General features: G+C 71.3%; 57 protein-coding genes and 1 riboswitch (1 of these 58 only partly in view). Of the genes, 27 read left to right on the top strand and 30 right to left on the bottom strand.

Annotation, left to right across the window (positions count from 1 at the left end):
• Positions 1–966, top strand: the 3' portion of a protein-coding gene (locus tag ACFVH5_RS15985; RefSeq protein ID WP_385834278.1) for an alpha-2,8-polysialyltransferase family protein. 369 nt of this gene lie to the left of the window's left edge; 966 of the gene's 1,335 nt are visible here — the last part of the coding sequence; the start codon falls outside the window, past its left edge; its stop codon occupies positions 964–966.
• Positions 963–2,144: an acyltransferase family protein gene (locus ACFVH5_RS15980; RefSeq protein ID WP_384800191.1), complete on the top strand. Its 1,182-nt coding sequence runs from the start codon at positions 963–965 to the stop codon at positions 2,142–2,144. The genes ACFVH5_RS15985 and ACFVH5_RS15980 overlap by 4 nt, the downstream gene beginning before the upstream one ends.
• Positions 2,145–2,379: 235 nt before the next feature.
• On the opposite strand, the gene ACFVH5_RS15975 is transcribed toward ACFVH5_RS15980, so the two are convergent.
• Positions 2,380–2,619 (bottom strand): hypothetical protein, encoded by a 240-nt coding sequence (locus ACFVH5_RS15975; protein ID WP_385834277.1) that lies wholly within the window; start codon positions 2,617–2,619, stop codon positions 2,380–2,382.
• Complete coding sequence (locus tag ACFVH5_RS15970; protein WP_384800197.1) at positions 2,606–3,247, bottom strand: TetR/AcrR family transcriptional regulator; 642 nt, start codon at positions 3,245–3,247, stop codon at positions 2,606–2,608. The genes ACFVH5_RS15975 and ACFVH5_RS15970 overlap by 14 nt, the downstream gene beginning before the upstream one ends.
• A gap of 129 nt (positions 3,248–3,376) precedes the next feature.
• Between ACFVH5_RS15970 and ACFVH5_RS15965 the strand changes: the two genes are divergently transcribed.
• Positions 3,377–4,828: an FAD-dependent oxidoreductase gene (locus tag ACFVH5_RS15965; protein WP_385834296.1), complete on the top strand. Its 1,452-nt coding sequence runs from the start codon at positions 3,377–3,379 to the stop codon at positions 4,826–4,828.
• A gap of 36 nt (positions 4,829–4,864) precedes the next feature.
• Here the strand turns inward: ACFVH5_RS15965 and leuE are convergent, their stop codons facing one another.
• Positions 4,865–5,518 carry a leucine efflux protein LeuE gene (gene leuE, locus ACFVH5_RS15960; protein WP_385834275.1) on the bottom strand — a complete coding sequence of 218 codons (654 nt, stop codon included), beginning with the start codon at positions 5,516–5,518 and terminating at the stop codon, positions 4,865–4,867.
• A gap of 119 nt (positions 5,519–5,637) precedes the next feature.
• On the opposite strand from leuE, the gene ACFVH5_RS15955 reads away from it, so the two are divergent.
• On the top strand, positions 5,638–6,486 hold the full coding sequence (locus ACFVH5_RS15955) for a L,D-transpeptidase family protein (RefSeq protein ID WP_385834274.1): 849 nt from the start codon (positions 5,638–5,640) through the stop codon (positions 6,484–6,486).
• 209 nt (positions 6,487–6,695) lie between these two features.
• On the opposite strand, the gene ACFVH5_RS15950 is transcribed toward ACFVH5_RS15955, so the two are convergent.
• From ACFVH5_RS15950 to ACFVH5_RS15930, 5 genes are all read right to left on the bottom strand, one after another.
• A complete protein-coding gene (locus ACFVH5_RS15950) occupies positions 6,696–7,874 on the bottom strand; it encodes a hypothetical protein (RefSeq protein WP_385834273.1) in 1,179 nt (392 codons plus the stop codon).
• Complete coding sequence (locus ACFVH5_RS15945) at positions 7,874–8,563, bottom strand: RNA polymerase sigma factor (protein ID WP_385834272.1); 690 nt, start codon at positions 8,561–8,563, stop codon at positions 7,874–7,876. Before ACFVH5_RS15945 ends, ACFVH5_RS15950 begins: the two co-directional genes overlap by 1 nt.
• A 314-nt stretch (positions 8,564–8,877) precedes the next feature.
• Positions 8,878–9,630 carry a hypothetical protein gene (locus ACFVH5_RS15940; RefSeq protein ID WP_385834271.1) on the bottom strand — a complete coding sequence of 251 codons (753 nt, stop codon included), beginning with the start codon at positions 9,628–9,630 and terminating at the stop codon, positions 8,878–8,880.
• A 39-nt stretch (positions 9,631–9,669) separates the two neighbouring features.
• Positions 9,670–10,287, bottom strand: coding sequence for an RNA polymerase sigma factor (locus ACFVH5_RS15935; RefSeq protein ID WP_385834270.1), 618 nt, complete (start codon positions 10,285–10,287; stop codon positions 9,670–9,672).
• Between the two features lie 128 nt (positions 10,288–10,415).
• Positions 10,416–10,859, bottom strand: a complete 444-nt coding sequence (locus ACFVH5_RS15930) for a hypothetical protein (RefSeq protein ID WP_384800468.1) — start codon at positions 10,857–10,859, stop codon at positions 10,416–10,418.
• A gap of 347 nt (positions 10,860–11,206) precedes the next feature.
• Here ACFVH5_RS15930 and ACFVH5_RS15925 point away from each other — a divergent pair, with 347 nt between their 5' ends.
• Positions 11,207–13,987 carry an FG-GAP-like repeat-containing protein gene (locus ACFVH5_RS15925; RefSeq protein WP_385834269.1) on the top strand — a complete coding sequence of 927 codons (2,781 nt, stop codon included), beginning with the start codon at positions 11,207–11,209 and terminating at the stop codon, positions 13,985–13,987.
• 117 nt (positions 13,988–14,104) lie between these two features.
• On the opposite strand, the gene ACFVH5_RS15920 is transcribed toward ACFVH5_RS15925, so the two are convergent.
• From ACFVH5_RS15920 to ACFVH5_RS15910, 3 genes are all read right to left on the bottom strand, one after another.
• Positions 14,105–14,695 (bottom strand): hypothetical protein, encoded by a 591-nt coding sequence (locus tag ACFVH5_RS15920; protein WP_385834268.1) that lies wholly within the window; start codon positions 14,693–14,695, stop codon positions 14,105–14,107.
• 98 nt (positions 14,696–14,793) lie between these two features.
• Positions 14,794–15,309: a hypothetical protein gene (locus ACFVH5_RS15915; RefSeq protein WP_384800471.1), complete on the bottom strand. Its 516-nt coding sequence runs from the start codon at positions 15,307–15,309 to the stop codon at positions 14,794–14,796.
• A 153-nt stretch (positions 15,310–15,462) separates the two neighbouring features.
• Complete coding sequence (locus tag ACFVH5_RS15910) at positions 15,463–17,094, bottom strand: glycoside hydrolase family 20 protein (RefSeq protein WP_385834267.1); 1,632 nt, start codon at positions 17,092–17,094, stop codon at positions 15,463–15,465.
• Positions 17,095–17,477: 383 nt separating this feature from the next.
• Here ACFVH5_RS15910 and ACFVH5_RS15905 point away from each other — a divergent pair, with 383 nt between their 5' ends.
• The 5 genes from ACFVH5_RS15905 to ACFVH5_RS15885 all read left to right on the top strand — a co-directional run bounded on the left by ACFVH5_RS15905 (position 17,478) and on the right by ACFVH5_RS15885 (position 21,758).
• Positions 17,478–17,954 carry a 2-oxo-4-hydroxy-4-carboxy-5-ureidoimidazoline decarboxylase gene (locus tag ACFVH5_RS15905; protein ID WP_385834266.1) on the top strand — a complete coding sequence of 159 codons (477 nt, stop codon included), beginning with the start codon at positions 17,478–17,480 and terminating at the stop codon, positions 17,952–17,954.
• 367 nt (positions 17,955–18,321) lie between these two features.
• Positions 18,322–18,702: a succinate dehydrogenase, cytochrome b556 subunit gene (gene sdhC / locus ACFVH5_RS15900; RefSeq protein WP_210880708.1), complete on the top strand. Its 381-nt coding sequence runs from the start codon at positions 18,322–18,324 to the stop codon at positions 18,700–18,702.
• 8 nt (positions 18,703–18,710) lie between these two features.
• Positions 18,711–19,205: a succinate dehydrogenase hydrophobic membrane anchor subunit gene (locus ACFVH5_RS15895; RefSeq protein ID WP_107015771.1), complete on the top strand. Its 495-nt coding sequence runs from the start codon at positions 18,711–18,713 to the stop codon at positions 19,203–19,205.
• A gap of 19 nt (positions 19,206–19,224) precedes the next feature.
• Positions 19,225–20,979, top strand: a complete 1,755-nt coding sequence (gene sdhA, locus ACFVH5_RS15890; RefSeq protein ID WP_385834264.1) for a succinate dehydrogenase flavoprotein subunit — start codon at positions 19,225–19,227, stop codon at positions 20,977–20,979.
• Complete coding sequence (locus ACFVH5_RS15885; protein WP_210880711.1) at positions 20,979–21,758, top strand: succinate dehydrogenase iron-sulfur subunit; 780 nt, start codon at positions 20,979–20,981, stop codon at positions 21,756–21,758. The genes sdhA and ACFVH5_RS15885 overlap by 1 nt, the downstream gene beginning before the upstream one ends.
• 93 nt (positions 21,759–21,851) lie before the next feature.
• On the opposite strand, the gene ACFVH5_RS15880 is transcribed toward ACFVH5_RS15885, so the two are convergent.
• The 4 genes from ACFVH5_RS15880 to ACFVH5_RS15865 all read right to left on the bottom strand — a co-directional run bounded on the left by ACFVH5_RS15880 (position 21,852) and on the right by ACFVH5_RS15865 (position 23,883).
• The gene (locus tag ACFVH5_RS15880) at positions 21,852–22,115 is read right to left on the bottom strand and encodes a TM2 domain-containing protein (RefSeq protein ID WP_107015768.1); all 264 of its coding nucleotides are present in this window, start codon (positions 22,113–22,115) and stop codon (positions 21,852–21,854) included.
• Between the two features lie 247 nt (positions 22,116–22,362).
• Positions 22,363–22,773 (bottom strand): DUF2752 domain-containing protein, encoded by a 411-nt coding sequence (locus ACFVH5_RS15875; RefSeq protein WP_385834263.1) that lies wholly within the window; start codon positions 22,771–22,773, stop codon positions 22,363–22,365.
• Positions 22,766–23,281, bottom strand: coding sequence for a TM2 domain-containing protein (locus ACFVH5_RS15870; protein WP_384800238.1), 516 nt, complete (start codon positions 23,279–23,281; stop codon positions 22,766–22,768). The genes ACFVH5_RS15875 and ACFVH5_RS15870 overlap by 8 nt, the downstream gene beginning before the upstream one ends.
• Positions 23,282–23,427: 146 nt before the next feature.
• Positions 23,428–23,883 (bottom strand): ATP-binding protein, encoded by a 456-nt coding sequence (locus tag ACFVH5_RS15865; RefSeq protein WP_385834262.1) that lies wholly within the window; start codon positions 23,881–23,883, stop codon positions 23,428–23,430.
• Between the two features lie 125 nt (positions 23,884–24,008).
• On the opposite strand from ACFVH5_RS15865, the gene ACFVH5_RS15860 reads away from it, so the two are divergent.
• The 3 genes from ACFVH5_RS15860 (at position 24,009) to ACFVH5_RS15850 (ending at position 26,506) form a co-directional block, all read left to right on the top strand.
• Entirely contained in the window at positions 24,009–24,860 is an 852-nt protein-coding gene (locus ACFVH5_RS15860; protein WP_385834260.1) for a helix-turn-helix domain-containing protein, read from the top strand.
• Positions 24,861–24,870: 10 nt separating this feature from the next.
• Positions 24,871–25,071, top strand: coding sequence for a DUF397 domain-containing protein (locus ACFVH5_RS15855; RefSeq protein WP_385834259.1), 201 nt, complete (start codon positions 24,871–24,873; stop codon positions 25,069–25,071).
• Between the two features lie 136 nt (positions 25,072–25,207).
• Positions 25,208–26,506: a M48 family metallopeptidase gene (locus ACFVH5_RS15850; RefSeq protein ID WP_385834258.1), complete on the top strand. Its 1,299-nt coding sequence runs from the start codon at positions 25,208–25,210 to the stop codon at positions 26,504–26,506.
• 62 nt (positions 26,507–26,568) lie between these two features.
• Here the strand turns inward: ACFVH5_RS15850 and ACFVH5_RS15845 are convergent, their stop codons facing one another.
• Complete coding sequence (locus tag ACFVH5_RS15845) at positions 26,569–27,171, bottom strand: Uma2 family endonuclease (RefSeq protein WP_385834256.1); 603 nt, start codon at positions 27,169–27,171, stop codon at positions 26,569–26,571.
• Positions 27,172–27,334: 163 nt separating this feature from the next.
• On the opposite strand from ACFVH5_RS15845, the gene ACFVH5_RS15840 reads away from it, so the two are divergent.
• From ACFVH5_RS15840 to ACFVH5_RS15825, 4 genes are all read left to right on the top strand, one after another.
• A complete protein-coding gene (locus ACFVH5_RS15840) occupies positions 27,335–27,745 on the top strand; it encodes a VOC family protein (RefSeq protein WP_385834255.1) in 411 nt (136 codons plus the stop codon).
• Positions 27,746–27,869: 124 nt separating this feature from the next.
• On the top strand, positions 27,870–28,277 hold the full coding sequence (locus ACFVH5_RS15835; protein ID WP_384800259.1) for a hypothetical protein: 408 nt from the start codon (positions 27,870–27,872) through the stop codon (positions 28,275–28,277).
• 5 nt (positions 28,278–28,282) lie between these two features.
• Positions 28,283–28,816 carry a thiol-disulfide oxidoreductase DCC family protein gene (locus ACFVH5_RS15830; protein WP_385834254.1) on the top strand — a complete coding sequence of 178 codons (534 nt, stop codon included), beginning with the start codon at positions 28,283–28,285 and terminating at the stop codon, positions 28,814–28,816.
• 73 nt (positions 28,817–28,889) lie between these two features.
• Positions 28,890–29,657, top strand: coding sequence for a TetR/AcrR family transcriptional regulator (locus tag ACFVH5_RS15825; RefSeq protein WP_385834295.1), 768 nt, complete (start codon positions 28,890–28,892; stop codon positions 29,655–29,657).
• A gap of 12 nt (positions 29,658–29,669) precedes the next feature.
• On the opposite strand, the gene ACFVH5_RS15820 is transcribed toward ACFVH5_RS15825, so the two are convergent.
• The gene (locus tag ACFVH5_RS15820) at positions 29,670–32,123 is read right to left on the bottom strand and encodes an MMPL family transporter (RefSeq protein WP_385834294.1); all 2,454 of its coding nucleotides are present in this window, start codon (positions 32,121–32,123) and stop codon (positions 29,670–29,672) included.
• Positions 32,124–32,309: 186 nt separating this feature from the next.
• Between ACFVH5_RS15820 and ACFVH5_RS15815 the strand changes: the two genes are divergently transcribed.
• On the top strand, positions 32,310–32,999 hold the full coding sequence (locus ACFVH5_RS15815) for a response regulator transcription factor (RefSeq protein WP_384800265.1): 690 nt from the start codon (positions 32,310–32,312) through the stop codon (positions 32,997–32,999).
• Entirely contained in the window at positions 32,996–34,447 is a 1,452-nt protein-coding gene (locus ACFVH5_RS15810) for an ATP-binding protein (protein WP_385834253.1), read from the top strand. Before ACFVH5_RS15815 ends, ACFVH5_RS15810 begins: the two co-directional genes overlap by 4 nt.
• Positions 34,448–34,880: 433 nt before the next feature.
• On the opposite strand, the gene ACFVH5_RS15805 is transcribed toward ACFVH5_RS15810, so the two are convergent.
• From ACFVH5_RS15805 to ACFVH5_RS15795, 3 genes are all read right to left on the bottom strand, one after another.
• Complete coding sequence (locus tag ACFVH5_RS15805) at positions 34,881–35,315, bottom strand: ATP-binding protein (protein ID WP_385834252.1); 435 nt, start codon at positions 35,313–35,315, stop codon at positions 34,881–34,883.
• 345 nt (positions 35,316–35,660) lie between these two features.
• Positions 35,661–36,980, bottom strand: a complete 1,320-nt coding sequence (locus tag ACFVH5_RS15800; RefSeq protein ID WP_385834251.1) for a metallophosphoesterase — start codon at positions 36,978–36,980, stop codon at positions 35,661–35,663.
• Positions 36,981–37,018: 38 nt separating this feature from the next.
• On the bottom strand, positions 37,019–37,282 hold the full coding sequence (locus tag ACFVH5_RS15795; RefSeq protein ID WP_385834250.1) for an SCO4848 family membrane protein: 264 nt from the start codon (positions 37,280–37,282) through the stop codon (positions 37,019–37,021).
• 151 nt (positions 37,283–37,433) lie between these two features.
• On the opposite strand from ACFVH5_RS15795, the gene ACFVH5_RS15790 reads away from it, so the two are divergent.
• A complete protein-coding gene (locus ACFVH5_RS15790; RefSeq protein ID WP_385834249.1) occupies positions 37,434–38,750 on the top strand; it encodes a D-alanyl-D-alanine carboxypeptidase family protein in 1,317 nt (438 codons plus the stop codon).
• Here ACFVH5_RS15790 and ACFVH5_RS15785 read toward each other — a convergent pair.
• Genes ACFVH5_RS15785 through ACFVH5_RS15770 form a run of 4 tightly spaced genes read right to left on the bottom strand, consistent with a single transcriptional unit; the run spans position 38,704 to position 41,534 of the window.
• Complete coding sequence (locus ACFVH5_RS15785; protein WP_384800283.1) at positions 38,704–39,636, bottom strand: YihY/virulence factor BrkB family protein; 933 nt, start codon at positions 39,634–39,636, stop codon at positions 38,704–38,706. The genes ACFVH5_RS15790 and ACFVH5_RS15785 overlap by 47 nt on opposite strands.
• Positions 39,624–40,085 (bottom strand): GtrA family protein, encoded by a 462-nt coding sequence (locus tag ACFVH5_RS15780; protein WP_385834247.1) that lies wholly within the window; start codon positions 40,083–40,085, stop codon positions 39,624–39,626. Before ACFVH5_RS15780 ends, ACFVH5_RS15785 begins: the two co-directional genes overlap by 13 nt.
• Positions 40,046–41,020 (bottom strand): decaprenyl-phosphate phosphoribosyltransferase, encoded by a 975-nt coding sequence (locus ACFVH5_RS15775; protein WP_385834246.1) that lies wholly within the window; start codon positions 41,018–41,020, stop codon positions 40,046–40,048. The genes ACFVH5_RS15780 and ACFVH5_RS15775 overlap by 40 nt, the downstream gene beginning before the upstream one ends.
• Positions 41,013–41,534, bottom strand: coding sequence for a phosphatase PAP2 family protein (locus ACFVH5_RS15770; protein WP_384800290.1), 522 nt, complete (start codon positions 41,532–41,534; stop codon positions 41,013–41,015). The genes ACFVH5_RS15775 and ACFVH5_RS15770 overlap by 8 nt, the downstream gene beginning before the upstream one ends.
• Before the next feature lie 142 nt (positions 41,535–41,676).
• Here ACFVH5_RS15770 and ACFVH5_RS15765 point away from each other — a divergent pair, with 142 nt between their 5' ends.
• Both ACFVH5_RS15765 and ACFVH5_RS15760 read left to right on the top strand, forming a co-directional pair.
• Entirely contained in the window at positions 41,677–43,032 is a 1,356-nt protein-coding gene (locus ACFVH5_RS15765; RefSeq protein WP_385834245.1) for an FAD-binding protein, read from the top strand.
• Positions 43,033–43,080: 48 nt separating this feature from the next.
• A complete protein-coding gene (locus ACFVH5_RS15760) occupies positions 43,081–43,836 on the top strand; it encodes a decaprenylphospho-beta-D-erythro-pentofuranosid-2-ulose 2-reductase (RefSeq protein ID WP_385834244.1) in 756 nt (251 codons plus the stop codon).
• Between the two features lie 112 nt (positions 43,837–43,948).
• Here ACFVH5_RS15760 and ACFVH5_RS15755 read toward each other — a convergent pair whose 3' ends face one another.
• Together ACFVH5_RS15755 and trpS are read right to left on the bottom strand one after the other, a co-directional pair.
• On the bottom strand, positions 43,949–44,527 hold the full coding sequence (locus ACFVH5_RS15755) for a 2'-5' RNA ligase family protein (RefSeq protein ID WP_384800304.1): 579 nt from the start codon (positions 44,525–44,527) through the stop codon (positions 43,949–43,951).
• Positions 44,528–44,676: 149 nt separating this feature from the next.
• Positions 44,677–45,669 carry a tryptophan--tRNA ligase gene (gene trpS, locus ACFVH5_RS15750; protein WP_385834242.1) on the bottom strand — a complete coding sequence of 331 codons (993 nt, stop codon included), beginning with the start codon at positions 45,667–45,669 and terminating at the stop codon, positions 44,677–44,679.
• A 176-nt stretch (positions 45,670–45,845) separates the two neighbouring features.
• On the opposite strand from trpS, the gene ACFVH5_RS15745 reads away from it, so the two are divergent.
• The 3 genes from ACFVH5_RS15745 to ACFVH5_RS15735 all read left to right on the top strand — a co-directional run bounded on the left by ACFVH5_RS15745 (position 45,846) and on the right by ACFVH5_RS15735 (position 48,555).
• Positions 45,846–46,550 (top strand): RNA polymerase sigma factor, encoded by a 705-nt coding sequence (locus tag ACFVH5_RS15745; protein WP_385834241.1) that lies wholly within the window; start codon positions 45,846–45,848, stop codon positions 46,548–46,550.
• The gene (locus tag ACFVH5_RS15740) at positions 46,543–47,520 is read left to right on the top strand and encodes a hypothetical protein (protein WP_385834240.1); all 978 of its coding nucleotides are present in this window, start codon (positions 46,543–46,545) and stop codon (positions 47,518–47,520) included. Before ACFVH5_RS15745 ends, ACFVH5_RS15740 begins: the two co-directional genes overlap by 8 nt.
• A 297-nt stretch (positions 47,521–47,817) precedes the next feature.
• Positions 47,818–48,555, top strand: coding sequence for a hypothetical protein (locus ACFVH5_RS15735; RefSeq protein ID WP_385834239.1), 738 nt, complete (start codon positions 47,818–47,820; stop codon positions 48,553–48,555).
• A gap of 41 nt (positions 48,556–48,596) precedes the next feature.
• Here ACFVH5_RS15735 and ACFVH5_RS15730 read toward each other — a convergent pair whose 3' ends face one another.
• From ACFVH5_RS15730 to ACFVH5_RS15720, 3 genes are all read right to left on the bottom strand, one after another.
• Positions 48,597–50,042: a glycine hydroxymethyltransferase gene (locus ACFVH5_RS15730; protein ID WP_384800316.1), complete on the bottom strand. Its 1,446-nt coding sequence runs from the start codon at positions 50,040–50,042 to the stop codon at positions 48,597–48,599.
• Between the two features lie 31 nt (positions 50,043–50,073).
• Positions 50,074–50,160, bottom strand: a riboswitch (ZMP/ZTP riboswitch).
• A gap of 90 nt (positions 50,161–50,250) precedes the next feature.
• Positions 50,251–51,438: a glutathionylspermidine synthase family protein gene (locus ACFVH5_RS15725; protein WP_385834238.1), complete on the bottom strand. Its 1,188-nt coding sequence runs from the start codon at positions 51,436–51,438 to the stop codon at positions 50,251–50,253.
• A 60-nt stretch (positions 51,439–51,498) separates the two neighbouring features.
• On the bottom strand, positions 51,499–51,855 hold the full coding sequence (locus ACFVH5_RS15720; RefSeq protein WP_385834237.1) for a hypothetical protein: 357 nt from the start codon (positions 51,853–51,855) through the stop codon (positions 51,499–51,501).
• A 124-nt stretch (positions 51,856–51,979) separates the two neighbouring features.
• Between ACFVH5_RS15720 and ACFVH5_RS15715 the strand changes: the two genes are divergently transcribed.
• The gene (locus ACFVH5_RS15715; RefSeq protein WP_385834236.1) at positions 51,980–52,876 is read left to right on the top strand and encodes a hypothetical protein; all 897 of its coding nucleotides are present in this window, start codon (positions 51,980–51,982) and stop codon (positions 52,874–52,876) included.
• Positions 52,877–53,006: 130 nt separating this feature from the next.
• Here ACFVH5_RS15715 and ACFVH5_RS15710 read toward each other — a convergent pair whose 3' ends face one another.
• Entirely contained in the window at positions 53,007–54,416 is a 1,410-nt protein-coding gene (locus tag ACFVH5_RS15710) for a PLP-dependent aminotransferase family protein (protein ID WP_385834234.1), read from the bottom strand.
• A gap of 47 nt (positions 54,417–54,463) precedes the next feature.
• Here ACFVH5_RS15710 and ACFVH5_RS15705 point away from each other — a divergent pair, with 47 nt between their 5' ends.
• Positions 54,464–54,961: a carboxymuconolactone decarboxylase family protein gene (locus ACFVH5_RS15705; RefSeq protein ID WP_384800332.1), complete on the top strand. Its 498-nt coding sequence runs from the start codon at positions 54,464–54,466 to the stop codon at positions 54,959–54,961.
• The last annotated feature ends 194 nt before the right edge of the window (positions 54,962–55,155 follow it).

Raw genomic sequence — 55,155 nt, 5'->3', positions numbered from 1 at the left:
TTCACGGGCGCCCCCGTCACCGTCTACGCCGACGGCCTGATGAGCTACGGCCCGACCCGCAACAAGATCGACCCGCTGGTCGGCACGCGGATCGACCGGCTCCTCCACCTCGACCTGGTGCCGGGCCTCACTCCGCTGCTGCTCACGGAGTTCGGTGTCGGACCGGAGATCGTGCCGACCGAGGTCTTCACCGACGTCCTGGCCGAACTCGTCAAGACGGGCGACGAGTTGCCCGCCATCGACGAACCGGCCCTGCTGCTCGGCCAGTACCTCTCCGCCCTCGGCATCCTCACCGCCGAGGAGGAGGAGGACCTGCACGTACGGATGCTCAAGGGCGCCGTCGCACTCGGGCACGGCCGGATCGTCTTCAAGCCGCACCCCAGCGCGCCGGCCCGCTGGTCGCGCGCCCTGGAGAAGGAGGCCGAGCGGATCGGCGCCGACCTCACGGTGCTCGACAGCCCGGTCCTCGCCGAGGTGCTCTACCAGCGGATGCGTCCCGCGCTGGTGGTGGGCTGCTTCTCCACCGCACTGCTCACGGCCTCCGCGCTGTACGGCCTCCCGGTCGCCCGCATCGGCACCGAACCCCTCCTCGAACGCCTCACCCCGTACGAGAACAGCAACCGCGTCCCCGTCACGATCGTGGACGCGCTGCTGCCGGAGCTGACGGACAGCGCGGCGGTCACCGGACAGCGCCAGGGCATGACCGCCGAGGAACTGTCCGAGCTGGTACGGGCCGTGGGCTTCGCCATGCAGCCCAAGATCTACCCGGACACCCGGCCGGGCGCCGAGCAGTATCTGACCCGGCGTCTGAACGCCCACACCTGGCGTTACTTCAAGCGACGGCGCCTCACCTCGCTGGGACTGCCCGGCGCGGTACCGGCGCAGCTCGCCTTCATCCCGCGCAACGCGACGGTACGTCGTGTGGCCAAGCGCGCCCGATCCCTGAAGAGGGCCACTCTCGGATGAGCACCGTGGATTCGTCGCCCGCCCTCACGTCCTCTCCGGGGACGGACTCCTCTCCCGGGGCGGGTCCCTCCACCGAGGCGGGCGACAGCGCTCCTGTCCCACCCCGGATAGTCCCCAAGAAGCACGCCCCGCGCCTGCGCGCGCTGGACGGGCTTCGGCTGATCGCCGCCCTGATGGTCGCCGCGTACCACTACGGCGGCCGGGACGGCGAGGTGACAGGGGCCTGGGGCACCTCGCCGCAGCTCCAGTTCCCCACGCTCCACACGTGGTTCGCGTACGGCTGCCTGGGTGTCCAGATCTTCTTCGTGATCAGCGGCTTCGTGATCTGCATGAGCGGCTGGGGACGGAGTCTGCGCTCGTTCTTCGCCTCGCGGGTCTCCCGGCTGATGCCGGCGTACTGGGCGGCGATCGTCATCGTCACGGCCGTCTTCGCGCTGCCGGTGGTCGCCTACCACGCCGTCTCGCCCAGTGACGCGCTGGTGAACCTGACGCTGCTGCAGCAACCGCTGGGCGTCGACCGGGTGCTCGGCGTCTGCTGGACGCTCTGGGCCGAGGTGCGCTTCTACGCCCTGTTCGCGCTCTGCGTGGTCCTGCCCGGGGCGACCCGGCAGCGCGTGATCCTGTTCTGCGCGAGCTGGACCCTGGCCGCGGCGATCGCCCAGGCGGCGCACGAACCGCTGCTCGACCTGATCCTGATGCCCGAGTACGCGCCGTTCTTCATCGGCGGCATCGGCCTCTACCTCGTGCACCGCGACCGGCGCGACGCGTACGCCTGGGGCATCGTGCTCGTGAGCTGGCTGATCGGCCAGCACTACGCGGTGGCGCGGCTGTGGCACGCGCCCGACCCGCAGTTCTTCTCCAACCGCAGCTCGACCGGGATCGTCCTCGTCGTCACCCTGGGCTTCGTGGCGGTCGCCGCGGTCGCGCTGGGCTGGCTGAACCGGGCGAACTGGTCCTGGCTGACGGTGGCCGGGGCGCTGACGTACCCCTTCTACCTGGTCCACGAGCACCTGGGCTGGGTCGCCATCAAGGCCTACCACCAGAGCCTGGGCCTGCCGTCGTACGCGACGGCGCTGCTGACGGTCGTGACGATGCTGGCCCTGGCCTGGCTGCTGAACCGGCTCGTCGAGGACCGGCTGACCCCGCGACTGCGCTCGGCCCTGTCGAAGCCACGCTGAACTTCACACGCCTTACGCGCCTGACGCGCCTGCCAGGGCCTGTCTGACGATTCCCGTCGTCGCCCGGAGGGCGGCCGGGCGGCGTCAGGGTGCGTGCTCTCGCCGTGCCGGGCGCAGAGCCTCGTACTGGACGTACTTGGCTCTGTGCCCGGTGCGGCGAGTGGGGGTCCCCCCGGCCGGAGGCTGGGGGAGCGTGCATGGCGTCGCCCGGCAGACGGGAATGGTCAGACAGGCCCTAGTCCCGCCGCAGCCGCTGAACGTCCTGGAGGATCTCGCCGAGCGCGTCGCCGGCCTCGTCGATGAGGTCGGCGAGTTCGGACATCCGGCGGGCCAGTTCGGCACGGGCGGCGGGGTCGGGGACGAAGTCGACGAGGCCCTCGACGCGCTCGGGCACCTCGGCCGCCCCGCCGCCCTCGGGTGCCCCCGTATCGGCCGGTTCCGGGCCGGGCCGGCCACTCGGTTCAGCCGATTCCACAGCGTGCCTCGATCCCGGCCAGCAGCAGTTCGAGCCCTTCCTCGAACCCCTCGTCGTACCCCTCGAAGATCACCGAGCCCGCCGCCGCCGACAGGGGGTGGTCGGCGAGCATCTCGGCGCGCGCGTCCACGTCGTAGCCCTCGCGGCGCTCCCCCGGCAGCGGATACACGCCCTGTTCCTCGGTGACGAAGCCCAGCGTGTACAGATACGCGGTGGTGAAGGCGCGCACCCCCTGCCGGAGGGTGAACCCGGCGTCCACGAAGGCGCGCAGGTTCTCCTCCATCTGGGCGGCGTGCTCGGTGCCGGTGAAGCGTGAGCCGCTGAAGACCTTGGCCCCGTCGCGGTAGCTCAGCAGCGCGGCCCGCAGACCGCGGTTGGCCACGAGAAGCCGCTCGCGCCAGTCCGTGCCCGGCGGGATCGAGGTACTGGCGATCATCCGCCGGTACATCTCCGTCGCCATCTCGTCCAGCAGCGCCTGCTTGTCCTTGAAGTGCCAGTAGAGGGCGGGCGCCTTGACGTCCAGCTCCTTGGCGATGACGCGGAGGCTGAGGCCGTTGAGGCCGACCTCGTTCAGCAGACGCAGCGCCGTGTCGGCCACCAGCGCTCGGTCGATCTTCCCTACAGCCACGGTCGCACCCTATCCGGAGGTCTCTCCTTGACAGCTTAACGGCGTTAAGTGCATCCTCGACCCAAGGAACTTAACGACGTTAAGGAGATCGCCGTGGACACCGACACGCATGCCGCCGGGGACACCACCGTGGACACCGCCGCCGTACCGGCCGCGACCGACGTCCTGATCGTGGGCGCCGGGCCCACCGGACTCGCCCTCGCACTCGACCTCGCCCGGCACGGCGTACGCGCCCTCGTCGTGGAGCGGTCCGCCACCCTCTTCCCCGGCTCACGGGGCAAGGGGATCCAGCCGCGCACCCAGGAGGTCTTCGACGACCTCGGCGTACTGGACGCGCTCCGGGCGGGCGGCGGCACGTACCCCGTCGGGATGGTCTGGAAGGACGGGCAGCGGCAGGGCGAGCACCGGATGTTCGACGAGGTCGAGGCGACGGAGGCCGACCCGTACGCGGGCTTCGCGCTGATGGTGCCGCAGTGGAGGACGCAGGAGATCCTGTACGCGCGCCTGGCGGAGCTGGGCGGCGGCGTCGCCTTCGGCCGGGAACTGGTCGGCCTCGCCCAGGACGCCGACGGGGTGACGGCGAGCTTCGCCTCCGGCGCCCCCGTGCGCGCCCGCTACGCCGTCGCCGCGGACGGCGGCCGGTCGGCCGTGCGGCGCGCGCTGGGCATCGGGATGACCGGCGAGACCGTGGACCCGGCTCCGGCACTGGTCGCGGACATCCGCGTCACCGGGCTCGACCGCGACAACTGGCACTTCTTCCCGCCCACCGAGGCCGGTCCGGGCCTCCAGGGCGGCTTCCTGGGGATCTGCCCCCTCCCGCACACCGAGGACTTCCAGCTGGCGGCCGGTTTCGCGGACCCGTCCGCCGAGCCCGACCTGTCCCTCGACGGCATCCGCAAGCTGGTCGCCACGCGCACGCATCTGTCCGCGGACGACGTGACCGAGGTCCGCTGGGCCTCCGAGTTCCGGCCGCGTGCCGCGATGGCGGACCGGTTCCGGGACGGGCGGGTCTTCCTGGCGGGCGACGCCGCCCACGTCCACTCGCCCGCGGGCGGGCAGGGCCTCAACACCAGCGTCCAGGACGCCTACAACCTGGGCTGGAAGTTCGCGGCCGTGCTGCGGGGGTCCGCCCCGGCCGCCCTCCTCGACTCGTACGAGGAGGAGCGGATGCCCATCGCCGCGCAGATGCTGGGCCTGTCCACCGGCGTCCACCGCGGCGAGGTGCGGCGCGGTGCGGCCACCCAGCAGCTCGGCCTCGGCTACCGGGGTTCGGCGCTGGCGGTGGAGACGCGTACGGACCTGCCCGAGGAGGCCCTCCGGGCGGGCGACCGCGCACCGGACGGCACCCGCGCCGGAACCCGCCTCTTCGACGCCTTCCGGGGCCCGCACTGGACCCTGCTCACGGTCGGCAGCACGGACATCGGGGTGCCGGACCTCCCGGGCGTCCGCACGGTCCGCTTCCCCGCGTACGAGGCGTACGGAACCGGGGTGTTCCTGGTCCGCCCCGACGGCTACGTGGGCTGGGCGGGCGGGTCGGCGCAGGGTCTGGCGGAGTACGCGGCGCGCGTGGGCGCCCTCTAGGACTGCCAGGACTGCCAGAACTGCTTCAGGGGGCCCTCAGACGGAGCTGGCGAGCGACAGCTTCACGGCGAAGCCCAGGAAGAGCGCGCCGGCGGCGGAGGTGGCCCCCGCGGAGAGCCGCCTGCGCCGCGTGAAGGCCGCCGCCAGCTTCGTCCCGCCGAATATCAGCGCGCTGAGGTAGAGGAAGCTCGCGACCTGGGCGAAGGCGCCGAGCACGACGAACGACAGGGCCGGATACGCGTAACCGGGGTCGACGAACTGCACGAAGAACGCGACGAAGAACAGGATCGCCTTCGGGTTGAACAGGCTGATGACGAGCGCCCGCCGGAAGGGTCGCTCCTCGACGGCCTGCGGGACGGTCTCCTCGGTCTCGCCCCGCTCCCGCCGGGTCCGCCACATCTGCCACGCGGCCCGCAGCATCCCGAAGGCCAGCCAGGTGAGATACCCGGCGCCCGCGTACTTCACGATCCCGAACAGCAGGGCGTTGGCCTGCAGCAGGGACGCGACACCGGCCGCGGACAGCGTCATCAGCACGGCGTCGCCGCACCAGACACCGGCGGAGGCCTGATATCCGGTCCTGACACCCCGCCGCGCGGCGACGGACAGCACATAGAGCGAGTTCGGCCCCGGCAGCAGAACAATCAGCACGAGGCCCACGAGATAGGTGGGGAGATCGGTTACGCCAAGCATGAGAGGCAGTGTCGCATCCGGGTATGACAGCGCAGGATGGAGTTCCGCGGGACGAGACGGCCGCTCGGATGTCACCACGGCACATCGGTGACCGGATCGATGAGCGGCGGGGGGTTCAAATGCGTACACCAGGTGTGTGGAGATCGGTCGCGGCGGCGACGGCACTGGCAGCGCTCACCGTGGTGAGCGGGTGCACCATCCAGCCCGCGGGCCCGCCGGGCACCTCACCCTCCGGCGCGCCCGCCGCCGGTACGACGCCGTCCTCCGGTGCGTCCTCACCGGCCGGCCGCTCCCCCGGTGACGCCAAGCCGCCGAGTTCCGCCGGGCAGCCAGCGGCCAAGGTCCTGTGGTCGCCGGGCGACCGGGGCGGGGACGTGAGGGAGCTGCAGGCCCGGCTGCGGCAGGTGCTGTGGCTCTACGAGGGGCCCACGGGCACGTACGACGCCTCGACGGTCTACGCGGTCAAGGGTTTCCAGGGCAAGCGCGGCCTGCCGAAGACGGGCACCACGGACGCGGTGACGTGGCAGCGGCTGCTGGGGATGACCCACGCGCCGGGCAAGTGGGACCTGTACGCGTCGGGCGGCCAGCCGGCCGCGAAACCGGACCCGCGCTGCATGACGGGCCGGGTGCTGTGCATCAGCAAGACCAGCCGCACCCTGCGCTGGATGATCGACGGCCGCACGGTCTCGGTGATGGAGGTTCGCTTCGGCGCGCAGTACACGCCCACCCGCGAAGGTGTCTTCGACGTCTACTTCAAGTCGCGCCATCATGTGTCGACGCTCTATGACTCACCCATGCCGTACGCGATGTTCTTCAGCGGCGGCCAGGCGGTCCACTACTCCGCGGACTTCGCGGGGACGGGCTACTACGGCGGCTCGCACGGCTGTGTGAACGTACGGGACGAGGGGAAGATCGCGGCGCTGTTCGCGCAGGTCAGGGACGGCGACAAGGTCGTCATCTACTGGTGAGCGCCGTACGGCGGAGAAGGTGTGCGGGCGCGGGCGGGACCGGGGGAACGTGTCCCGCCCGCGCCTTTTGTGCACTGAGCCGTGAGTACGGGGGGAACCCCGGCTCGTGCGACAGCCGATGACCAGTCGGCTCGCTTAGTACTGCGTCGGGGCGGCTGAAAACGTCACACCGGGACGGCACACGCGTGTAGACGGAACGGAATCGCAGGTCAGAGGCGGCCGGTCGGCGCCGTGAGGGCACTGATCCCCGGGGTCGGGGCCGCCTTGCCCCCGTCGCCCCGGAACGTGCCCGTCCCTATGTGGCCGCGGTCGTCACCGCCGTGGCCGTCACCACCACCGTTGCCGCCGCCGTCACCGTTTCCGCCGCCGTTTCCGCCGCCGTTTCCGCCGTCGTCGCCGCCGCGGTCGTCGCCCTTGCCGTTGTCGCCCTTGCCGGGATCGTTGTGCCCGGAACCGTCGCTCCAGTCGTCGTCGGAGTCGCCGTGGTTCCAGGTCCTCAGGATGCTCATGCAGTACTTCTGCACCTGCTCGGCGCCCCGGGCCGCGTCCTCCAGGGTGCGTCTGCGCCCGTCGTCGAGATCCTTGCCGTCGCGGATGTCACGGCAGGCCGAGGCGATCCTGGCCCACCGCTGCGCCTGCCGGTTCTGGCGGCCGGTGTCGTCGGAGTCGGGCTGTGCGCCCGTACCCGTGTCCTCGGGGGTGGTTTCGCCGCCCGGGGCCAGGTTCCCGCCGGTCGGTGCGCCTGCGCTGCCCTCGGGCCGTGGGTCGTCGCCGCGGCGGGTCGCCTCGGGGGACGGGGTGCGGAGCGGGTGGTCCCGGGTGACGTCGGCCGTCGCGGAGGCGCCCGGTTCCGGTCCGCCCCCGCCGAAGGCCAGGACACCGGCGGTGGCGGCCACGGCGACCCCGCCGATCATCCCGGCGGCCAGCGCGGCGGCGAGGCCGAAGCGCACCGGGCGGCCCCACGGGGAGCGGGCACGGTGGTCCGGGGTGAAACGGCCCAGCCGGACGAGTCCCGCGTCCAGGGAGGCCCCCAGGGACGTGGAGGCCGACGGGGAAGGGAAGGGCGCCGAGGACCGCGTACGGGAGGGTCCGGCGAAGGCCGACTCCGCGCTCCGGCCGGAGCGCGCCGAACGGAAGGCGGCCAACGCGGCTTCCTCGCCGGGGAGTTCGGCACTGCGGTCACCGGCAGCGTCGGCCGGCGCGAACTCGGCAGCGGACGCGCCCAGTTCGCCGAGCGCCTCGGCGAGCCGGTCGGCCTGGGCGCGGATGTCGGCGTCGACGGCTTCGAGCGGTTCTCCGCGCAGCAGCCGCTCCGCCGCGTCGCGGTCCAGCCACCGGCCGGGCGGCGTGGGATCGTCCCCCGGGAAGACAGAGCGCTCGTCGGCCATCACATGTCCTTCTGCGTACGCGAAGGCGTATGCGTCACACCGGCCGACGTCACCGCACGGGTCCGCGGCTCCGAGTGCGGGGGTCTCTGCTGGGGGACCGAGGCCAGGGAGCCCACGGATTCCGGAGCAGCCGCCTCCGGGTCCGCGCCGAGCAGTTCCGCGAGGCGTTTGAGTCCGCGGTGGGCCGCCGTGCGGACGGCGCCGGGCCGTTTACCGAGGGTGTCCGCGGCGGTCTTGGCGTCGAGGCCGACGACGACCCGCAGCACGACGGCTTCCGCCTGGTCCTGCGGGAGCTGGGCGATGAGGGAGAGGGTGCGGCCCGTGGCGAGCGCCTCCATGGCCTCGCCCGCGGTGTCGGACTCGGCCGCCCTGCCGGTCAGTTCGCTCTCGTCGCCGCCTATCGCGGGGCGCCGCCCGCGCATGCGTATGTGGTCGAGCGCGCGGTTACGGGCTATCCGGGCCGCCCAGCCGCGGAAGCGGTCGGCGTCTCCGCTGAACCGTTCGAGGTCGCGGGCGATCTGCAGCCAGGCCTCGGACGTCACGTCCTCGGCGTCCGGGTCACCGACCAGCGTCCGCACATACCCCAGGAGCCGTGGATGCACGGCTCGGTACACAGTCCGGAACGCGGTCTCGTCCCCGCACTGTGCGGCAAGCACCGCGGCGGTCAGCTCCGCGTCGTCCCCCAGCACCGCGCCCCTTATCGCGCCCAGCCGGCGCCGCTCTCGCGGGCCGGGTCATCCCCGTCGTGGTCTCCCGGTCGATGGTTGCGGTCCTGTCCCGCATCCGGCGCGAAATGCACGTTACGGCTTGAAACCGGGGCGCGTCCATGTCCGTACAACATGCAACTAACTCGTTGCGGCCTCAGGTGTGACACAAAACGCACCGGCGGCGCTGAGGAGAGTACGGGCCGCCGCGCGGCCCGTGCCGCGCGACGGCCGGGGCCTCTCCTGTGGGGGGTGGCGGCCCCGGCCGTTGCCATCGGCGGAGCCGGCGCCCCTTCCCGTCAGCCGCTCCCACTCTTGTTGCTCTTTGTGCTTTTCGCGCTCTTTGTGGCCTTCGGGGTTTTCGTGACACCGTGGCCCGGCGCCTTCGACGGTTTGGCCGATTCACCACCCTCGGCCTTCGCCGCTTTCCCGGCCTTCCCGGCCTTCTCGGCTTCCTTGGCGCTCTTGCTGTTCCTGCTGTTCTTCTTCTCCTTCGCCCCGGCCGACCGCGCCGCGCAGTACGCCGCCACCTCGTCCTCGCCGCCCGCGGCCCGGACCAGCCGCTGCCAGGCGGTCGCGTCGAGAGCCTTGCCCCGCTCCTTCACGGAGTCGTACGCGCGGCAGTGGGCCTCGGTGTCCTGCGCGGTGGAGGGCCGGTCGGGCCCGGACTCCGCGGGTCCGCCGACGCCGGCCGGGGCGCCGGGGTCGGCCGCCGCACTGCTCGACGGCCGCCGGGGGCCGTCCCGCTCGCCCCCGTCGTCCCGTCCGCCCACGCCCGAGCCGATGGCCGCCACGGCCACCCCGCCGAGCGTCACGCTCGCCGCCAGCGCGAGCAGCGTCGCCCGCAGCGACCAGCCGCGCCGTTCGCCCGCGGGCCGCCAGTCGTCCCGCCGCCGGGTGCGGACCGCCGCGTGCGCCCCCTCGTCCCGGGCGTCCCGGAACGCGGCGAGGGCCCGCTTCTCCGCGTCGGGGTCCGTTTCCCCGCCCCGTACGGCGGCGGCGAGGAGGACACCGAGGTCCGGGCGGGTGCTGTCGCCCTCTCGTTCAGCCATGTCCGCATCCACTTCCGCCGCCGGAGGACCGTCTGCCGTTCATCCCGACTCCCCCAGCGTCCGGGGCCCGTCTTCCGTCACACCCTCGGCGTCGAGACGGCGGGCCAGCCGCTTCAGACCCCGGTGGGCGGCGGTGCGCACCGCGCCGGGACGTTTGCCGAGGACCCGCCCGGCCGCCGGGCCGTCGAGACCGACGACGACCCGCAGCAGTACGGCCTCCGCCTGGTCGCGCGGCAGGGTCGCGAGGAGTTCGAGGGCGTACTGCGTGCCGAGGGACTCCAGGGCCTGGTCGTCCGTGCTCTGGGCGGCGGGCAGGTCGAGCACGTCCTGTTCGAGTTCGGACGCCCGCGGCCGTACCTTCTGCCGCCGCAGATGATCGAGCGCCCGGTGTCGGGCGATGGTCGCGGTCCAGCCGCGGAACCCCGCCCCGTCCCCGCGGAACCGACCCAGATCCCGGGCGATCTCCAGCCACGCGTCCGAGGCCACGTCCTCCGCCTCGGCGCCGACCAGGCCCCGCAGATACCCGAGCAGTCCGGGCTGCACGATCCGGTACGCGACCGCGAAGGCGTCCTCGTCCCCCTGCTGTGCCCGCGCGACGGCCAGGCCCAGCTCCCCGTCGGACGACCGCACGCGGCGGGTCTCCCCTCCCTGGCCCAACACTGCCTCGTTCGCACCGGGTGCGGACCACCGTGGTGAACCTCTTCGGCGGACCTCCGTGACGGACCTCTGCGGCCGCACGGGGTCGCACACCCTCAAGGTCATCTGCGCCGGGCGGCGCAGAAACGTCACAGCCCGTCGGTCGCGCCGCCCGCCTCCACGCACCCGGACCGCCCCGGCGGTCCGGGCGGTCCGGTCCGCGCCCGCCCGTGCAACTGCAGATAGAACGTGCGCAGCGACTCCCGCTCGCCCGCCTCGAACCGCTTCACGACCTTGCCCAGCGGATTCCACACCCGCCCGTCCGGCATCCGTACGCCCACCGGCTGGCCGAACAGCTCCCGCTGCCCCTGGTCGAAGTCGACCCACGCGGCGCCGGCCCGCCGCACCAGCACCTCTCCCGCGTACACCCCGAGCCCGTACAGCACCCGGCCCACGGCCGCGTGGTCCCGGCCGCTCCTGCGCAGCCCGTCGACGATGAAGTCGACGACGCGCAGGCTCGCGACGGAGTAGTCCAGCGGCAGCCGGTTGCGGGCCGTGACGTCCTGGACGAACCGGGCCGCGTGCTGCCGCATCCGCAGGTCGGCCGAGAGCCCGCGGGTCCCGCGCGGGGGCCCTCCCGACTCCGCGCTCGTCCCCGTCACGCCTGCGCCCCCTCACTCGGTCACGTCCGGGCCGCGCGAGCCACGGCCGGTCCGCAACACCAAGCGGGCCGGGCGACCCGAACATCACACGTCCCCATGGTGACAAAGGTCACGCGGCAATTCACCGGAATCCGTACAACCATCCACCCCCCAAGCGTCCGACCCGCCCCGAAGTGACGGACCGCACAGCCCCGTTGGGTGATGTTTCGTCCGGAGTTGGCGCTGAATTAAGAAGCCACCCTTGTGACGGGTGGGTTTTTTGTGCCGCTTTCCTAGGGGTGGGGTATTTGAGTCGCCGGACGACCCATGCGTACAAACCGCTGAGTCTGAAGCGGAGAGCGTGGCTGACGACAGGCGCCGTCGTACTGGCCGGGGCGGGCGCCGTGACGTACGCGGTCGCGAACCCGGGCGACGGTCCGTCGGCGGACGCCGCGCGCAGCAAGCGGCCCGTGAAGGTCCACGAGCTCGCGATGAGCAGCGACGGCACGGGCCGCCGTGAGGTGGAGCGGACGGGCACCGCCCAGTTCTCGCTGCTCGGCATCTCCTGGACCGGCGCGAAGGCCGAACTCGACGGCACCGCCCAGGTACGGACGCGCGCGCTCGGCTCGGACGAGTGGACCGGCTGGCAGAACCTGGACCTGGAACTCCACCCGGTCGACAAGGCGGAGCCGGGCGCCAAGGAGGCGCGCGGCGCATCCGATCCGCTGTGGGTCGGCCCGAGCGACGGCGTCGAGGCGCGGGTGGTCGCGGCTGGGGGGTCGGCGAGTTCCGGGCTGCCCAAGGGACTTGAGCTGAGTCTCGTGGACCCGGGCGTGACCTCGGCCGAGGCGAAGAACGAGGCGCTGAACACGACCACCGGTCTCTCGTTGGACAGCGCCGCCTTCGTCGCCGAGGATCCGACCGGCTCCCCGTCCGACGCCGCCCCGGCGTCCGCGTCCCCGGCGGACTCGGCGGGCGCGGAGCCCACGGGTGCGGCCGACACGACCGGCGCTCCCGCGTCACCCGCCGAAAGCACGTCCCCAAGCGCCTCCGGGAGTGCGTCGGAGAGCGCCCCGGCCTCCCCGACGCCCGACCCGGTCCCGTCCCCGCCGCCGTCCACCGTGACGCAGCCGCCGATCGTCTCCCGCGCCCAGTGGGGTGCCGCCGAGTCGACGGTCAAGGATCCGCCGGAGTACATCGAGAAGGTCGGCGCGGTCTTCGTCCACCACACGGTCGGTACGAACGACTACAGCTGCGCCGAGTCCCCGGCGCTGGTGCGCGGCATCATGGCCTACCACGTGCAGACCGAGCTGTGGAACGACATCGGCTACAACTTCCTGGTCGACAAGTGCGGCCGGATCTTCGAGGGCCGCGCGGGCGGTGTCGACCTGCCGGTGCGCGGCGCGCACACCTACGGCTTCAACGGCGACTCGGCGGGCATCGCCGTCCTCGGTGACTTCGAGGGCGCCGCCGCCACCTCCACCACCGCGGCGAAGGCCGCGGGCAGGCCGACCCGGGCCGCCCTGGAGTCCGTGGCACGCGTCGCCGCGTGGAAGCTCGGCCAGTACGGCGGCAACCCGAGCGGCCAGGTCACCCTGACCGCCGCCGACGACACGGGTGTGTGGAAGGCGGGCCAGCAGGCCACGCTGAACACGATCTCCGGTCACCGCGACGGCTTCGCCACCGAGTGCCCCGGCAAGAACCTCTACTCGAAGCTGAGTGAGATCCGCCGGTACGCCTCAAGTCCGGCCAGGAACTCCGCGGTCCCGACGGCCGACTTCAACGGCGACGGCGTCAGCGATCTCGTCGCCGCCACGCCCAAGCAGGGCAGCGGCTGGCTCACCCTCGTGCCCGGCGGTGTCAACGGCCCCGTGTCCGCCGCGAAGGTGAAACTCAACCAGGGCACCGCCAACGTTCCGGGCGCCGCCGAGTCGGGCGACCAGTGGGGCGCGGCCACGGCCCTCGGTGACATCAACGGCGACGGCTACGCGGACATCGCGATCGGCGCCCCCGGCGAGGACGACACGACCGGCCACGCGGACCGCGGCGCGGTGACGATCCTGTACGGCCCGAAGTTCGACCTCGGCGCGGACACCATGGCGCTGGGCGACGACTACGAGCCGTCCGGGGCGAGGTTCGGCGCGACGGTCGCGGTCGGCGACTTCAACGCCGACGGCAGGGCGGACGTCTTCACGGCGGCCACCGGCACGGGCGGCAACTGGGCGGCCCGCTTCGACGACGGCCACGAGGTCGCCGGCGACCTCACCACCGCCTCCGGCGCCCTCGCGTACGCGGACGCCACGACCGGTGACTTCAACCGGGACGGCTACGCGGACGTGGCGCTCAACTACCGCGACGCGTCCGGCGCCGGCAAGGTCACCTGGTTCAAGGGGTCCAAGTCGCTGGGCCTGTCGAAGGTGTCCACGCTCTCCGTCAAGGGCGGCCGCTCGATCGCCGCGGGCGACGTGAACGGCAACGGCTACGACGACATCGTCATCGGCCAGCCGTACGCCTCCGAGTCCGGCGCGGTCTCCGGCGGCCAGGTCACGATGGTCCCGGGCACGTCGACGGGCTTCACCACCACCGGGCTGACGAAGATCACCCAGAGCACGGCGGGGGTCGAGGGCGCCAACGAGTCCGGTGACGCGATGGGCACCTCGGTCTCCGTGGGCGACTTCAACGCCGACGGCTTCGCTGACGTCCTCACCGGCGCCCCGAACGAGGACATCACCCGCGGCGGCGCCAACAAGGCCAACGCGGGCGCGGTCTGGCTCCTCAAGGGCGCCTCGACCGGCCTCACCGGCACCGGGTCGCTCTCCTTCTCGCAGGACACGACGGGGGTCCCCGGGTCCACGGAGAAGGACGACAAGCTGGGTTCGGCCGTCTCGCTGACGGACTTCTCCGGCCACGGCCGCGCGCACCTGCTCATCGGCGCGGAGGGCGAGGACGCGTACAACGGCACGCTGCTGTACCTCCCGAGCACCGCCTCGGGGGTCTCCGTCGCCACGTCGGCGTACTACGGCGTCACCCAGCTGGGCACGGCGACGGCCATGCGACTGGGGCAGGTCCTGACCCCGTAGACAGCACGCGGCACACGCGCAAGGCCGGGACCCTGTACGGAACAGGGTCCCGGCCTTGCGCGTACGCGCGGGCGGTCGCGAGCGGGTTCAGGCTTGCGGGTTCGGGCCTGCGGGCGCTCAGGCGCGTCCGCGGGCCCGTCGGGAGACCACGGCGCGCAGGACGCGGCGGCCCTCGGTGGTGAGTTCGCGCGCCTGGCGCAGACCCCCCGGACCGTGCGCCGACACCAGTTCCAGCACGCTGACCTGGCGGCGCAGTTCGGCGGCGACGAGCGGCGACATGTCCTGCGTACGGCCCTCGCGCCGGTCCCGCGCCGAGGCCGCGCCGTCGGACTCGGCGCGGGCCGTGGCGTCCAGCAGGCCGTGGATCTGGAGTGCGGCGACCGAGCAGGCGTCGGCCCACTCCCGCAGGTTCGCGGCGGTCCGCTCCGCCGGGGCCCCGCCGAGCATGCGGTGCGCCAGCGCGACGGCCTCGCCCTCGGCCGACGCGGGGTTCTCCGGGCCGTCCGCCACATAGAGCTTGGCGCGCACCTGCTCGACGCACTCGCCCCAGTCGCGGAACCCCTCCTCGGACTCCGCGAGACTCGCCCACAGGGGGCGCAGGATCTCGTCGTCGCCGCCCAACAGGGGCACGCACCTGTCCAGGCACGCCAGACCGCCGGCCGCGAGACCCAGCTCGTCGGCCTCAGCGGTCAGTTCCACCAGGCTCATCACGCCTCCCTCGGTGGGCCGCCGCTGGTTGCGGAGCCCGCACTTCCCCTTACTGCGTGCACGGTGGCCGGAACGTCACAGTGCGAAGTGGCGGAAATCTACATGGGGATGACGCCCAGCCGGTCCAGGAACCGGAAGAACAGCATCTCGGCCGAGGGGTTCGCATCGGAACTGAGCACATCGAGGAGACGTTCCTCCGACGCGTCACGGCCCGACTCGGCGGCCCAGGCGAGGGCCCGTAGGACGGCGTCGCGCGGCTCCAGGAAGAAGTCGTCGACGGCCAGCCCGTCCTCGTTCCCGCCCAGGTACCCGGCCATCGCGTCCCTGGCCAGACAGGTCGTCCAGGCCCCGCTGTCGGGCGCCGCCGCCTCGACGACCACGCAGTCGCTGTCCATGACGTATCCGAAGAGCGCGGGCGCGCCCGTCTCCTCCGCGAGGTCGTTCATGTTCCCCACGTCCGAGGCGCCCCCGTCGGGAGCGTTCGGGTACTCCCAGACCTGCCAGCCGCCGTCCGCCGTCTCGTGCAGCGTCATGCCCGCCGCACCCGACAACGCGCGTAGCTCGGCAAGCGGCTGCTCGCTTCTGCCCACGACGAAATACCCCCAGTAGCCCATGCCGCTCCCCCCGGTGTATCGGTCGGCCAGCGCCGAATACACCACACGGGCACAGTAGTTCGCCACCGGAACACGCAAGCCGTCAGAAACTGCACAGTCACGGCCGGGGCGACTGCGCAGTCTCGGCCGGGGCGCCGCCACGGGCCGTCCCGCTCAGTCCAGCTTGCCCGCCAGCGCCTTGAAGTCGGCCCACGACGACGCGGGCTTGCGCGGGTCCCACAGCTTCTGTGTCAGCGCCCGCAGCGGCATCCGGATGCCCGCCGCCACCTGGGCCTGGGTCTGGGAGTTCGAGAGGTCGCACCAGACGGCGAAGGACGCGCCGAGGATCTGGTCGTCGTACTCCTTGGGCACCGGGCTCGTACCGCGGACGACGAGGGGCGTCCACTGCTCGTAGATGCGCTGCCCGGTCGGGTAGACGAAGGTGTTGGGCTGGCCGAGGACGTAGTACAGGTACTCGTCGTTGTAGTTGAGCAGCTCGCGCCCGGACCGCAGGTACTCCGTCGGCTGCCGCGCGCCGATCTCCTTGCCGGTCCAGTACGCGACCTTCAGGTCCTTGTCGGCCTGGACGGTGCCCCCGGCGAAGATCCCGTCGTTCCAGGCGCGCATGGTCCGGTCGTGGCCGCGCATGGTGTCGGCCCGGTCGTTGAGCCACCCGGTCGCCAGGTCGGCGATCCCGGCCCCGGATCCGTACTCCTTCGTCGCGGCGGTGGCCAGCTGCGGGTACGAGGCCGCCGGGTTCGCCACCGTCAGCGCCTGGTACTCGTCGGCGCCGAGGTGCCAGTACGGCCCGGGGAACAGGTCGGCGTACTCGTTCAGCAGCTCGTCGACGATCTTCGCGGCGGCGGGCTTCGAGATGTCGAGCGCGCCCTTGGAGGCGACACCCGCGGTGTTGCGGAGCTGGAGGTCCGGATGGGCGGCGATCACCGCGCCGAGGTGTCCCGGTGAGTCGATCTCGGGCACGACGGCCATGTGGCGGCTCTTCGCGAGGGCGAGGATGCGGCGTACCTCGGCCTTGGTCAGGTGTTCCTTCGAGACGATCTCGGGGTGCGAGTCGGAGGCTATCCGGAAGCCCTGGTCGTCGGAGAAGTGCAGCCCGAGCTGGTTGTACTTCAGATCGCCCAGCTCACGGATGCGGTCCTCGATCCAGGCGGCGGTGAAATGCTTGCGCGCGATGTCCAGCATGAATCCGCGCTGCGGTTTGGCGGGCGAGTCGCGTACGACCCCCTCGGGCGCCGTGGCGTTCCCGTGGACCTCCTGCTTGAGCGTGCGGGTGCCGTAGAAGACGCCCGCCTCCTCCGTACCGCTGATCCGCACCCGCCCGTCGGCCACCCGCAGCGTGTACGACTCGGCGTTCGCGTCCTCGTCCGTGAGGTTCAGCCCGACGTCCCCGGCGCGCGCCTCGCCCCGGCCCGCGTAGGACAGCCCCAGCTCCTCGGCCAGCAGCCGTCCCTCGTCGGCGAGCGCGTCGTCGCCCACGACCACCCGGCCGCCCTTCGCGGGCCGCCAGCCGGGTCCACGGGCGGGAGTGTGCTCGCGGACCGCCGGAATCGTCCGGGGCGCCTGTGACATCGGATACGTCCGATCGGGTGACGGGGTCGGGGAGTCCGCCGGTGCCAGGGCGCTTCTCCCGCCGGAGGGCCGCCCGGTCGAGGACCCGCCCGGATCGCCGCTCGGCCAGAGCCCGACGGTCAGCGCGGCGCCCGCCACGACCACCACGACACCCGCGCCGACCAGCAGGGGCTTCTTGTGGACCGATGCCGGCCCTTTGCGCCTACGCCCGCTCACCACAGACCACTCACTCTCCCGATCACTCCCCCGCGTCCGTCCCCGTACGCTGTACCTCCGCTGTGAACCTAAGCCCCGGCGCCCGGTGCCGCCGTCCACCATCTGTCCTGAAACTCTCCCTTACGGGTGAAGTTCGGGCATCTCTCGGACAGCTACCGCCAAGCCTCGATAGCGTGAAACCACACCTCTCACTTCATTCCCTTGTCTCCCATGTAGCTCCTTCTGATCCCCTGCCGAATCCCGCGTGGCGCGCCTCCCCGCGCCGCCGAACCGCCGAGGAACCCACGCTGCCCGCGCACCGTCCCTCCCGTCTCCCCGGCCAGGCCGTCGCCACACCGGAGCCGCCCGGACACCGCCCCACCGGCCTGGCCCGGTTCAACGCCATGCCCGCGGACGAGGCCGAGCGCGCGCTCCTGGCCTGCTGCGGCAGCTCCCACTGGGCCCGCCGGGTCGCCGCGCACCGCCCCTATCCCGACCTGGACGCCCTGCTGGCCGCGTCCGACGAGGCGGCGTACGACCTGACGTCGGCCGATGTCTCCGAGGCCCTGGCCTGCGAATCCCTCACGCTCCTCCCGGACGGCGCGTACTCCGCCGCACACATGGCCCTGAGCGCCGCCCACGCCGCGTACGAGAGCCGTTTCGGCCATGTCTTCGTCATCTGCCTGGACGACACGCCCCCGGAGGAGTCCCCCGACCTGGTCCTGACCGAAATCAGCTCCCGCCTGGCCAACGACCCGGACAAAGAGCTGACGCTCGCGGCAGAAGAACTCCGCCGCCTGACCAGAGGCCGCCTGACCAGATCCCTGGGAGCCGCGGGCGCCTCCAGAGCCACGGGGAACGGCGCAGTCTTTCGCCCGTAGGGGCGCGGGGAACTGCGCAACCGTCCAGGGGCGCGGGGAACGGCGCAGTCTTCTAGCTCGTTGGGGGCGCGGGGAACGGCGCAATCCTTGACCTTCAGGGGCGCGGGGAACTGCGCAGTCTTTCGCCTTCAGGGGCGCGGGGAACTGCGCAATCCCTGAGGCCGGCCACGACACACCCGCACCCGACCCCACCCGCAATAGCCCATACGTACCCCTTTGCCTGCCAGTTCGATCACATCGGTAGGCCCGCCGTAAACGTTCCGACAACACGTCGCTACGATGGCCAGGGCCGGTGGACCGTACCCGGCCGGGCCAGGTCGACATCGAAGCCGGCAGGCCCCAATCCCCGCTCCCGGAGGGTTCTTCCGTGCCGGCTGGAACGCTGTACCGCGGCCGGGAAGGAATGTGGTCCTGGGTGGCTCATCGAGTCACCGGCGTCCTCATCTTCTTCTTCCTGTTCGTACACGTGCTGGACACCGCTCTTGTCCGTGTCTCTCCCCAGGACTACGACAAGGTCGTAGCCACCTACAAGACGCCGATCGTCGCGCTGCTGGAGTACGGCCTCGTCGCCGCCATCCTCTTCCACGCGCTCAACGGCCTGCGGGTGATCGCCGTCGACTTCTGGTCGAAGGGCCCGCGCTACCAGAAGCAGATGCTCTGGACCGTTGTCGGCATCTGGGTCGTGCTGATGATCGGGGCCCTGTACCCCGTCCTCGGCCACGCCGCTCGTGAAGTCTTCGGGAGCTGACGCGCAAGATGTCGAACAACACAGGCACCACCGAGAAGACCGCGCCCGGCATCGGCCCCGTCGAGGGCGCGTCCCTCTACGACGTCGACAACCCGGCGCCCCTCATCGAAGCCCCGCGCAAGCGGACCAGGAAGACCCCGAAGTCCACCCGCGGCAACTTCGAGATGTACGGCTGGCTGTTCATGCGGCTGTCCGGCGTCGTCCTGGTCGTCCTGGTCCTCGGCCACCTGCTCATCCAGCTCGTCCTCGACGGCGGCGTCTCCAAGATCGGTTTCGCCTTCGTGGCGGGCCGCTGGGCCTCCCCGTTCTGGCAGGTCTGGGATCTGTTGATGCTGTGGCTGGCGATGCTGCACGGCGCCAACGGCCTGCGTACGGTCATCAACGACTACGCGGAGCGCGCGGACACCCGGCTGTGGCTCAAGGGCCTGCTCTACACCGCCACGGTGTTCACCATCCTGCTGGGCACGCTGGTGATCTTCACCTTCGACCCGAACATCCGCTAGGCACGGGGCTGCGAGAATCATGAAGATCCACAAGTACGACACCGTCATCGTCGGCGCCGGCGGCGCCGGAATGCGCGCGGCCATCGAGTCGACGAAGCGCAGCCGGACCGCCGTGCTGACGAAGCTCTACCCCACCCGCTCCCACACGGGCGCCGCGCAGGGCGGTATGGCCGCCGCGCTGGCGAACGTGGAGGAGGACAACTGGGAGTGGCACACCTTCGACACGATCAAGGGCGGCGACTACCTGGTCGACCAGGACGCCGCCGAGATCCTGGCGAAGGAGGCCATCGACGCGGTCCTCGACCTGGAGAAGATGGGCCTGCCGTTCAACCGGACCCCGGACGGCACCATCGACCAGCGCCGGTTCGGCGGGCACTCCCGCAACCACGGCGAGGCCCCGGTCCGCCGGTCCTGCTACGCGGCGGACCGCACCGGCCACATGATCCTCCAGACGCTCTACCAGAACTGCGTCAAGGAGGGCGTGGAGTTCTTCAACGAGTTCTACGTCCTCGACCAGCTGCTCGTGGAGGTCGACGGCGTCAAGAAGTCGGCCGGCGTCGTCGCCTACGAACTGGCGACCGGTGAGATCCACGTCTTCCAGGCGAAGGCCGTGATCTACGCGTCCGGCGGCACCGGCAAGTTCTTCAAGGTGACGTCGAACGCGCACACGCTGACCGGTGACGGCCAGGCCGCGGTCTACCGCCGTGGCCTGCCGCTGGAGGACATGGAGTTCTTCCAGTTCCACCCGACCGGCATCTGGCGCATGGGCATCCTGCTGACGGAGGGCGCCCGCGGTGAGGGCGGCATCCTCCGCAACAAGGACGGCGAGCGCTTCATGGAGAAGTACGCGCCGGTCATGAAGGACCTCGCGTCCCGTGACGTCGTGTCCCGCTCCATCTACACGGAGATCCGTGAGGGCCGCGGCTGCGGTCCCGAGGGCGACCACGTCTACCTCGACCTCACGCACCTGCCGCCGGAGCAGCTGGACGCCAAGCTCCCGGACATCACGGAGTTCGCGCGTACGTACCTCGGCATCGAGCCGTACACGGACCCGATCCCGATCCAGCCCACCGCGCACTACGCCATGGGCGGCATCCCGACGAACGTCGAGGGTGAGGTCCTGGCGGACAACACCACCGTCGTCCCGGGCCTGTACGCGGCCGGTGAGGTCGCGTGCGTCTCCGTGCACGGCGCCAACCGCCTGGGCACGAACTCGCTGCTCGACATCAACGTGTTCGGGAAGCGCGCGGGCATCGCGGCGGCGGAGTACTCGGCCACGGTCGGGCACATCGAACTGCCCGAGGACCCGTCCTCGCTGGTCGTCGCGCAGATCGAGCGGCTGCGGGCTTCCACGGGCAACGAGCGCGTGGCGGACATCCGCCGTGAGCTGCAGGAGTGCATGGACGCCAACGTCATGGTGTTCCGCACCGAGCAGACGATCAAGACGGCCGTCGAGAAGATCGCCGAGCTGCGCGAGCGCTACCTGAACGTGTCCGTCCAGGACAAGGGCAAGCGGTTCAACACCGACCTCCTCGAGGCCGTCGAGCTGGGCAACCTGCTCGACCTCGCCGAGGTCATGGCCGTGTCCGCGCTCGCCCGCAAGGAGTCCCGCGGCGGTCACTACCGCGAGGACTACCCCAACCGCGACGACGTCAACTTCATGCGCCACACCATGGCGTACCGCGAGGTCGGCGACGACGGCACCGAGTCGATCCGTCTCGACTACAAGCCGGTCGTGCAGACCCGCTACCAGCCGATGGAGCGTAAGTACTGATGGCAACCCCGACCCTGGACAAGGCCGACGCGGCCGGCACGGCCGAGCCCGGCTTCGCCGACTCCCCGTACATCACGGCCACGTTCCGCATCCGCCGCTTCAACCCCGAGAACTCGGCGGAAGCGGTCTGGGAAGACTTCCAGCTGGAGATCGACCCCAAGGAGCGTGTCCTCGACGCGCTGCACAAGATCAAGTGGGACCTGGACGGCACCCTGACGTTCCGCCGGTCCTGCGCGCACGGCATCTGCGGCTCGGACGCCATGCGGATCAACGGCAAGAACCGTCTCGCCTGCAAGACCCTGATCAAGGACATCAACCCGGCCAAGCCCATCACGGTCGAGCCCATCAAGGGCCTCACCGTGCTGAAGGACCTGGTCGTGGACATGGAGCCCTTCTTCCAGGCGTACCGCGACGTGATGCCGTTCCTCGTCACGAAGGAGACGAACGAGCCGACGCGCGAGCGTCTGCAGACGGCGGAGGACCGGGAGCGCTTCGACGACACGACGAAGTGCATCCTCTGCGCCGCGTGCACGTCCTCGTGCCCGGTGTTCTGGAACGACGGCCAGTACTTCGGCCCGGCGGCCATCGTGAACGCCCACCGCTTCATCTTCGACTCGCGTGACGACGCCGGAGAGCAGCGCCTGGAGATCCTCAACGACAAGGACGGCGTGTGGCGTTGCCGCACGACGTTCAACTGCACGGACGCCTGCCCGCGCGGTATCGAGGTCACGAAGGCGATCCAGGAAGTGAAGCGGGCGCTGATCACGCGCCGCTTCTGATCCTCCGGTACTCCGGTACCACTGCGCGTACGCACGCAAGAGGGGCCCCACTCCCGCCGGAGTGGGGCCCCTCTTGCGGTGCACCTGGCGACATCAGCCACGCAGTACGCGGCCCTGCTTGTCGGTGCGGTCGTTGCTGGTGAGGAACAGGATGCCGTCGATCAGCGCCCAGAAGCCCAGGCCACCGCAGGTGAGGAGCTGGGCGACACCGACGCCGACGGAGCCGACGTAGAAGCGGCCGATGCCGAGCGTGCCCAGGAAGATCTGGAGGATGCCCGCGACGATCTTCGACTTGTCCGAGTAGGGGCGGCCCTGCGGGTCGACGCCGTACGGGGTGGCGGGAGTGGGGACGGTCATGAGACGTGCTCCTGGATGACTGGATGAATCTGAATGGCTTCAACAGACACCGGAGCGGGGGCGGGCCCGCTCCGGGACATCACCAGGAGGGACCTCCGACGGAGAAAGAAGCCCGTCCGAGATCGCATAGCGGCATGGCCGCGTACACGTCATCCCCCCTGTGCCGTGTGAGCGTACGGAGAAGGGAGGGGCGGCTGGGAGGGTAAACGGTCTATTGTTCCCATCCCGTGATCAAGTTATGCCAAAATCAGTTCCGAATATTGCGAACCACGGTCCACGCCACGGCCAGCGACAGGATCAACACCTGTACGCGGGGCCTGAGTTCGGGCCGCCAGCGACGCCCGCGCAGCCCCTCCACGATCCAGCGCGCCAACAGCGCGAGGGCGAACGGCGAGGCGAGCAGCAGCGCCCTGTTGTCGAGCCAGGCCGCGCCGAACTGACCGTGCATCAGGTCGTACGTCATCCGCGTGCCGCCGCAGGCCGGGCAGAGCAGCCCGGTGACGAACCGGAACGGGCACGCGGGCAGCACGTGGCCGGGCTCGTGCGGGTCGGTGCCGTACAGATAGCCCGCGCCGACGGCCCCGGCGACGAGCACCGCGAGGGGTGCGGTCGCCGGGCGCCGCAGCAGTTCCGCGCGCACGGGGCCCGTCTCAGCCACGCAGGGGGCGGCCCTGGGCGTCCGTGGCGTTGTGCCCGGTCAGCAGCATGATGCCGTCGATGAGGGCCCAGATGCCGAGCCCACCGCAGGTGAAGAGCTGGGCGAGCCCGATCCCCACGCTGCCGATGTAGAACCGCCCGACACCGAGGCTCCCCAGGCAGAGCTGGAGGACACCCGCGACGATCTTCGACTTGTCGGAGTACGGGCGCCCGTAGGGGTCGTACCCGTACGGGGCGTTGGGGTCACCGGTGAAGGTACCGGGAGGGTACGCACCGGCCGGGGCGTACCCGCCGGGGGGCGGATACCCCGGCCCCTGCTGATACCCGGACTGCGGAGGCCCGTACGGCTGCCCCGGCTGACTGCCGCTCGCGTACGGGTTGCCGTCGCTGGGCGGGACGGAGCCCGGGTTCGGATAGCCGTAACCGGGAGGCGTCTCCCCGGAGTTCGGATAGCCGTAGCCGGGCGGCTGGTTCGGGGGCTGCTGCGGCTGAGACGGCTGCTCGCTCACGGTGACTGCTCCTGGGGACGGGGATGACGTATGAAAAGAATCAGGTCAGGACATCTTGCCGGAGAGGACGGCGGATAGAGAAGCCGGTTCGGCCGTGGTGTTGTGCACGGATGCGGCACGTGTCACGAAGCGGGGCCCGGCCGAGCCTACGCACCGGGGGCGTGCCACTCGGCCCAGACCTCCTTGCCGCCGCCGTTGCGCCGCCCGTTGATCACGAGGTAGTGGCCCCAGTCGTCGGCGCACGCCCGGGTGAGCCAGAGCCCGCGCCCGCTCTCGTCGTCCGGCCCCGCGACGGCTCCCGACGAACGCGGTGGAGGATACGGGCTGCTGTCCCACACGCTGAGCCGCAACCGGCCGTCGGTGCGCATGAGCCGCACGGCGACGGAGTCCCGCGTGCAGGAGAGGGAGTTGGTGACCAGCTCCGACGCGACGAGTTGGGCGTTGTCGAGGACGCCGGAGTCCACCTGGTACCGGGTGAGCACGGCCCGCACGTGGGCACGGACGATGCCCGGCCCCAGGGGCGAGTGGGGGATACGGAGTGCGTACTCCCAGTCGCCGTCGAGCGGCGAGTGGGCAGGGTGATGCAGGGCGAGTTCGGTCATGTCCGTAACTCCTCGGTGGGGTACAGGGGTTGCACTGATTGCCTCGACACCGAAGATAGAGGTACGGAGTAGGGTTACTACCAATTTCGTCAAACCATTACCCCTACGAGTGAGAGGGTGACTGCATGCCGCCAAGGGCAGCAGCGACCGTACGACAGCAGCGCATTGGCGCTGAGCTGCGCAAACTGCGAGAGCGAGCGGGGATGACCGCACGCGAGGCGGGCGAGTTGCTGAGCGTCAACGCGGCACGCATCAGCTCCATCGAAGCCGGGCGTTTCGGCGTCAGCGCCGACCGGATCCGCATGTTCGCGCACAGCTACGGCAGTTCGGACGAGCCGTACATCGAAGCGCTCGTGGCGACGGCGGCGGGGCGGGGGCGAAGCTGGTGGGACGAGTACCGCGAAACGCTGCCCTCCGGCCTGCTCGACCTCTCCGAACTGGAACACCACGCGACAACGATCAGCACAGCCCAGATCGCTCACATCCCGGGTCTGTTCCAGACAGTCGACTACGCCCGCCTTGTGTTCAGGCAGTCCATCCCCAAGCTGTCCCCACCCGAGATCGAGTACCGCGTTACGCATCGGATCAAGCGCCAGGGCATCCTCTTCGCGGACAACCCGATCCCCTACACGGCGATCATCCACGAGGCGGCTCTGCGCATGCGGTTCGGCAGCCGCGACGTGACGCGGGAACAGCTGGAGCACATCGTCGAGATGAGCGAGCGGGAGCATGTCACCGTCCTGGTGATCCCTTACGAAGCCGGCGTCTTCCCCGGCGCCGGGCAGACCGTTCTGTACGCCGAGGGGCCCGTTCCGCAACTGGACACCGTTCAGCTCGACGCCGAACATGGGTCCGTATTCCTCCACGCCGACCTGCAACTGGAGAAATACCGCACCTTCATGACCCACTTCAGAGCGGTCGCCCTCAAGGAAGCCGAATCGCGAACCCTGATCCAGGCGATCATCGACAACCTGTGAAAGGCCTCCGATGCCCACCCTCCACTGGCAGAAGTCGTCCTACAGCAGCGAGGGAAACAACTGCCTGGAACTCGCCACCACCCCCGCCGGCGAACTCCGTCTCCGTGAGTCCGACGATCCGGCCACCGCACTCACCGTCCCCCCGGCAGGCCTCCGCTCGCTGTTGGCCGCCGTCCGTCAGGAGATAGTCGGCCGACGCCCCTGCCGGTGAAGGCGTTCGCGCGCTCGTCGCGGTATCCGCACGTCAGGGGCCCAAAAAAGCTTTACGTGGTGGCCGTGGAGTGATCAGCTGTGGCGTCACGCACGGAGCGGCCTCTGGGGAGGGGTCGGGGAGAGGGAGACGTCACGTGAGTACCAGCGTCGGGACCGCCGGTCAGGCCGGAGAGACAGCGCAGCCGTGTCCGCAGTGCGGGGACGAGATCCGGGCGGACGCGCGGTTCACCACCTGGTGTGCCGGGTGCGACTGGAACGTGGATCCGGAGCGGCCCGGTGAGGAGCCGGGGCGGCTGGAGAGACGGCGGCGAAGACTCGCCCGCCGTCACGGCGAGCGCCTGGCCACCGAGGTCGCCGCCGGAGAGACGCTGCGCCCGCGCCGCGACGCCGCCGGCCTCGCGGCCTACCTGATCGCGCTCGCGGTGCACGGCGTCACCGTGGCCCTGGCCGTCGGCACGGTGTGGTTCCTCGTCACCGGGTGGGGCGGCGCCGGGATGGTCCTCGGCCTGGTTCTCGCGGTGCTCACCTGGACGCTGCGGCCGCGCTTCTCCGAACTGCCCGACGACCAGCCCCTGCTGACCCGCACCGACGCGCCCGCGCTCTTCGCGCTGATCGACGAGGTCGCCGTCGTCGCGGGCACCCGTGGGGTGGACACGGTCGCCGTCAGCGCCGAGCTGAACGCGAGCGTGACGACGTACGGGATACGCGGTCGCCGGCTGCTGACCATCGGCGTGCCGCTCTGGGAGATCCTCACCCCGCAGGAGCGGATCGCCCTGCTCGGCCATGAACTCGGCCACTACAGCAACGGGGACACCCGGCACGGACTGATCATCGGCAACGCGCTCCGCTCCCTCAGCACCTGGCGCTACTACGTCGGCCCGACGCCGAACCCGACGATCGTGGAGGCCTTCGTCAACCTGGTCTTCGTTCTGCCCCGCGCCCTGATCCAGGGGCTGTTGATGCTGCTGGACCGGCTGACCCTGCGGGCGACACAGCGTGCCGAGTACCTCGCCGACTCGATGGCCGCGCGCGCCGGGTCCACCGACGCTGCCGCGTCGATCATGAACCGTTTCCTCGTCCTCGACTCGGCCGAGACCATGCTGCGCCGCGAGACCAACGCCCAGCAGGTCGGCCGGCGCGGCGCGGCGGGCCGGGAGCCCTGGCTGGGCCTGTGGGAACGCCTGGGCGCGCACATGGACTCCGTTCCGGCGAGCGAGTACGAACGCCAGCGCCGCGCGGCGGTCCTGCGAGGCCACAGCGTCGACACGACCCACCCCCCGACCCACCTGCGCCGCCAGTGCCTCCTCGCCGTCCCGCCCCTCCCGGCGACCGTCACGACGGACGGCGGCACGGAATCCCGGATCGCCGCCGAACTGGCCGCCCCGGCCCAGACGGTGGCCCAGCGCATCGTGAAGCACGGGCTCGACCGCTGAGCCCTGTCACGGGGACAACCCCCGCGTGAGTCTCACGCCGCGTCCCCCGAAGCGCCCGGCCTTCAGCCCACGGCCGTGAGGTCGATCTCGATGTCGAAGGGTGCTGTGGTCTTCAGACGGTCGTGGAAGATGCCGGTGAGGCCGTACGACTGCGTGGCGGGGTCGAGTTCGTAGACGTACACGACCGGGAGGCCCTTCTCCTCGTCCTTCTCGACCCGCCAGAAATGCGGCACCCCGGCTTCTGCGAACTTACGGGGCTTGACCTCGCGGTCCCGTTCCCGGGAGTCGGGAGACACGACCTCGACCGCCAGAAAGACGTCCTCGGGCTTGCACCAGGTCTGGTTGAGGCCTGTGTACGCCTCCGCTGACACCACCAGCAGGTCTGGCTCCGGCCTGTTCCGCTGGTCCAGCCTGACGGTGAACTCCCGGAAAACCTTCATGTGGTCAGGCACCTGGCTCAGAAAGCTGTACTCCAGCAAACGCATGCACAGCATATGAAATGCGGTCTGCGGACTCACGAAAACCAGGCTCCCGTCGATCAACTCCGTGTGCGGCGGGAGGCCCGGAATCCGGTCGAGATCGTCCGCGGTCCAACCCTCCGGGGGCGGAATCGGCCAGCGGTACTCAGGCTCGTCGTCGAGCCCGTTCTCGAATGCGGCGCTCATCATTGCTCCCATGGGACGGAGTCTCGCCTGTGGGTTCAGCGTACCCAGGGGCAATGGCGTCGTGCCCAGCCGAACGAGTGACCAGGGCGCCACACGGGTGACCGCCTCGCCCCAGCCCCATCACCTCCCCCTTCACCCCCACCCCGCCACCTAATCTGACGACATGTCAGACGAAGAGTCGTACGAACTGCTCGGATTCGACAACGTCCTCCTCCCCGTCGGCAATCTCGACGAGGCCGTGGACTTCTACCGGCGGGCCGGGTTCACGGTCGGGTTCCGGCTCGACGAGGCCGGGATCGCCGTATTGAAGGTCGGCAAGGAGACGCCCGGCGTGCTGCTGCGGCTGGAGGACGAGCTGGGGCACCGGCCGCCCGCCTGGGCTTCGCCCCGGATCTGGCTGGAAGTGCGGGACGCCAGAGGCATGGCCGACACCCTCGCCGCCGCCGGCGTGCAGCCCCTCGACGCGCCCCTCTCCGTCGCCACCGGCTGGACCGTCGAGGTCGCCGACCCCTGGGGCAACGTCATCGGGTTCACCGACTACACCAAGCGGCCGGAGCTGGCCCGCACCGGATGAGCCCCCCGCACGCCTGAGCCGCACGTCACACCCGTACCGCCGACGCCCTACTTGAACGTGTTCAAAAACAGGTCTACGTTGTCTCTCGAAAGCCTTTTGAACACGTTCAAGAAGGGGCGGGGACATGGACCTCACGGTCGTTGCGTATGTCATATATCTGCTGATCAGCGTCGCGCTGACGGTCTGGGTGGCACGGACGCTCAGCCACAACGGGCGGATCTTCCTGGCCGATGTACTCCAGGGGAACGAAAAACTCGCGGACGCCGTCAACCACCTCTTGGTGGTCGGCTTCTACCTGGTGAACCTCGGCTTCGTGGCGCTCTATCTCAACCAGGACGACGAGATCGCCGACGCCCGCGGGGTCTTCGAGGCCCTGTCGACCAAGCTCGGCGTGGTGCTCCTGGTGCTCGGCGCCATGCACCTGGGGAACGTGTACGTGCTCAACAAGATCCGCCGCCGGGGCGTCATGGAGCGCGAGCAGCAGCCGCCCGTGCCGCCGCAGGGCTGGGTCGCGCCGACGGCCGGGGCGTGACCCCGGTGGCGACCACCACCGGCCCGGACCGGGACGCCGTACGCGTCCCGGTCCGCGGGCTCACCGTCCTGTACGACGCACAGTGCTCGCTCTGCGCCTTCCTGCGCGACTGGCTCGTACGGCAGCGGCAGTTGGTGCCCCTGGAACTGGTGGCCGCCGGATCGGCGGAGGCCACGCGCCGCTACCCCGGGCTCGACCACGCCGCGACGCTCGACGAGATCACCGTGATCGGGGACGCGGGCCAGATCTACCGGGGCACCGCCGCCTGGGTCGTCACCCTGTGGGCGCTCGCCGACCACCGCCCGATGGCCCACCGGCTCAGCACTCCGGCCGGGGCCCGGCTGGCCCGGGGCGCGGTGCTCGCCGCGGCCAGGTGGCGCGAGGGGCAGCGGGCCCGCCGGGAAGGGTACTGGGACGGGCGGAACGGGCAGTGGGGCGGGCGTACGTACGTCGCGGCCGACGGCTGGACGTACGACCAGACCGTGGGCTGGGTCTACGAGCCACCCGCCTGCGACGGCGGCACCTGTCCGCCTCGTTAGGCTCTGTCCCGTGCCAGCAGCGAACGACAGTGCCCCCAGCCCGGACGGTCCCGCGGTGCCCGAAGGCCACGCCGTGCCCGAGGGCGCCGCGGTGCCCGAAGGCCCCGGCGCCCCGCGAACGCCCGCCAAGAGCGAGCAGACCCGGGCCCTGATCCTGGAGACGGCCATGCGCCTGTTCCAGGAACGGGGTTACGAGAAGACGACGATGCGGGCCATCGCCAAGGAGGCCGGGGTCTCCGTAGGCAACGCGTACTACTACTTCGCGGGCAAGGAGCACCTGATCCAGGGCTTCTACGACCGCATGGCCGTGGAGCACCGCGCGGCGGTCCGTGAGGTCCTGGACCACGAGCGGGACCTGGAGAAACGGATCGCCGGGGTCCTGAAGGCGTGGCTGGACGTGGCGACGCCGTACCACGAGTTCGCGGTGCAGTTCTTCAAGAACGCCGCCGACCCGGACAGCCCGCTCAGCCCGTTCTCGCCCGAGTCGGAGCACGCGCGCGTGGAGGCCATCGGCGTCTGCAGCGAGGTGCTGAGCGGTTCGAAGGCGAAGATCCCGGAGGAGCTGCGGGAGGTGCTTCCCGAGCTGCTGTGGCTCTCCCAGATGGGCCTGGTCCTGTACTGGATCTTCGACCGTACGGAGGGGCGCGAGCGCAGTTACCGGCTCGCCGAACGCGGCGCCCGCCTCACCTCGCTCGGCGTCTCGCTGGCCCGCTTCCGTGTGCTGCGGCCCCTGGTCCGTGAGGTGCACGAGCTGTTCACGGACTTCCTGCCGGGGATGACGAACGCGCTGCCCGATCCCGCCAAAGCCGCCAGGAAGTCCGTGAAACAGTCCTCGGAATAGCGTCTCGCGCGGTCAGTTCACCGCGTCCACCTCGTCCTCCGCCAGCTCCACGTCGTACACCAGCGGTTCCGCGCCGACCGTCACATGGCGGGCCCGGGAGGGGTGCTCCCGGGCCGTCACGGCCAGCAGGTACGCGCCCGCGGACGGGACCGAGACGATGTACGAGCCGTCGGCCAGCGAGGTCACCCGGTCGAGCTGACGGCCGCCCTTGGAGAGCAGGGTCAGCGCGGCACCCTCGACGGGCGCGCCGTCCGGGGTGCGGACGAAGCCGTGGATCACGGTGGAACCGCCATCAGTGCCGGTGCCTGTACCAGTGCCAGTGCCTGTCCCGGCGTCGGCCACGCGCGCGTGGGGCTCGGCGACGGTCTCCTCGCGGGGCTCCACCGCCAGGTGCGGCAGCCGCTTCTCCAGGCCTGCGGGCAGCCACCAGTTGGAGTTGCCCAGGAGGTGCATCGCGGCCGGCACCAGGGCCGTACGCAGGATGAACGCGTCGAGCGCGACCGCCGCCGCGAGCCCGATGCCCGCCATCGCGCCCTCCATGTCACCGCTGAGCACGAACGCGGAGAACACACAGATCATGATCAGGGCCGCGCAGTTGATGACCCGGCTGGTCTCGGCGAGGCCGACCCGGACCGCGCGCGCGTTGTCCTTGGTGTGCACCCACTCCTCGTGCATACGGCTCACCAGGAACACCTGGTAGTCCATCGAGAGCCCGAAGAGCAGCGACAGCATGATGACCGGCAGGAAGGCGGTGATCGGCCCCTCCTTGCCGATGCCGAGGAGTTCCGTGCCCCAGCCCCACTGGAAGATCGCGACGAGCACTCCGAAGGAGGCGGCTGCCGCGATGAGGTTCATCAGGGCCGCCGTCAGCGGCACCACCAGCGAGCGGAAGGCCACCATCAGCAGCAGGAAGCCGAGCGAGATGATCGCCGCGACGAAGTAGGGCAGCCGCTCCCCCGTGACGGCCGCGAAGTCCTTGAATACGGCGGTCACACCGCCCACATGGGCCTGGGCCCCGGACTCCGGGATCACGTCGTCGCGCAGCCGGTCGATCAGCTGGTCCGTCCTCTCGGACTGCGGGGACGTGGTGGGCACCACCTGGATGACCGTGATGCCCCGCGCGGGCGGCGCGGCGGCGACCTGTGCGACGCCGTCGGTCGAGCGGATGGTGGAGACGAGCGCGTCGGCGTCCCTGCCGTCCACGACCACCTGGAGAGGGCCGTTGAAGCCGGGCCCGAACCCTTCGGCGAGCAGGTCGTACGCCTGCCGGGTGGTCGTGGAGTCCTGGTGGTTGCCCTGGTCGGTGGCGCCGAGCCGGATCGACAGGACGGGCAGCGCCAGGACCATCATCACGAGGAACGCCCCGGCGGCGATCGACCTCGGCCGCTTCTGCACGAAGGCGGACCAGCGGGCGGCGAGTCCGCTCGCCTCCTCCGACTCCGGCCCCTCGGCGGCGAGCCTGCGGCGCTGCTTGCGGCTGAGCACGCGCATACCGAGCAGTCCCAGGAGCGCGGGCAGCAGGGTGGTCGCGGCGAGCACGCTCAGCACGACCGTCAGCGACGTGGCGACGACGACACCGTCAAGGAAGCGCATGTTCATCACCAGCATCCCGGCGAGCGCGATGCACACCGTGCCGCCGGCGAACAGAACCGCGCGGCCCGAGGTGTTGAGGGCCGTGACGGCGGACTCCTCGGGCTTCATACCGCGCAGGATGCCCCTGCGGTGCCGCGTCACGATGAACAGGGCGTAGTCGATGCCGACGCCCAGACCGATCAGCGAACCGAGCAGCGGCGCCACTTCGGGCACGTCGGTGACATGGCTGAGCAGCGAGGTCGCCATCAGGCCGGTGCCGAGGGCCGCGATCGCGACGACGAGCGGCAGCAGCATCGCGAAGAGCGAGCCGAAGGCGAGGAAGAGGACGACCGCCGCGGCCAGGATGCCGACCATCTCGGCGATGCCGGTGGGCGGTTCCTGGGTGCGGGTGATCGCCTGGCCGCCCAGCTCCACCCGGAGCCCGGCGCGTTCGGCGTCCTGCGCCGTGTCGACGACGTCCTCCACGAGCGCCTTCGGCACACCGTTGGCCTGCTCGGTGAAGGTGATCTGGGCGTACGCGATCCGCCCGTTCCCGCTGATCTGCGTGGCCCCCTGGGCGGCGTACGGGCTGCTGACCTCGCCGACGCCCTTCATGCGCCCGATCTCCTCCAGGGCGGGCTCGATCCGGGAACGTACGGACGCGTCCCGTACCGTCCCGTCGTCGACCTTCCACACCACCGTGTCCGTGTCGCCGGACCGCTCCGGGAAGGCCTTCTCCATCAGGTCGTACGCGCGCGTGGAGTCCGTGTTCGGAAGAGTGAAGGTGTCCGCGTAGTTCGTGCCCGCGGCGGAGCCAGCGAAGCCCAGCCCCAACAGCGCCCCCACCCACAGAATCAGGACCACCAGCCGGTGCCGATAGCACCACCGTGCCAATGTCGTCACGCCTCAACGCCCCTTAGTCGCTCGATTGTTCATCGGGTCGATCGGTTGGTCCCCCAGGTCCTGGGCCACAGCATCGGGCGCGGCGCGGGCCGCGGGACATGACCTGGCCATGACTCACAAGGAACTCCAAAGCGTGAGCCGGCCCCGTTGTCAGTGGTCGCGCCGATACTGGGAGGCATGACCGCTCACGAGGGGGCGACCGTGCTGGTCGTCGAGGACGAGCCGAGCATCGCGGACGTGCTGACCATCGCCCTGCGCTACCACCGCTTCGAGGTGATGACGGCCGGAACCGTCCGCCAGGCGCTGACGCTGGCCGAGCGCACGCGCCCGGACGCGGCGCTCCTCGACGTGATGCTCCCGGACGGCGACGGCCGGGCGCTGGGCCGCGAACTGCGCGTGAAGCAGCCCGACCTGGCGCTGGTGTTCCTCACCGCGCGGGACGCGCCCACGGAGATCGTCGGCGCGCTCTCCTTCGGCGACGACTACATCACCAAGCCGTTCAACATCGACGAGGTCATCGCCCGCATCACCGCCGTACTGCGCCGCACCCGCCCCGCCGACGTCCTGCCCGAACGCCCGCCGCTGCGCTACGGCGACCTGGAGCTGGACGAGACGACGTACTCGGTGCACCGCGCGGGCCGCACGGTCGAGCTGACCCCCACCGAGTACGCGCTGCTGCGCTTCCTCGTGCGCAACGGCGGCCGGATCGTGCCCAAGGAGCAGCTGCTGCGGCACGTCTGGCAGTACGAGCACCCGGCGGAGTCGACCGTCGTGGAGACGTACATCAGCTATCTGCGGCGCAAGCTCGACGCCCTCGGCGCCCCGGTGATCACGACCCGGCGCGGTGTCGGATACGGGCTCGCATGATCCTCCAGCGCTGCCGCGAGCACGGCATCCACTCCCTGCGCGGCAAGCTGACAGTGGCCAACGTGGGGCTGCTGGCGCTCGGCATCGTCGTGGCGACGGCGGTGAGCCTGATGGGCATGCGGTACTACCTGCTGGACCAGGTCGACTCGGAGCTCCTCAGGATGCGGGACTCCCTGGAGAGTACGCAGCTGACCGCACGGCAGATCGACTCGCTGAGCGCGCTGGCCTTCGTCCGGGAGGGACGGGCGCCGGAGACACTGGGCCCGCCGGACGCGGACTCGCTGTTCGCGGTGGTCGACTCCGGGGGCCGGGCCCTCACGCTCGGCACGTTCGAACCGACCGCGAACCAGCGTGCGCTCGCCTCCGCGGTGGGCGATCCGCGCGCGCTCACCGGCGACGCGGACCCGCGTGACGTGTCGGTGGACGGTTCGCCGTTCCGGGTGATCGGCGCGTCCCTGCCCGACGGGTCCGTGATCCTGGTCGCCGGCTCGACCGACGCGCTGCACAAAGGCATGGCCAAGGCGCTCAAACTGGATCTGTTCTTCGGGGTGCTGCTGCTGGCACTGCTCGCCGTACTGACGATGCTGAACGTGGGCCGGCGGCTGCGGCCGCTGGAGGACATGGTGGAGACGTCGTCGGCGATCGCCGAAGGGGATCTGGCCCGCCGGGTGCCGTCCAGCCACCACCCGACCCAGGAGGTCGAACAGCTGCGGCTCGCCCTCAACTCGATGCTCCAGCAGGTCGAGGTGGCGTACCGGACACGGGAGCGGAGCGCGGCCCAGCTGCGGCGGTTCGTCGCGGACGCCTCCCACGAGCTGCGCACGCCGCTGTCCGCGATACGCGGCTATCTCCAGCTGTACGACAAGGGCATGCTGCGGGAGCCTGCCGAACGCAAACGGGCCTGGGACCGGATGACCGGGGAGGCCGACCGGATGGGACGGCTCGTCGACGAGCTGCTCACCCTGGCGCGCCTCGACCAACAGCCCGAACTGCGGTTCCGGAACGTCGACCTGAGCCGTCTCGTGCGGGACGCGGCGGAGGATCTGCGGGCCCAGCAGCCGGGCCGGCCGGTGTCGGTGAGCGCCGAAGGGGCCCTCCTCGTACGGGCCGACGAGTCGGGCCTGCGGCAGGTGCTGGGCAACCTCGTGGCGAACGTACGCACGCACACGCCCGCGGACGTCGCGGTCGCCCTCGATCTGGAGCGGGTCGACGGGGTGGTGCGGGTGCGGGTCGCCGACGAGGGGCCGGGGCTCGCGGAGGAGGACGCCGCCCGCATCTTCGACCGGTTCTTCCGGGCGGGCGGGGGCGCGGGGAGCGGGCTGGGGATGGCGATCGTGCAGGGCGTTGCGGCGGCGCACGGGGGTGAGGTGACGGTCCGCACGTCCCCGGGCTCGGGCCTGACGGTGACGCTGACGCTGCCATCGGGTTTGTGCGAGATGTCTTCCTGACGGGAGGGGGGACCGGGCGGTTGCCAGGGTGCGGGCCGGTGGGGGCTTGTCGCGCCGTTCCCCGCGCCCCTCAAAAGCGGGGCTGCGCCCCGGCTTTTGCCACGCGAGAGCCGCAGCCGTCAGGGCCGCGGGCACGGGCAGCGCACGTCAGGGGTGCGGGAAACTGCGCCCCCCCGAGCCCCTTCAGGGGCGCGAGGAACTGCGCGAGCAACCCCCACCGGCCCGCAGACAAGGAACGGCGGATCCAGCCCCGAAAGGGGCGCGGGGAACGGCGCGCCCAGCCCCCACCGGGCCGCAGGCCAAAGAACAGCGGGCCCAGCCCCGTCAGGGGCGCGGGGAACGGCGCGGCCAACCCCCACCGGCCCGCAGGCCAAAGAACAGCGGGCCCAGGCCCGGAAGGGGCGCGGCGCGGTCGGCCCCAGCGGGCCGCACGTCACCCCGTCCACCCCCGCCCGGAGGGCTCCGGTGTCGGGGCCGGGACCAGCGCCCAGACCGTCTTGCCGTGGCGGCCCCGGCTCCAGACCCCCCACGCCGTGGTGAGGCTCTCGACCAGCCGCAACCCCCGCCCGGACTCCTCCTCGTACTCCCCGACCGACCGCAGCCGCGGCTGCGCGGCGCTCTCGTCGGAGACCTCTATGAGACACGACCCGTCCGCGAGCGTGGTCACCGCGACCTCGAACTCCCGTTCAAGCAACGGCGCGTGCCGCACCGCGTTCGTCGCCAGTTCGGACACGAGCAGCACCACGTCCTCGAACGCCTGCTCCCCCGAACTGTGCCCCCAGTTCGACAGATGATCCCGCACCCGGCGCCGCGCGAGCCCGACGGAAGCCGGGTGTCTGGGCAGCCGGAAGGAGTTGCGTCTCAACACGTTTGCTCCTCACCCCGCGCACGCCTCCGTCACATCATGCTGCGTGACGCGGCCCCGATGCGTCACTCACGCAATTGCAACCCTGCATGAACGCGACAGGCCCTCGACGGGCCGATCCCGTGGGGACTGCACAACCGGAAGACCGCGCGCCGCCCGACGCGCACCCCGGCCCCTCGCGTCCGCACTGCTCAACCGGCGATTCACCCCCTGACGCCACACGCCGCCAGGCGGGCGCAGGTGACGGTTCACCGGATCATGTGAAGGTTCCCGGCCGTACGGCCACGGCCGGCGCCCCGCCGACTGACCAGAATCAGCTGTTCGACGCGCCGCGTCAGACGGCCCGCGTCAGGCCTGCTTGGAGGCCAGCTCCACGACCGTGATGTCCGACGGCGCCCCCACCCGCGTGGGCGGCCCCCACGCACCGGCGCCCCGCGACACGTACAACTGCGTGTCCCCGTACCGCTCCAGACCCGCGAGCGTCGGATTGGCGAGGTCCGCGATGAAGTTGCCGGGCCACAACTGCCCGCCGTGGGTGTGCCCGGAGAGCTGGAGGTCCACCCCGTGGTCCACGGCGTCATGGATCTGTACGGGCTGGTGGGCGAGCAGGACACACGCCCGGGCGCGGTCCCGGTCGCCGAGGGCCTTCGCGAAGTCGGGCCCCTGGCCCTCGTCCTCCCCGGCGATGTCGTTGACGCCGGCGAGGTCGAAGTGGGCCAGTTCGGTGCGGGCGTTCTCCAGCGGGTTCAGCCCCAGTTCGCGTACGCGCGCGACCCACTCCTCGGCGCCGGAGAAGTACTCGTGGTTCCCGGTGACGAAGAACGAGCCGTGCCGTGCCCGCAGTTGCGCGAGCGGCGCGGCGGCGGGCCCGAGGTCCTTCACACTGCCGTCGACGAGGTCGCCCACGACCGCGATCAGGTCGGGCTGCGTCGAGTTGATCGTGTCGACGACCTTCTGGGCGAAGCCGCGCCCCAGTACGGGCCCGAGGTGGATGTCGCTGACGACGGCGATCCGGTACCCGTGGGCGGCTCTCGGGAGCTTGGCCAGCGGCACGGTGACCCGCTTGACCTTGGGCCCGTTCAGGACGCCGTACGTCCCGTACCCCACGGTGCCCACGGCGGCGGCCGCCGCGGCCCCGCCCACGACCCGGGAGATGAGGAGCCGTCGCGAGGGGCCGACGGACGCGGGCGCGGGTGTGGGTGCCTCCGAGGGCCGCTCGGCCTCCCGGGCCGGCGCCTCCCCGGCCGCGGACGCACCCGCCGGGACGTGCGCGGCCTGGCGCACCTCGGCCGGTTCGACCGCGGACCCGACCGCGGACGCGGCCACCGGCTCGGCCCCGGGCGCCGTACGCCGGTCGAGGACCCGCCGCAGCAGCGGCCGTACGGCCTCGCCGATCAGCAGGGCCAGCAGGAGGTAGATCGACAGCGCCATCCACAGGAAGCCGGGCCAGGCCAGCACCTGCTGCAGCCAGAACGGCGCGCCCGTCCGCTCGGACGTGACCGCGGCGAACATCAGCAGCGGCCCGCCGATGATCACGACCGTGCCCACCCGCCGGGACACCCCGGGCCGGGCCGTCGTGTCACGCACCAGCCGGCGCCACAGGTACCAGTGCAGCCCCCCGAACACGGCCAGGGCCAGCACCACGACCACGACGAACACGATGACCACGCGACGACTCTCCCGTTATGACGTTATGACGTTATGCGTTACGACGTTGTGCCTGACGACGACGGCGTGTGGCGCAAGGCCCGTACACCGCGCAACCCGATGCCCCCGACAACCGTCCCCAAGACAAAGGAGACAACGGCGAGCGTCAGGTGCACCCAGAAGTACCCGGTCGGATCGCCCGCGTCGTCGAAGGCGAGCCCGCTGCCGTCCTTCCAGAGATTTTTGATGAAAGTGACCCAAATGACCCAGCTCCACACCCCGAAGGCGAGCAGGAACCAGGAGACGGGACGGCTGAGCTTCATGGGTTCAGTATCGCCGTCCTCGAACGGAACCGGCGCCCGGGGTGGGTCCGACCACGGCACACGGCACGGTGGCGGAAAAGCCCCTGGCGGAAAGGGCCCCGGCGAGGAGGCCCCTGCGACTTCCCTCCCCGCGCCCTGTACGTTCTCGACCGTGCCCGCCATGAAAAAGACCGCCAAGTCCTCCTTGCTGGTCACTTCCGCCACCCTGTTGTCGTTCTCGCTCGCGCTCACGGCGACCGCCACCGCGCCCGCCGCGGCAGCCGCTGCCGCCTTCGCGGCGGACAAGCCGAAGCCGAGCCCGTCGGCCAGCCCCTCGGCCACCCCACCGGCGGACATGTCGTCCGTGGGCGGCGCCCTGCTCGCGCAGCCCGGGACGCAGGCGAACCTCGGCACCGGAGCGCCGGTCCTCCCGAAGGATCTGAGCGCCCGCTCCTGGATCGTCGCGGACGCCGAGTCCGGCGATGTCCTCGCCTCGCACAACGCGCACTGGCGGCTGCCTCCGGCGAGCACCCTGAAGATGCTGTTCGCCGACACCGTGCTGCCCAAGTTCCCCAAGAAGCAGAAGCACAAGGTCGTCCCGGCGGACCTGGCGGGCATCGGCTCGGGCTCCAGCATGGTGGGCGTCAAGGAGGACGAGACGTACACGGTCCACGATCTGTGGCTCGGTGTCTTCCTTCGCTCCGGCAACGACGCCGTGCACGTCCTGTCCGCGATGAACGGCGGCGTCGACCAGACCGTCGAGGACATGAACGCGCGCGCCGAGGAGCTCCAGGCGCTCGACACGAACGTGGTCAGCCCGGACGGCTACGACGAGAAGCGCCAGGTGTCGTCGGCGTACGACCTGACCCTGTTCGCCCGCTCCGGCCTGCAGAACGAGGACTTCCGGGAGTACTGCTCGACGGTCCGCGCGAAGTTCCCCGGCGAGACCAGGAAGAACAAGAAGGGCAAGACCACCCGCGGGTCCTTCGAGATCCAGAACACCAACCGGCTGCTGACCGGCGACTACGGCCTCGACGCCTACCAGGGCATTGCGGGTGTGAAGAACGGCAACACCACGAACGCGGGCGCGACCTTCACCGGGGTCGCCGAGCGCGACGGCCGGGTGCTGCTGGTCACGGTCATGAACCCGGAGAAGCAGGAGCACGACGAGGTCTACAAGGAGACCGCCAAGCTCCTCGACTGGGGCTTCAAGGCCTCGGGCAAGGTCACCCCGGTGGGCGAGCTGGTGCCGCCGAAGAGCGCGGACACGGGCGCGCAGCCGGGCGCGAACGCCTCCGGCGAGGCGGGCGGTTCGGGCGACGGCGGGGGCAAGTCGAAGACGGTGGCCGCCGCGTCGAAGGCGGACGGTTCGGGCGGTGTCGGTATCGCCCTGGCGATCACCGGCGGCGTCCTCGCCCTGCTCGCCGCCGGTGTCTTCCTGATCAACCGCCGCTGGCCGCTGCCGGAGCTGATGCGTCGCCGCCGTTGAGGTCCGCGGAGTCGTCCGTCCCGGCCGGCTCCGCCGTCTCCTTGTGCTCCGTCGCCGTCCAGGACGCGCAGAAGAGCAGCAGCTTGGACGTGAAGTTGATCCACAGCAGCAGCGCGACGGGCACTCCGAACGCCCCGTACATGCTCTTCGCGGCGACTCCCTGGATGTAGCCGCTGAGCAGCAGTTTCAGCAGCTCGAACCCGGCTGCGCCGATCAGCGCGGCGACGACGAGGCGGCGTCGCTCGGGCTGGACGCCGGGGAGCAGTGTCAGGACGTACAGGAGCAGCAGGAAGGCGGCGAGGACGGCCACGGCGAACGCGGCCACCCGCAGCAGCACCCCGCCCCAGCCGCCCTCGTCGATGCCGAGCTGCCGGGTGGTCCAGCCCACGGCGGTCGACGCGAGGGTGGACGCGGCGATCGTGACGAGCGCGGCGCCGCCGAGGCCGACGAGTACGCCGCCGTCCACGAGCTTGCGCAGGATCGGGTTCTCCTCCTCGTCCGGCAGCTCCCAGACCGCGCGCAGGCACTCGCGCATCGAGCCGACCCAGCCGATGCCGGTGAACAGCAGCAGGGCGCCCGCGATGAGTCCGACGGTGCCCGCGTTGTCGACGAGGGCGCCGATGTCGAGCTGTTCGGCGATGCCGGGGATCTGCTCGGCGATCTTGTCCTCAAGCGTCTTCACCCCCTTCTCGTCGAGGGTCGCGGCGGCGATCGCGGCGGCCACGGTGATCAGCGGGAAGAGCGCGATGAAGCTGATGAAGGTCATCGCGGCGGCGAGCCGCGTCCACTTCACCCGGTCCAGCCGTTCGTACGAGCGCCAGGCGTGCGTGAGCATCAGTCGTGCGACCAACGGGCCCACGACGGGGAGCTTTTTCAGCCAGTCCATGATCCGACTCTGCCCTCGCCTCGGAAAACCAATGTCCTCGTACCCCAAAAGCGCAGGACCGTGGCGAGCGCCATGCCGATTCCCGCGCCCGACACGGTGTCCGCGCGCGGGGAGGTGAGCCCGAGTCCGTAGTGGCTCACGAGGATGCACAGCAGCTGTACCAGGGCTCCCGCGATGTTCACTCCGAAGAAGATCCCGTACTGGAGCAGGCTCGTGGTCGTGTGCCGGTACGTACCCAGCGCGTTGCCCGCGTACGCGACCGAGCAGCCCGCCACGAACGACAGGGCCTTGGCGGTCAGCGGGTCGAGCCCGGCCGGGCCGCGCAGCCACAGGAAGAGGGCGAGGTCGGCGGCGTACGCGAGGAGGCCCGCGGCGGCGAAGCCGAGCAGTTCCCTGCGGTGCGGCCGGGTCACCAGTTGGCCACCGCCAGGCCGTACATGGCGAGCCATGCCACACCGATGAGGGCGAGCGCGCGGTCGCGCAGGACCACGTCCTCGGGTTCGCCCGCGGTGCCCCGGTCGGCGAAGACCGCGTACCGCAGGACGGCGAGGATGAAGGCGACCATCGACAGCTGCCGCCAGGGCAGCACGCTGGTGTGCGGCAGGCCGCCCTCCTCCAGGGCCCACAGGCAGTAGCCGAGGACGGCGACGGAGGCGGCGAGCTGCCAGACGAAGCGCAGGTAGCCGACGGTGTACTCGGTGAGCAGCGCGCGCGTGGCGCCCGCCTTCCCGGCCATCTGGACGGCTTCGGAGTAGCGCTTGGCGGACACCATGAACAGCGCGCCGAAGCCGGTGGTGATCAGGAACCAGCGCGACAGCGGGATACCGAGCGCGAGCCCGCCGATCATGGCCCGCATCAGGAACCCGGTGGTCACCACGGCGAGATCGACGACCAGGACGTGCTTGAGGCTGATGCAGTACGCGAACTGCATCCCCAGGTAGGCGGTGAGCAGCGCCGAGGTGAGCGGCGAGCACACGAAGGCGGCCACGGTCGGGGCGACGACGGCGAGAACGATCCCTACGGAGTAGGCGACCGGGACGGGCACCACGCCCGCGGCGACCGGCCGGTGGCGCTTGACCGGGTGGGCGCGGTCGGCGTCGGCGTCACGTGCGTCGTTGACGAGGTAGACACTCGCCGCGCAGGCCGTGAACAGCACGAAGACCAGAGCGACCTGGATGAGGGCGTGCCGTGAGAAGAGTTCGCCGGCGGCGGCCGGGGCGGCGACGACGAGGACGTTCTTGACCCACTGTTTCGGACGGGCGGTCCTGATGACCCCCTTCAGGAGGCCACTTTTCGGCGGGGCGGGCCGCTTCCCCCGTGTCCCCTCCGCGGTCTCCGGGCTCCCCGGACTCTTCGCACTCCCCAGAAGGACCGTCTCAGCCATGGTCACGGCCTCCTGTCATCCAGCGGGCGCCCAGCCGGGCCGTCACCGCGCCGAGGGCGGCGCCCGCGGCGACGTCCGAGGGGTAGTGGACGCCGACGACCACCCGCGACACACACATCGCGGCGGCCAGCGCGGGCACCACGCGCGCGCCGAGCGCGCCGAAGGCCACGGCGGCGGCCACCGCGGACGTGGCGTGCGAGCTGGGGAAGGAGTGCCGGCCCGCGGTGCGGACCAGCGGCTCGACATGGCCGGGACGCGGACGGCGTACGAGCCGTTTCACACCCATGCTGGCGAGGTGCGCGCCCGCGGTCAGGGCCGTGCCGCGCAGCCAGGCGCCGCGCCGCTCCCGGTCGGCGGCGGCTCCCGCGAGGCCCGCCGCGAGCCACAGCGCGCCGTGCTCGCCTACCAGGGACAGGGTCCGCGCGGCGGCGGCGACTCCGGGTCCCGTGCCGCGTGCGTGGAGGGCCGTGAGGATCCGGTGGTCCAGGTCAGGGCGCTCGTCGTGGTGGTCCATGGGGACTCACTGTTCACGTCGACGGCGCCGCAGCTCCGGCAATATTGAGCGACATCCCATTAATCACCCATTTCGGGGAGGAAAGGGATGTAGTGGGATGTTAGGTAACTAAAGGCAACTTCCGCTCGATACGGTCACTGGCATGCCTACCGACACGGTTTCCGTCACGGGGTGGGGCCGCACCGCTCCCACCGCAGCCCGCCTGGTGCGCCCCCGTTCGTACGAGGAGGCGGTGGCGGCCGTCCGTGACTGCGGGGCCCGGGGAGGCATCGCCCGGGGCCTCGGACGGGCGTACGGGGACGCGGCGCAGAACGCGGGCGGGGCCGTGTTCGACATGACGGGGCTCGACAGCGTCCACGCGGTCGACGTGGACGGCGGGACCGTGCTGTGCGGCGCCGGTGTCTCCCTGCACCGCCTCATGGAAGTACTGCTGCCGCTGGGCTGGTTCGTGCCGGTGACGCCCGGGACCCGCTATGTGACGGTCGGCGGGGCGATCGGCGCGGACATCCACGGCAAGAACCACCATGTGTCCGGCTCGTTCGCCCGTCACGTCCTGTCCTTCGAACTGCTGACGGCCGACGGGCAGATCCGCATGGTGGACCGGGGAACACCCCTGTTCGACGCCACGGCGGGCGGGATGGGCCTGACCGGCGTCATCCTGACGGCCACCGTCCGGCTGCAGCCCGTCGAGACGTCGTTGATGTCCGTCGACACGGAACGCGCCACGGACCTGGACGACTTGATGGCCCGCCTCACGGCCACCGACCACCGCTACCGCTACTCGGTCGCCTGGATCGACCTGCTGGCCCGGGGCGCGTCCATGGGCCGCTCGGTGCTGACCCGGGGCGATCATGCCCCCCTGGAGGCGCTGGACGGCCGCACGCGCGCGCGTAGAGCCCCGTTGGAGTTCCGTCCGGGGCGTCTGCCCGCCGCGCCCTCCTTCGTCCCCGAGGGCCTGCTCGGCCGCACGACGGTGGGCCTCTTCAACGAGCTCTGGTACCGCAAGGCGCCCCGCGCGCGGGTGGGCGAACTCCAGCGGATGTCCACGTTCTTCCATCCGCTCGACGGCGTGCCGCACTGGAACCGCGTCTACGGACGCGGCGGTTTCGTGCAGTACCAGTTCGCCGTCGGCTACGGGCAGGAGGAGACTCTGCGCCGGATCGTGCAGCGCATCTCGCAGCGCCGCTGCCCGTCCTTCCTCGCCGTCCTGAAGCGGTTCGGCGAGGGCGACCCGGGCTGGCTGTCCTTCCCGATGCCCGGCTGGACCCTCGCCCTCGACATCCCCGCGAACCTGCCGGGGCTCGGCGGCTTCCTCGACGAGCTGGACGCGGAGGTCGCCGCGGCCGACGGGCGGGTCTACCTCGCCAAGGACTCCCGGCTGCGGCCCGAACTGCTCACGGCGATGTATCCGCGGCTCGGCGAGTTCCGGGCGCTGCGCGAGGAGCTGGACCCGCGGTCCGTCTTCACCTCCGACCTGTCCCGGCGCCTCGGACTCTGACGCCGGCCACCTGCCCTGTCGGCCCTCTTCCCATAGGAGTTCGGTCCCATGAAGGACGCCTTCGGCATCCCCCAGTCCCTGCTCGTCCTCGGCGGCACGTCCGAGATCGGGCTCGCCACCGCACGGCGGCTGATCACCCGCCGCACCCGCACGGTGTGGCTCGCCGGCCGCCCCTCCCCCGGCCTGGAATCGGCCGCCTCGGGGCTGCGGGAACTCGGCGCGGACGTCCGTACCGTCGACTTCGACGCGCTCGACCCGGACGCCCACGAGGCGGCCCTCGGCAAGGTGTTCGCCGAGGGCGACATCGACATGGTCCTGCTCGCGTTCGGCGTCCTGGGCGACCAGTCGCACGACGAGAACGAGCCCGGCGCCGCGGTCCGGGTCGCCCAGACCAACTACACGGGCGCCGTGTCGTCGGGCCTGGTGTGCGCGCGGGCGCTCCAGACGCAGGGCCACGGCTCCCTGGTGGTGCTCTCCTCGGTGGCGGGCGAGCGGGCCCGCCGCGCCAACTTCATCTACGGCTCCAGCAAGGCGGGCCTCGACGCGTTCACCCAGGGCCTGGGCGACGCGCTGTACGGCACGGGCGTCCACGTGATGGTCGTACGGCCCGGCTTCGTCCGTTCCAGGATGACGGAGGGCCTGGAGGAGGCTCCCCTCGCGACAACCCCCGAGGCGGTCGCCACGGCCATCGAGACGGGCCTGCGCCGCCGCTCCGAAACGGTGTGGGTGCCGGGGGCGCTCCGGGTGGTCATGTCGGCACTGCGGCACATCCCGCGCGGGGTTTTCCGCCGCCTGCCGCTGTAGCGAACGGGCCCCTGCGGGGGCGCCCCTCCAGGGGCGCGGGGAACTGCGCGACAAGCCACGACGGACCCGCAGACGAGAACCGGACCTCAGGCCCCCGCCCCCGAGCGCCCCGTCAGCACGCCGGAAGCGGGCCCCGTTCCACGTGGGTCGCCTGCGGCGGTACGACCGCGCCTCCGAAGACGTAGTCGCGCAGCCTGCGCCACACGCCGTCGGGCCCCTGCTCGTAGAGCGCGAAGCCGGTGCACGGCCAGTGCGCCTCGTACTCCGCCAGTTCCTCGAAGGCCCGGTCCATCGCCTCGTCGTCGATGCCGTGCGCCACCGTCACATGGGGGTGGTACGGGAACTGCAGCTCGCGCGCCACGGGCCCGGAGGCGTCCCTGACCTGCTTCTGCAGCCAGGTGCAGGCCTCGGCACCCTCGACCACCTGCACGAACACGACCGGGGACAGCGGACGGAACGTTCCCGTGCCGTTCAGCCGCATCGAGAAGGGCCGGCCGGCCGCCGCGACCTCCACGAGATGCGTCTCGATCGCGGGCAGCGCCGACTGTTCGACCTCGGTCGGCGGCAGCAGCGTGACGTGGGTGGGAATGCCGGAAGCCGCGGGGTCGCCGAAGCCCGCGCGCCGCTCCTGGAGCAGGCTGCCGTGTGGCTCCGGGACCGCGATCGACACACCGATCGTTACGGTCCCCACGTCGTCTCCTGTCGTTGTGCCGGTGTTCTTTTCCACCGTGTCGGCGTTCCGGTCGGGCGAGGTCTGCCGCCGGTTCGGCTATCGACTGTACGGCGGTGCGGGCCCGTTCCGGATGTCGTGCCGGTGTTGTCCTGGTCTCGTCCCGGCGATCAGTGCTTGGCGGGGAGGAAACCCACCTTGTCGTACGCCTGGGACAGCGTCTCCGCCGCGACCGCGCGAGCCTTCTCAGCTCCCTTGGCCAGGATCGAGTCGAGCGTCTCCGGGTCGTCCAGGTACTGCTGGGTGCGCTCCCGGAAGGGCGTCACGAAGTCGACCATGACCTCCGCCAGGTCCGTCTTCAGCGCACCGTAGCCCTTGCCGACGTACTTCTGCTCCAGTTCCGCGATACCGGTGCCGGTGAGGGTGGAGTAGATGCTCAGCAGATTGCTGACGCCCGGCTTCTCCACGGGGTCGAACCTGATCACCGTGTCCGTGTCGGTGACCGCGCTCTTGACCTTCTTCGCGGTGGCCTTCGGTTCGTCGAGGAGGTTGATGAGGCCCTTCGGCGTCGACGCCGACTTGCTCATCTTGATCGACGGGTCCTGAAGATCGAAGATCTTCGCCGTCTCCTTGAGGATGTACGGCTTCGGAACCGTGAACGTCTCCCCCAGGCGGCTGTTGAACCGCTCGGCGAGGTCACGCGTCAGCTCGATGTGCTGGCGCTGGTCCTCGCCCACGGGGACCTCGTTGGCCTGGTACAGCAGGATGTCCGCGACCTGCAGGATCGGGTACGTGAAGAGGCCGACGGAGGCGCGGTCGGCGCCCTGCTTGGCGGACTTGTCCTTGAACTGGGTCATGCGGGCGGCCTCGCCGAAGCCGGTGAGGCAGTTCATGATCCACGCGAGCTGGGCGTGCTCGGGCACATGGCTCTGGACGAAGAGTGTGCAGCGCTCGGGGTCGAGCCCGGCGGCCAGCAGCTGGGCGGCGGCGAGCCGGGTGTTCGCGCGCAGGTCCGCGGGGTCCTGCGGGAGGGTGATCGCATGCAGGTCCACGACCATGTAGAAGGCGTCGTGGGACTCCTGCAGGGCCACCCACTGGCGGACGGCGCCGAGGTAGTTGCCGAGGTGGAACGAGCCTGCGGTGGGCTGGATTCCGGAAAGCACACGCAAATCAGGCTGCGGCGCGGAGCGCCCCGTTTGAGGGCGGGGGTGGGAGACGGGCGGGCGGTCAGAAGCCATGCTCACCATTCTCTCAGGTGTCGGGGCCCACTCCGGAACTGGTCGGAAACAGGTGGGAACAGATCTGTCTCCGGCGGTGTAACAAGAGTGTGAGGACGAGCGTGGGGGCGCGGGAGGGGGGCCGCATCGTCGATGAGGACGCGGTCATCGCACGGGTGCGCGCCGGAGAGCCGGAGGCGTACGCGCAGCTGGTCCGTGCCCATACGGGCCTCGCGCTCAGGGCCGCCGCGGCGCTGGGTGCGGGGGCGGACGCGGAGGACGTGGTGCAGCAGGCCTTCTTCAAGGCCTACTGCTCGTTGGGGCGTTTTCGGGACGGCGCGGCGTTCAGGCCGTGGCTGCTCTCGATCGTCGCCAATGAGACGAGGAACACAGTGCGGACGGCGGTCCGCCAGCGGTCCCTGGCCGGCCGCGAGGCCGCGCTGGTGGAGGCGGAGCCGCTGATACCGGAATCGGCGGACCCGGCGACCGCGGCGCTGGAGACCGAGCGCAGGACGGCGCTGCTGACCGCCCTGGAGAGCCTCGGCGAGGAGCACCGCCTGGTCGTCACCTACCGCTATCTGCTGGAGATGGACGAGTCGGAGACGGCCCAGGCCCTGGGCTGGCCGCGCGGGACGGTGAAATCCCGGCTCAACCGCGCCCTGCGAAAGCTGAGCAGACTCCTCCCGGACTTCGAACCACCCCGGGAACGGCCCGAGCACCCCGAGGACGAGGAGAGGCGGGAGCGTCTGGGGAAGCGGCGGGGGCTGGGAAAGCAGCGGGCGCCGCAGGATCAGGGGGCACGGAGAGGAGGTGATGAGCATGAGTGAGCGGTACGAGGACGGGGGCGGCGCGGCCTCCGGTGACGGGGGGCGGCAGGGGCAGGGGCAGGGGCAGGAGCAGCGCGACGGGTTCGGGAGTGGAAGTGGGAGTGGGCCCGGGATTGAGCGCGAGCGTGTCTCGCGGTTGACGGAGGAGTTGCGGGCGCTCGGGCGGTCGATGGACCGGCCCGGGGACCCGGGCGGCGAGTCGATGGTCGAGCGGGTGCTGGAGCAGATACTCGCCGAGCGGGTGCCGCCCCCGGTGGCCGAGCCGACGACCCCGGCCGAGCGGCTGCGGGTGATGCGCCGCTGGGTGCGGTCGCGCGGGCGCGTGCTGAGCGCGGGTCTGTGCGGTCTGCTGACGGTCCTCGTGCTCACGCCTCCGGTGCGCGCCGCGGTCGTCGACTGGTTCGACTTCGCCGGGGTCGAGGTGCGGCACGACCCTTCGGTGAAGCCGTCGCCCGGCGCGGAGGTCCCGGGCTGCACAGGCCCGTCGCTCACACTCGCCGAGGCCGGACGGCGGGCCGGGTTCGCACCCCGCACGCCGCCCGCCCTCGGGCCTCCGGACGCGGTGACGGTGGCCCGGGAGCCGAAGGAGCGGTTCCTGATGAGCCTGTGCTGGCGCGAGCGGGGGCACACGATCCGGCTCGACGAGTACGCGGCGTCGCTGAGCCCCGGCTTCGCGAAGGTCGTGCCGAAGCCGCCGGAGTACGTCCCGCTGGACGAGGACGCGGAATTCGCCGGCGGCCGGGCGCTGTGGTTCTCCGAGCCGCATCTGCTGCGGCTCTGGCTGGTGGACTCGGACGGCGACTTCACCCGCTCCGTCCGGACCGCCGGGCCCACGCTGCTGTGGACGCACCGGGGTGACACGACGCTCCGGCTGGAGGGCGTGGCGTCGAAGACACGGGCGGTGGAGATCGCACGGTCGTTGGAACGGGAACGGGAACGGGAACGGGAACGGGATCTGGAGCGGGAGTAAGGGTCTGCCGGGTCGGATTTTTGGTGGACGCGGAGTGGGAACCCCGGCGGGTCGGGCGGTGTACCAGAAGTGACAGACGGTCGCGGACGGACCGCCCCGTGCCGTGGGGTGCGGCGCAGGCGGGCTCGGGCGCCGGGGAGCTGAGGAGCCGGGGAGGGGCAGGGATGCGAGGAGGGGTGGGGATGCGAGGAGGAGTGGGCACAGGGTGGCCTGGGCTGGAGCTGGGACTGGGCTTGGGGCCGGGGCCGGGGCTGAGGCTGGCCGATGGTTGAGGGGGCGGTTCGGCCGGGGACGGGGATGGCTGCCGTCGCCGCGTTCAGAGTGGTCGCGGCGGTCACCGCTGTCGGCGCGTTCGCCTCGGTCGCCACTGTCGTCGTCGGCGCCGCGCTCGCCATGGTCGTCGGGTTCGGCGCGGCTCGGGCTCATGCGGCGGTCCCGGGCGCGGAAGGCGGCTCGCCGAATCTCGCGGTCGTCGTGGCGGGCGACGGTACGGGGCGGACCACGAGCGTGCGGTCCGGGGAGCCGGACTTCGCCCGGCTCTGGCAGTTGACGGGGCCGACGGCCACCGGCACGGAGAAGGTCCCGCAGGAGTGGCTCGAAGGGCGTTTCCCCGCCGTGCGGGCCACGGTCGTCTGGGGGACGACCGGAGTGGGCGGCTGGCCGGAGACGGACAGTGCTCCCGGGGGCGACATCTTCATGGGCCGACAGGACCAGGTGTTCCTGGCGAAGGACGGCACGCCCTGGATCCGGTCCGACCCGGCACTCGATGTGAACGACGACGACATCCGCTGGCACCGGGCGCCCCGGTCGGTCTATGACCACTTGCGGCAAAGGGAGTTGTTCGGTTCCGGACCCGTCGTGGGTGGAGGGTCCCGTTCCGGGGACCATGCGTGGTGGGCGGCGCCGGGGGTCACGACGGGCCTGGCGGCGGGAATCGTCCTCGGCTCCGGCGGCACTCTGCTGATACGCCGCGCGGCGGCCGGGCGTGAGCCGGGGCCGCCGCGGGAGTCACGACAGGAACTGATCGACTTGTGAGTCGACCGGCCGGGGCCGGGTGGGCCCCGGTGGCCGGGGACTCAGCCGAGGTCGATCTCCGGGTACAGCGGGAAGCCGGTGAGGAGGTCGGTCGCGCGGTGGGAGATCTCGTCCGCGATCTTCGGGTCGAGGATGTGCTGGGCCTTGGAGGGGGCGCCCTTCTTGGTGGTGCCCGGTTCCGTGGTGGTGAGGACGCGGTCGATGAGGCCCGCGATCTCGTCCATCTCGGTGGCCCCGAGGCCCCGGGTGGTCAGCGCGGGCGTGCCGATCCGAATGCCCGAGGTGTACCAGGCGCCGTTCGGGTCGGCGGGGATCGCGTTGCGGTTGGTGACGATGCCCGAGTCGAGCAGGGCCGACTCGGCCTGGCGGCCGGTGAGGCCGTAGGAGGAGGCGACATCGATGAGGTTGAGGTGATTGTCCGTGCCGCCGGTGACCAGCGTGGCACCGCGCCGCATCAGGCCCTCGGCGAGGGCGCGGGCGTTGTCGACGACGGCCTGGGCGTAGTCGCGGAACTCGGGGCGGCGGGCCTCGGCGAGGGCGACGGCCTTGGCGGCCATGACGTGCGGGAGGGGGCCGCCGAGGACCATCGGGCAGCCGCGGTCGACCTGGTCGGCGAGCGAGGAGTCGCACAGGACCATGCCGCCGCGCGGGCCGCGCAGCGACTTGTGGGTGGTCGTGGTGACGATCTGGGCGTGCGGTACCGGGTCGAAGTCCCCGGTGAGGACCTTGCCGGCGACGAGACCGGCGAAGTGGGCCATGTCGACCATGAGCGTGGCACCGACCTCGTCGGCGATCTCGCGCATGATCCGGAAGTTCACGAGACGGGGGTAGGCGGAATAGCCGGCGACGATGATCATCGGCTTGAACTCGCGGGCCGTGGCGCGCAGGGCCTCGTAGTCGATGAGGCCGGTGGTGGGGTCGGTGCCGTAGGAGCGCTGGTCGAACATCTTGCCGGAGATGTTCGGGCGGAAGCCGTGGGTGAGGTGGCCGCCGGCGTCCAGGGACATGCCGAGCATGCGCTGGTTGCCGAAGGCCTGGCGCAGCTCGGCCCAGTCGGCCTCGGAGAGGTCGTTGACGTTGCGGACGCCGGCCTTCTCCAGGGCGGGGGCCTCGACGCGCTGGGCGAGGACGGCCCAGAAGGCGACGAGGTTGGCGTCGATGCCGGAGTGCGGCTGGGCGTAGGCGTGCTCGGCGCCGAAGAGCTCGCGGGCGTGCTCGGCTGCGAGGGCCTCGACGGTGTCCACGTTGCGACAGCCGGCGTAGAAGCGGCGGCCGACGGTGCCTTCCGCGTACTTGTCGCTGAACCAGTTGCCCATCGCGAGGAGGGTGGCCGGGGAGGCGTAGTTCTCGGAGGCGATCAGCTTGAGCATCTCGCGCTGGTCGGCGACCTCCTGCCCGATGGCGTCGGCGATCCGGGGTTCGACGGCACGGATCACTTCGAGGGCACTGCGGAAGGCGGTGGATTCGGTGGAAAGGGGCTCTGGCATGACGGCCTCCGGACGTGGCGTTCGGCGTTCACGGTTCGGCCCAGGCGCACGGCACACACTTCCCGGGCCGCTCCCCGATGGTCGATCCCATCCCAGCGCGCCAGTCACGGCCCGTGGATCAGCGTACCGGGAGGGCCCGCGGGAGAGGTTCCGCCGTCCACCATGCGAGCGACGGCAGGGTCCGGCCGAGGCCGGTCCCTGCCGTGGGTCACAAGATCACGTGCGGCAGGAAGCGTGCGTATTCGTCCGTCACCAGGCCGGACGATTCGCGGATGCCGAGGCCGGCCGATTCGTGTCCGACGACCCAGGCGCCGAGGACGACCCGGTTGCCGTCGAAGGACGGCAGGGGCGCCAGCTCCTGGTAGCAGCAGGCCTCCTCGCGGACGGCGACGGGGCCGGGGCCCGGTTCGTGGATGGTGACGCCTGCGCCCTCGCGGCCGAGGAGGGGCTTGGCCACGTATCCGCTGGTGGTGGCGAGTTCGCGGGGGCCGTCGAGGTAGGCGGGGAGGAGGTTGGGGTGGTCGGGGTACAGCTCCCAGAGGATCGCGAGGAGGGCTTTGTTGCTGAGCAGCATCTTCCAGGCGGGTTCGATCCACATCGTCGTGCCGGTGCCGCCGCCGTTGTCGAGGGTGGCGAGGACGTGCGGGGCGAAGCGGTCGGTGGTGAGCCATTCCCAGGGATAGAGCTTGAAGCAGCTGCGGATGAAGCGGAGCTGCTTGTCGACGAAGCGTCCGGAGAGGCGGTCCCAGCCGATCTCCTCCATCGCGATCCAGGCGGTGTCGAGGCCGGCCTGTTCCGCGGTCTCCTTCAGATAGCCGACCGTCATGAGGTCCTCGCCGAGTTCGTCGGCGGCGGAGTGCGCGAAGTAGAGGGGGCTGCCCGGCGGGAGGAGGGAGGCCTGCTTCCGCCAGGCTTCGACGAGCCGTTCGTGGAGGGAGTTCCACTGGTCGGCGCCGGGGAAGCGTTCCTCCATCCAGAACCACTGGGGGCTCGCGGCCTCGACGAGCGAGGTCGGGGTGTCGGCGTTGTACTCCAGGAGCTTCGCCGGGCCCGTGCCGTCGTAGCGGAGGTCGAAACGGCCGTACAGGGAGGGGAGTTCGGCGCGGCGGCGCCAGGCCTCGGCGACCGGCTCCGCCACGCGCGGGTCGGTGATCCCGAGGTCGGCGAGGCGGTTCCCGGTGACGATGTACTCGGCCGCGGCCAGGCACATCGTGTGGAGTTCCTCGACGACCTGCTCCAGTGCCTCGACCTCGGGCAGGGAGAAGACGTAGTGGGCGGACTCGTCCCAGTAGGGGCGCAGGGAGTCGTCCGGGTAGCGGGTGAGGGGGTAGATGAGGCCCTGGTCCTCGACCGTTCGCTGCCAGTCGGGGCGGGGTTCCATGGTTCGGCGTTCCACAGTCGGTGTCCGTAGGTCCGTCAGTTGTCCGGAGATCCGTCAGCGCGTTCCGTGTCCCGGTCAGCCGCCGCCGCTGCCCGAGTCCGAGCAGCCGAAGCCGTCCCGGTCGACTGCCTCGCTGCGGCTGAAGGTGCCGTCCTCGGCGCGGCCTCCGGCGACGTCGGCGTCGTAGTACCAGGCGGCGTCGACCGTGCCGTTCCCGCTGGTCCCGCGCTTTCTGCCCGCCGACGTGGAGCCGGAGCCGGACGCGCAGTTCTTGTCGACGACGACCTTGTAGCCGCCCGCGTAGTCGTAGCTGTCGCGGTCCACACAGCGGCGGTCGGGATCGGACCCGCACGAGGTGAGGGCTGTCGCGAGGATGCCCATGCCTCCGAGTACGACCGTGCTGGACCGTAGTCTTCTGCGCTGCTCCGCCATGTCTCTCCCCCGTCAGGCCCGTCGTCCGGGCTCGTCAGTCCGACAGCGTAAAGATCACGCGCCCCGGTTGTACAAGCGGCTACCCCAACTCTCCCTCCTCTAAAGTCACTTTGTGCTCTTTGGAATGCTGTGTGCCCTTGGCGCGTCGGTGTGCTTCGGGACGGCGACCGTGTTGCAGGCGATCGCCGCGCGGGCGGCCGGGCCGGGCACGGAGTCCTCTGCCCCGGCTTCCGGTGGCGCGGCTTCCGGTGACGCGGCTTCCGGGGTGGATGCCGCCCTGTTCCTGCGGGCCGTGCGTGAGTGGCGGTATCTCGCCGGGCTCGCGCTCGACGGGGTCGGGTTCGTGCTGCAGATCGCGGCTCTGCGGTCGCTGCCGATCTACGCGGTGGGGGCGGCGCTCGCCGCGAGTCTCGCGGTGACGGCGGTGGTGGCGGCCTGGCTCCTCGGGGTGCGGCTGAGCGGGATCGAGTGGGGTGCGGTCGCCGTGGTGTGCGCGGGGCTCGCGATGCTCGGGCTGGCGTCCGGCGAGGAGGGGGACAGGGCCGGTTCGACGGCGCTCAAGTACGCGATGCCGGCCACCGCCTTCGCCGTACTGCTCGTCGGGGCGCTCGCCGGGCGGCTGCCCGGACGGGCGCGGGCGCTCGCGCTCGGCCTGGGCGCCGGGTTCGGGTTCGGGGTGGTCGAGGTGTCGGTCCGGCTCATCGAGAGCCTCGCGCCCTCGACACTCGTCACCAATCCGGCGACGTACGCGCTGCTGCTGGGCGGGGGCGCCGCGTTCCTGCTGCTCACCTCGGCGCTCCAGCGCGGATCGGTGACGACGGCCACGGCGGGGCTGGTCGTCGGCGAGACCATCGGGCCGGCCGTGGTGGGCGTGGTCTGGCTGGGCGACCGTACCCGCGAGGGTCTGGAGTGGCTGGCCGTCCTCGGTTTCGCGGTGGCGGTGGCGGGCGGGCTGGCGCTGGCGCGCTTCGGGGAGGCGCCGGCGGACGACGGGGCGAAGGCGGAACCGGGCACGCCCTAGAGCTTGGGCCTGAGCCTGAGCTTGGGTCTGGGCCTGGGTCCGGGCCTGGGCCGACCCCCGCCGCTCGCCTCCCGCCCATCGCCCATCGCCTATCGCCATTCGCCGTCCGCCGCTCGCCGCCCCGGCGGGGTTAGGGCAGCGCCGCGCACAGTGTGTCCAGGGCTCCCGGCCAGCCGCTGTCCGACGGGGTTCCGTAGCCGACGACCAGGGCGTCCGCCGGAGGGTGCGTGGCGGCCGGGTGGCGGTAGCGGGTCAGGCCGTGGACGGCCAGGCCGTGCCAGGCCGCCGCGCGGACCACCGACTGCTCGGTGCCGGGCGGGAGCCGCAGCACGGCGTGGAAACCGGCCGCGATACCGGTGGCGGTGACCGAAGGGGCGCGGGCCGCCAGGGCCGCGACGAGCTGGTCGCGGCGGCGGCGGTAACGGAGGCGGGAGGCACGTACATGACGGTCGTACGCGCCCGAGGTGATGAACTCCGCCAGGGTCAGCTGGTCCAGGACCCCGCACGACCAGTCCGCGCCGCCCTTCGCCGCCATGACCTCGGGCGCCACGTCCGGCGGCAGGACCAGCCAGCCGAGGCGCAGGCCGGGCGCGAGCGCCTTGCTGGCGGTGCCGAAGTACACCACGCGGTCCGGGTCGAGGCCCTGGAGCGCGCCCACGGGCTGGCGGTCGTAGCGGAACTCGCCGTCGTAGTCGTCCTCCAGGATCAGCCCGCGCGTGCGCCGCGCCCAGTCGACGGCGGCGGCACGGCGGTCGGGGCGCAGCGGCACACCCATGGGGAACTGGTGGGCGGGCGTGAGCAGCACCCCGCCCAGGGCGCCGTCACCGGGCTCACCCAAGTCGTCGGTCCGCGTGCCCAGTTCGTCGAACGGCAGCGGCCTCGACTCCAGGCCCGCCCGTTCGATCAGGTCCCAGTGCACGTCGAGGCCGTACGACTCCACCGCGAGCGTCCGTGCGCCCCGGCGCCGCAGCACCTCCCCGAGCAGCATCAGCCCGTGCACGAAGCCCGAGCAGACGAGGATGTGGTCGGGGTCGGCGCGTACGCCACGGGCGCGGGCGAGGTAGCCGGCGAGGGCGGTGCGCAGTTCGACCCGGCCGCGCGGATCCCCGTAACCGAGGGCGTCGTTCGGTGCCGCGGTGAGGGCCCGGCGGTAGGCCCTGAGCCATTCGGCGCGCGGGAAGGAGGCGAGGTCCGGGGTGCCGGGGACCAGGTCGTACGCGGGTCCCCGGAGTGAACGGGGCCTGCGCGCGGGAGAGGCCGGGACCGGCACGTTCCGCTGCGCCACGCGTGTGCCCGAGCCCTGGCGTGCGGTGAGCCAGCCCTCGGCGACGAGGTCGGCGTAGGCGTCGGCGACCGTGTTGCGGGCGATGCCGAGGTCGGCGGCGAGGGAGCGTGAGGACGGCAGCCGGATGCCCGGTGCGAGCCGTCCGCCCCGTACCGCCTCCCGCAGCGCGTCCGTGAGGCCTCTGCGCAGGCCGGAGCCGGTACGCGCCACGTCCACATGCAGATCCACTCCGAAAGTGGCCCAAGATCCAGCCATGGAAATGGACCATACTCCTGGGCTGGTTCGCTCGTAGGGTCGAGAACATGACGACGACGACACAGAGCACCACCGCCCCTGAGGAGAGCCCCCGGCTCCAGTGGGCCAAGTTCGCCCCCGAGGTCTACAAGGCCATGGTCAAGCTGGACGCGGCGGCCCGGCGGGGCGTCGACCCCGTGCTGCTGGAACTGGTGAAGATCCGCACCTCGCAGCTCAACCACTGCGCGTTCTGCCTCGACATGCACACGAAGGACGCGTTCGCGGCGGGCGAGAGTGTGGAGCGGATCGTCCAGCTCAGCGCGTGGGAGGAGTCCCGGCACTTCTACACGGAGAAGGAGCTTGCGGCGCTCGCGCTGACCGAGGCGGTGACGGTTCTGACGGACGGGTTCGTCCCGGACGAGGTGTTCGAGACGGCCGCGCGGTACTTCGACGAGACGGAGCTGTCCCAGCTGCTTGCGTCGATCACGGTGATCAACGCGTGGAATCGGTTCGGGGTGAGTTGCCGTCTTGTGCCGGGGCATTACACGGCGGGGCAGCACGGGTGAGTTTCCGGACCCGTTTCTCCGGACGGGTCCACGTGATCGCTTCGGCTGCGGGCCGTGGGGGTTGCCCGCGCCGTTCCCCGCGCCCCTAAAAGATTGCGCAGTTCCCCGCGCCCCTGAGAGACCGGGCCGGTCGCCGCTGCCCCGTGCCGCTCAAAGCGAAAAGATTGCGCAGTTCCCCGCGCCCCCATCAGGGG

Source organism: Streptomyces sp. NPDC127119 (assembly GCF_042677425.1).
Taxonomy (GTDB): Bacteria; Actinomycetota; Actinomycetes; order Streptomycetales; family Streptomycetaceae; genus Streptomyces.
Note: the sequence above shows the minus strand (reverse complement) of the source record. Positions and strands in the feature narration are given on the sequence as shown.

Coding starts and splice junctions, on each gene's coding strand:
- ACFVH5_RS15980 (WP_384800191.1), top strand. CDS start 963: ATGAGCACCGTGGATTCGTCGCCCGCCCTCACGTCCTCTCCGGGGACG.
- leuE (WP_385834275.1), bottom strand. CDS start 5,518: ATGCTTGGCGTAACCGATCTCCCCACCTATCTCGTGGGCCTCGTGCTG.
- ACFVH5_RS15955 (WP_385834274.1), top strand. CDS start 5,638: ATGCGTACACCAGGTGTGTGGAGATCGGTCGCGGCGGCGACGGCACTG.
- ACFVH5_RS15950 (WP_385834273.1), bottom strand. CDS start 7,874: ATGGCCGACGAGCGCTCTGTCTTCCCGGGGGACGATCCCACGCCGCCC.
- ACFVH5_RS15940 (WP_385834271.1), bottom strand. CDS start 9,630: ATGGCTGAACGAGAGGGCGACAGCACCCGCCCGGACCTCGGTGTCCTC.
- ACFVH5_RS15930 (WP_384800468.1), bottom strand. CDS start 10,859: ATGCGGCAGCACGCGGCCCGGTTCGTCCAGGACGTCACGGCCCGCAAC.
- ACFVH5_RS15920 (WP_385834268.1), bottom strand. CDS start 14,695: ATGAGCCTGGTGGAACTGACCGCTGAGGCCGACGAGCTGGGTCTCGCG.
- ACFVH5_RS15915 (WP_384800471.1), bottom strand. CDS start 15,309: ATGGGCTACTGGGGGTATTTCGTCGTGGGCAGAAGCGAGCAGCCGCTT.
- ACFVH5_RS15905 (WP_385834266.1), top strand. CDS start 17,478: ATGCCCGCGGACGAGGCCGAGCGCGCGCTCCTGGCCTGCTGCGGCAGC.
- ACFVH5_RS15895 (WP_107015771.1), top strand. CDS start 18,711: ATGTCGAACAACACAGGCACCACCGAGAAGACCGCGCCCGGCATCGGC.
- sdhA (WP_385834264.1), top strand. CDS start 19,225: ATGAAGATCCACAAGTACGACACCGTCATCGTCGGCGCCGGCGGCGCC.
- ACFVH5_RS15885 (WP_210880711.1), top strand. CDS start 20,979: ATGGCAACCCCGACCCTGGACAAGGCCGACGCGGCCGGCACGGCCGAG.
- ACFVH5_RS15880 (WP_107015768.1), bottom strand. CDS start 22,115: ATGACCGTCCCCACTCCCGCCACCCCGTACGGCGTCGACCCGCAGGGC.
- ACFVH5_RS15865 (WP_385834262.1), bottom strand. CDS start 23,883: ATGACCGAACTCGCCCTGCATCACCCTGCCCACTCGCCGCTCGACGGC.
- ACFVH5_RS15860 (WP_385834260.1), top strand. CDS start 24,009: ATGCCGCCAAGGGCAGCAGCGACCGTACGACAGCAGCGCATTGGCGCT.
- ACFVH5_RS15855 (WP_385834259.1), top strand. CDS start 24,871: ATGCCCACCCTCCACTGGCAGAAGTCGTCCTACAGCAGCGAGGGAAAC.
- ACFVH5_RS15845 (WP_385834256.1), bottom strand. CDS start 27,171: ATGAGCGCCGCATTCGAGAACGGGCTCGACGACGAGCCTGAGTACCGC.
- ACFVH5_RS15840 (WP_385834255.1), top strand. CDS start 27,335: ATGTCAGACGAAGAGTCGTACGAACTGCTCGGATTCGACAACGTCCTC.
- ACFVH5_RS15835 (WP_384800259.1), top strand. CDS start 27,870: ATGGACCTCACGGTCGTTGCGTATGTCATATATCTGCTGATCAGCGTC.
- ACFVH5_RS15815 (WP_384800265.1), top strand. CDS start 32,310: ATGACCGCTCACGAGGGGGCGACCGTGCTGGTCGTCGAGGACGAGCCG.
- ACFVH5_RS15810 (WP_385834253.1), top strand. CDS start 32,996: ATGATCCTCCAGCGCTGCCGCGAGCACGGCATCCACTCCCTGCGCGGC.
- ACFVH5_RS15795 (WP_385834250.1), bottom strand. CDS start 37,282: ATGAAGCTCAGCCGTCCCGTCTCCTGGTTCCTGCTCGCCTTCGGGGTG.
- ACFVH5_RS15785 (WP_384800283.1), bottom strand. CDS start 39,636: ATGGACTGGCTGAAAAAGCTCCCCGTCGTGGGCCCGTTGGTCGCACGA.
- ACFVH5_RS15780 (WP_385834247.1), bottom strand. CDS start 40,085: ATGGCTCGCCATGTACGGCCTGGCGGTGGCCAACTGGTGACCCGGCCG.
- ACFVH5_RS15775 (WP_385834246.1), bottom strand. CDS start 41,020: ATGGCTGAGACGGTCCTTCTGGGGAGTGCGAAGAGTCCGGGGAGCCCG.
- ACFVH5_RS15770 (WP_384800290.1), bottom strand. CDS start 41,534: ATGGACCACCACGACGAGCGCCCTGACCTGGACCACCGGATCCTCACG.
- ACFVH5_RS15765 (WP_385834245.1), top strand. CDS start 41,677: ATGCCTACCGACACGGTTTCCGTCACGGGGTGGGGCCGCACCGCTCCC.
- ACFVH5_RS15760 (WP_385834244.1), top strand. CDS start 43,081: ATGAAGGACGCCTTCGGCATCCCCCAGTCCCTGCTCGTCCTCGGCGGC.
- ACFVH5_RS15740 (WP_385834240.1), top strand. CDS start 46,543: ATGAGTGAGCGGTACGAGGACGGGGGCGGCGCGGCCTCCGGTGACGGG.
- ACFVH5_RS15735 (WP_385834239.1), top strand. CDS start 47,818: ATGGCTGCCGTCGCCGCGTTCAGAGTGGTCGCGGCGGTCACCGCTGTC.
- ACFVH5_RS15730 (WP_384800316.1), bottom strand. CDS start 50,042: ATGCCAGAGCCCCTTTCCACCGAATCCACCGCCTTCCGCAGTGCCCTC.
- ACFVH5_RS15720 (WP_385834237.1), bottom strand. CDS start 51,855: ATGGCGGAGCAGCGCAGAAGACTACGGTCCAGCACGGTCGTACTCGGA.
- ACFVH5_RS15715 (WP_385834236.1), top strand. CDS start 51,980: ATGCTGTGTGCCCTTGGCGCGTCGGTGTGCTTCGGGACGGCGACCGTG.
- ACFVH5_RS15710 (WP_385834234.1), bottom strand. CDS start 54,416: ATGGCTGGATCTTGGGCCACTTTCGGAGTGGATCTGCATGTGGACGTG.
- ACFVH5_RS15705 (WP_384800332.1), top strand. CDS start 54,464: ATGACGACGACGACACAGAGCACCACCGCCCCTGAGGAGAGCCCCCGG.